The 57,671-nt window shown below is 41.0% G+C and carries 30 protein-coding genes, 2 pseudogenes and 2 CRISPR repeat arrays (2 of these 34 cut by a window edge); of the genes and pseudogenes, 18 read left to right on the top strand and 14 right to left on the bottom strand.

Annotated elements, in window-relative coordinates:
- A CRISPR array of direct repeats spans positions 1-524; the repeat unit is 36 nt; unit sequence CTGCCCAAACCTTTGATGCCAATAGGCGTTGAGCAC; it reaches 438 nt to the left of the window's first position.
- Between the two features lie 321 nt (positions 525-845).
- From cas6 to cas2, 8 genes are all read left to right on the top strand, one after another.
- Complete coding sequence (gene cas6 / locus F8S12_RS30025; RefSeq protein WP_196519908.1) at positions 846-1,511, top strand: type I-MYXAN CRISPR-associated protein Cas6/Cmx6; 666 nt, start codon at positions 846-848, stop codon at positions 1,509-1,511.
- Entirely contained in the window at positions 1,504-3,921 is a 2,418-nt protein-coding gene (cas3, locus tag F8S12_RS30020) for a CRISPR-associated helicase Cas3' (RefSeq protein ID WP_196519907.1), read from the top strand. Before cas6 ends, cas3 begins: the two co-directional genes overlap by 8 nt.
- On the top strand, positions 3,918-5,447 hold the full coding sequence (gene cas8a1, locus F8S12_RS30015) for a type I-MYXAN CRISPR-associated Cas8a1/Cmx1 (RefSeq protein WP_196519906.1): 1,530 nt from the start codon (positions 3,918-3,920) through the stop codon (positions 5,445-5,447). Before cas3 ends, cas8a1 begins: the two co-directional genes overlap by 4 nt.
- A gap of 89 nt (positions 5,448-5,536) precedes the next feature.
- Positions 5,537-6,457: a type I-B CRISPR-associated protein Cas7/Cst2/DevR gene (cas7i, locus tag F8S12_RS30010; RefSeq protein ID WP_196519905.1), complete on the top strand. Its 921-nt coding sequence runs from the start codon at positions 5,537-5,539 to the stop codon at positions 6,455-6,457.
- The gene (gene cas5 / locus F8S12_RS30005) at positions 6,454-7,104 is read left to right on the top strand and encodes a type I-MYXAN CRISPR-associated protein Cas5/Cmx5/DevS (protein WP_196519904.1); all 651 of its coding nucleotides are present in this window, start codon (positions 6,454-6,456) and stop codon (positions 7,102-7,104) included. Before cas7i ends, cas5 begins: the two co-directional genes overlap by 4 nt.
- A gap of 89 nt (positions 7,105-7,193) precedes the next feature.
- Positions 7,194-7,772 carry a Uma2 family endonuclease gene (locus F8S12_RS30000; protein ID WP_196519903.1) on the top strand — a complete coding sequence of 193 codons (579 nt, stop codon included), beginning with the start codon at positions 7,194-7,196 and terminating at the stop codon, positions 7,770-7,772.
- 57 nt (positions 7,773-7,829) lie between these two features.
- Positions 7,830-9,494, top strand: coding sequence for a type I-MYXAN CRISPR-associated endonuclease Cas4/Cas1 (locus tag F8S12_RS29995; protein ID WP_196519902.1), 1,665 nt, complete (start codon positions 7,830-7,832; stop codon positions 9,492-9,494).
- A 9-nt stretch (positions 9,495-9,503) separates the two neighbouring features.
- Entirely contained in the window at positions 9,504-9,797 is a 294-nt protein-coding gene (cas2, locus tag F8S12_RS29990; protein ID WP_196519901.1) for a CRISPR-associated endonuclease Cas2, read from the top strand.
- A gap of 270 nt (positions 9,798-10,067) precedes the next feature.
- Positions 10,068-12,102: a CRISPR direct-repeat array (repeat unit 36 nt; unit sequence CTGATCAAACCTTAGATGCCGAAAGGCGTTGAGCAC).
- A 109-nt stretch (positions 12,103-12,211) separates the two neighbouring features.
- Here the strand turns inward: cas2 and F8S12_RS29985 are convergent.
- The 3 genes from F8S12_RS29985 to hemE all read right to left on the bottom strand — a co-directional run bounded on the left by F8S12_RS29985 (position 12,212) and on the right by hemE (position 16,234).
- The gene (locus F8S12_RS29985; RefSeq protein ID WP_196519900.1) at positions 12,212-13,801 is read right to left on the bottom strand and encodes a B12-binding domain-containing radical SAM protein; all 1,590 of its coding nucleotides are present in this window, start codon (positions 13,799-13,801) and stop codon (positions 12,212-12,214) included.
- Positions 13,802-14,084: 283 nt separating this feature from the next.
- Positions 14,085-15,047 (bottom strand): NAD-dependent epimerase/dehydratase family protein, encoded by a 963-nt coding sequence (locus F8S12_RS29980; protein WP_196519899.1) that lies wholly within the window; start codon positions 15,045-15,047, stop codon positions 14,085-14,087.
- A 125-nt stretch (positions 15,048-15,172) separates the two neighbouring features.
- On the bottom strand, positions 15,173-16,234 hold the full coding sequence (hemE, locus tag F8S12_RS29975) for a uroporphyrinogen decarboxylase (RefSeq protein WP_196519898.1): 1,062 nt from the start codon (positions 16,232-16,234) through the stop codon (positions 15,173-15,175).
- A gap of 222 nt (positions 16,235-16,456) precedes the next feature.
- Here hemE and F8S12_RS29970 point away from each other — a divergent pair, with 222 nt between their 5' ends.
- Positions 16,457-17,209: a hypothetical protein gene (locus F8S12_RS29970; RefSeq protein WP_196519897.1), complete on the top strand. Its 753-nt coding sequence runs from the start codon at positions 16,457-16,459 to the stop codon at positions 17,207-17,209.
- Positions 17,210-17,232: 23 nt separating this feature from the next.
- On the opposite strand, the gene F8S12_RS29965 is transcribed toward F8S12_RS29970, so the two are convergent.
- From F8S12_RS29965 to F8S12_RS29945, 5 genes and pseudogenes are all read right to left on the bottom strand, one after another.
- Complete coding sequence (locus F8S12_RS29965) at positions 17,233-18,552, bottom strand: ABC transporter substrate-binding protein (RefSeq protein ID WP_196519896.1); 1,320 nt, start codon at positions 18,550-18,552, stop codon at positions 17,233-17,235.
- Between the two features lie 18 nt (positions 18,553-18,570).
- A complete protein-coding gene (locus F8S12_RS29960) occupies positions 18,571-19,224 on the bottom strand; it encodes a glycosyltransferase family 2 protein (protein WP_196519895.1) in 654 nt (217 codons plus the stop codon).
- A 73-nt stretch (positions 19,225-19,297) separates the two neighbouring features.
- A complete protein-coding gene (locus F8S12_RS29955) occupies positions 19,298-20,266 on the bottom strand; it encodes a glycosyltransferase (protein WP_196519894.1) in 969 nt (322 codons plus the stop codon).
- Positions 20,267-20,287: 21 nt separating this feature from the next.
- A pseudogene (locus tag F8S12_RS42110) lies at positions 20,288-20,545 on the bottom strand (methyltransferase); the annotation flags it as partial.
- Positions 20,546-20,599: 54 nt separating this feature from the next.
- The gene (locus F8S12_RS29945; RefSeq protein WP_196519893.1) at positions 20,600-21,379 is read right to left on the bottom strand and encodes an ion transporter; all 780 of its coding nucleotides are present in this window, start codon (positions 21,377-21,379) and stop codon (positions 20,600-20,602) included.
- Positions 21,380-21,472: 93 nt separating this feature from the next.
- Between F8S12_RS29945 and F8S12_RS29940 the strand changes: the two genes are divergently transcribed.
- Both F8S12_RS29940 and F8S12_RS29935 read left to right on the top strand, forming a co-directional pair.
- A complete protein-coding gene (locus tag F8S12_RS29940) occupies positions 21,473-21,904 on the top strand; it encodes a nucleoside deaminase (RefSeq protein ID WP_196519912.1) in 432 nt (143 codons plus the stop codon).
- Positions 21,905-21,988: 84 nt separating this feature from the next.
- On the top strand, positions 21,989-22,147 hold the full coding sequence (locus F8S12_RS29935; protein ID WP_196519892.1) for a hypothetical protein: 159 nt from the start codon (positions 21,989-21,991) through the stop codon (positions 22,145-22,147).
- Between the two features lie 61 nt (positions 22,148-22,208).
- Here F8S12_RS29935 and F8S12_RS29930 read toward each other — a convergent pair.
- The 3 genes and pseudogenes from F8S12_RS29930 to F8S12_RS29920 form a co-directional block, all read right to left on the bottom strand.
- Positions 22,209-22,947 (bottom strand): annotated as a pseudogene (locus tag F8S12_RS29930) (rhomboid family intramembrane serine protease).
- 640 nt (positions 22,948-23,587) lie between these two features.
- Entirely contained in the window at positions 23,588-24,943 is a 1,356-nt protein-coding gene (locus tag F8S12_RS29925; protein WP_196519891.1) for a UDP-N-acetylmuramoyl-tripeptide--D-alanyl-D-alanine ligase, read from the bottom strand.
- A gap of 252 nt (positions 24,944-25,195) precedes the next feature.
- Positions 25,196-26,656: an energy transducer TonB gene (locus F8S12_RS29920; protein WP_196519890.1), complete on the bottom strand. Its 1,461-nt coding sequence runs from the start codon at positions 26,654-26,656 to the stop codon at positions 25,196-25,198.
- 340 nt (positions 26,657-26,996) lie between these two features.
- On the opposite strand from F8S12_RS29920, the gene F8S12_RS29915 reads away from it, so the two are divergent.
- Positions 26,997-27,650, top strand: a complete 654-nt coding sequence (locus F8S12_RS29915; RefSeq protein ID WP_196519889.1) for a MotA/TolQ/ExbB proton channel family protein — start codon at positions 26,997-26,999, stop codon at positions 27,648-27,650.
- Entirely contained in the window at positions 27,634-28,041 is a 408-nt protein-coding gene (locus tag F8S12_RS29910) for an ExbD/TolR family protein (RefSeq protein WP_196519888.1), read from the top strand. Before F8S12_RS29915 ends, F8S12_RS29910 begins: the two co-directional genes overlap by 17 nt.
- A 155-nt stretch (positions 28,042-28,196) precedes the next feature.
- Here the strand turns inward: F8S12_RS29910 and F8S12_RS29905 are convergent, their stop codons facing one another.
- The 3 genes from F8S12_RS29905 to F8S12_RS29895 form a co-directional block, all read right to left on the bottom strand.
- Positions 28,197-30,320 carry an acylase gene (locus tag F8S12_RS29905; RefSeq protein WP_196519887.1) on the bottom strand — a complete coding sequence of 708 codons (2,124 nt, stop codon included), beginning with the start codon at positions 30,318-30,320 and terminating at the stop codon, positions 28,197-28,199.
- Positions 30,321-30,502: 182 nt separating this feature from the next.
- On the bottom strand, positions 30,503-31,633 hold the full coding sequence (locus F8S12_RS29900; RefSeq protein ID WP_196519886.1) for a PepSY-associated TM helix domain-containing protein: 1,131 nt from the start codon (positions 31,631-31,633) through the stop codon (positions 30,503-30,505).
- Between the two features lie 49 nt (positions 31,634-31,682).
- A complete protein-coding gene (locus F8S12_RS29895) occupies positions 31,683-34,403 on the bottom strand; it encodes a TonB-dependent siderophore receptor (protein WP_196519885.1) in 2,721 nt (906 codons plus the stop codon).
- A gap of 727 nt (positions 34,404-35,130) precedes the next feature.
- On the opposite strand from F8S12_RS29895, the gene F8S12_RS29890 reads away from it, so the two are divergent.
- From F8S12_RS29890 to F8S12_RS29870, 5 genes are all read left to right on the top strand, one after another.
- Positions 35,131-40,419 (top strand): non-ribosomal peptide synthetase, encoded by a 5,289-nt coding sequence (locus tag F8S12_RS29890; protein ID WP_196519884.1) that lies wholly within the window; start codon positions 35,131-35,133, stop codon positions 40,417-40,419.
- Positions 40,412-45,037 carry a type I polyketide synthase gene (locus F8S12_RS29885; protein ID WP_196519883.1) on the top strand — a complete coding sequence of 1,542 codons (4,626 nt, stop codon included), beginning with the start codon at positions 40,412-40,414 and terminating at the stop codon, positions 45,035-45,037. Before F8S12_RS29890 ends, F8S12_RS29885 begins: the two co-directional genes overlap by 8 nt.
- 251 nt (positions 45,038-45,288) lie before the next feature.
- Positions 45,289-50,010: a non-ribosomal peptide synthetase gene (locus F8S12_RS29880; RefSeq protein WP_196519882.1), complete on the top strand. Its 4,722-nt coding sequence runs from the start codon at positions 45,289-45,291 to the stop codon at positions 50,008-50,010.
- Positions 50,011-50,136: 126 nt separating this feature from the next.
- A complete protein-coding gene (locus F8S12_RS29875; RefSeq protein WP_196519881.1) occupies positions 50,137-53,415 on the top strand; it encodes a non-ribosomal peptide synthetase in 3,279 nt (1,092 codons plus the stop codon).
- Positions 53,412-57,671: the 5' portion of a non-ribosomal peptide synthetase gene (locus F8S12_RS29870; protein WP_196519880.1), read on the top strand. It continues 366 nt past the right edge of the window; only the first 4,260 of its 4,626 coding nucleotides appear in the window; the start codon lies at positions 53,412-53,414; its stop codon lies off the right edge, out of view. The genes F8S12_RS29875 and F8S12_RS29870 overlap by 4 nt, the downstream gene beginning before the upstream one ends.

Raw genomic sequence — 57,671 nt, 5'->3', positions numbered from 1 at the left:
TTTGATGCCAATAGGCGTTGAGCACCTTTTACTGAAGCAACAGCGTGTTCGTAATTTACACTGCCCAAACCTTTGATGCCAGTAGGCGTTGAGCACGTAGATAAATTAGGATTTTATGGAGTCGAAGAGACCTGCCCAAACCTTTGATGCCAGTAGGCGTTGAGCACTGCTTTTTCTGCGATCGCTCTGGTAATCGCTTGGCCTGCCCAAACCTTTGATGCCAGTAGGCGTTGAGCACGAAACCTTCAATTCACATGAAAAAGGCGATCGCACTGCCCAAACCTTTGATGCCAATAGGCGTTGAGCACGGATAATAGTAGAAATGCTTCCCCTTACCTGTTGAACTGCCCAAACCTTTGATGCCAATAGGCGTTGAGCACAGAAAATTAATACAATTGAGCAACGAGTAACCAAACTGCCCAAACCTTTGATGCCAGTAGGCGTTGAGCACTGCCAATTCCAGGTTAATTCTGTACTAGGTTCAATTACTGCCCAAACCTTTGATGCCAATAGGCGTTGAGCACTTTCACGATTTAAAGGTTTGATACTTTTGAGTGCTGTAGAGCATCTGGGACTAACATAACCCTGCTTGCTCTAAACCTATGATGCCGTCAGGCGTTGAGCATATTAGTAAATAACTTGACATCATCCTAAATTTCTGTTATTCATGAATTATTCTGATGTTTCAGGATTTAAAAGTATTCTCCTTCAGTTTTTGGTTGAAACGTAGTTCAATACTGGCTTTAAGCCCTATGTGCTGCTAGTTTTTAATCGCTACCTCAGATGCCGTAAGGTTTTGAACATTTTAAGTATTTAAAATTTTGTCATTTCGGGGGATTCCTAAAGTGATTGCATCTGTAGGTTTTTCTGCATATCAAAATGCAGGTAATGAACTTGAGCCATTTGTTGAGCTTTGCTTTCCAGTCCGAGGGAAATGTTTGCCTGCGGATCATAACTATGCTCTTTTTGCAGCGTGTGTTCATATAATTCCAGAGATACGTCAGCAAACAGCAATCAGTATTCTGACAATTCCTGGTTTTGCTGATAAACAAGGCAAAATTCTTCTGACAGAACAATCTTGCTTGCGAATTCGCGTACCGATTCCTCAAATTTCGTTGATTTATAAATTGGCAGGAAAGAGTATTCGATTAGGAATACATGAGATTCAAATTGGTATCCCAGAAATATTTACGCTTAAACCAGCAAAGACGCTTAGATCAAGAATTGTTGTTATCAAGGGATATAGCGAACCAGAGCCTTTTTTAAATGCAGTCAAGCGTCAACTTGATGATTTAGAAATCTCAGGGCAAATTTCTATTCCGATAAATAAAAAAGGTGAACTTAGTCGCAAAACGCTGAAAATCAAACGATATACCATTGTTGGTTTTACAACTGAAATTTCTGAATTAAGTGATGATGATTCTTTAAAGTTACAACAGTGGGGAATTGGTGGCAAAAGACACCTTGGCTGTGGATATTTCCTGCCTTTTAAGGGAGGTAGAAATGTTTAAGGTATTATTGGCGAAATCCTTATCAGCAGAAGAGCAAAAAGATGATAGAGCGCGAGGTTCTGCAAAATATACAGGACATATCAGCTTTGTGATGCAAGCTGCTGATGTTTTGGTGGATAAATTGGGTAAATCCATTCTCCAGCAATTAGGAATAAAACATATTGATTTAGATTACTTTGCAACAACAGTTAGATTAGGTGCATATTTGCACGATTGGGGGAAAGCAAATCAACATTTTCAGGATATGGTTTACCTAAAAACTATTGACTCTAAATCATCAGACCCGAAACTTCTTAAGTATCGCCAAGAGTTGTTGAAGTCATCAAAAAAGCATTCAGATAGGCAAATGCTGCGTCATGAAGTGATTAGTGGCATTTTGGCGTGGCAAGTACCTAGTTTTAGGGAATGGTTGGAACAATGCCAGAATGCAAACTTGATGATTGCTATTTGGGCAGCAATGGGGCATCATCTCAAAATAGGGCTAAATCAAAATAATCAAGCTGCGGAATTTATAGCCGAAATTCCTTCAGGCATTGGAGATGAATTAAAAATTTATACCCATCATTCAGATTTTAAAGCGGTCTTGAAAATGGGTCATCAAGCTTTAGGATTACCTGAAAACTTACCAGAACTACCTCCAGAGATTTGGTCAAAGTCGCAATTACAAAAAGCTTTGATATCTCTGCGTAATGAATTTAATCAGTTTGAGCCAAATTGGGAACAACAAAAGTTTATTGCAGCAGTAAAGGCGACAGTAATCGCGGCTGACTTAGCAGGATCGGCGTTACCTCTAGCTGAAGAAAACTTTAAGGTATGGATTGAAGAAGTCTTATCGTTGCAACTCTCAAAAGAAGATATTGCAAAATTAGTTAATCAACGCCTAAAAGGTCAAAAATTACGTCCATTTCAAGAGTTAATTGCTAAATCAGATCGTCGAATAACGCTCGTCAAAGCAGGTTGTGGAACAGGTAAAACCATTGGTGCGTATGCTTGGGGAGAAAAATGGGCAGTAGGACGTAAATTATTTTTCTCCTATCCAACTACAGGTACAGCTTCCCAAGGATATATTGACTACGCACATGGTACAGAAATCGAAGCTGATTTAATGCACTCTCGTGCTGATTTAGATAGAGAATTACTATTCTCTGGTGACTCGGATAATTCAGAGAGTATCAATATTCGATTAATGGCTTTTCAGGCATGGCGGAAGAAACTGATTGTTTGTACAGTTGATTCTGTATTGGGTTTAATTCAAAACAATCGTAAACCACTTTACTCTTGGGCTGCGATCGCTCAATCCGCTTTTGTTTTTGATGAAGTTCATGCTTACGATGCACGTCTTTTCGGGGCGCTGTTGAAATTTATCAGGGCATTTCGTGGTGCGCCTATTCTCTTGATGAGTGCTAGCTTTACTCCCGAACAGTTACAAGCTATTCGTCAAGTTGTTGTAGAACAAGGTGAACAATTAGATGAACCCATCGAAGGGCCAAAGGAACTAGAGGAACTTAAGCGTTACGACATTAAATATATCTCTGAAGTCACTGATTTTGATGAACTCAAGGAAATCTGGCAACCTGCAATAGAAGCTCTCAAAAATAACCAGAAAGTGTTATGGGTGACTAATTCTGTAAAAACCTGCATCGAAATTTATCGCACAGCAAAAATTAAGCTTGCTGAACATTTACCAAAGTTAGATATTAAACCATTAATTTATCACAGTCGCTATCGTTACAAAGATAGGCTCACTAAGCATAAAGCTGTAATTGAAGCCTTTAGGAAGGATGAACCAGTCTTTGCTGTCACTACGCAAGTTTGTGAAATGTCCCTTGATTTAAGTGCTGATTTACTGATATCTGCAATGGCTCCCGCAGCATCTTTAATTCAACGTTTGGGAAGATTGAACCGCAGGATGACTAGACAGGAAGAAGGAGCAAGACTGGCAATTATTTATCCTTGGGATAATAAGCGACCTTATGATACAGCACAACTTGCGACAGGAGAGCAACTAATTCAAGAATTTTCCTGTAAAACAGGTATTTCTCAACTAGATTTAGCTGAAGTCGCTGCCCGTCTTCACTCAGAAAAAGTCGAGCAAGTTAAATCAAGTTGGTTGGAAGATAACTGGTGTAATCGCCCAGATTTCCTACGTGAAGGAGGATACACAATTACTGTGTTATTGGGTGAAGATGAGACAGAAATCTGGGATATTGCCGAACAGCGCAGACAAGAATTAATCAAACAAGGTAAGAATGAATCCCGAATGAAATTGTTCAAACAGGAAGCACAAGCTTGGTCAGTACCTATCCAAATTGCAACCTACAAATATTGGGAATGGCCACGTCGGGGATTCTATCCTATCACTCCAATTGGCAGAATTTGCTACAGCGAAGATGTAGGAGCAGAGCAGTGAAACTAGAATTTGACTTAGGCAATCCTAGTTTTACTTTGTTGCATTGTGCTGGGTTAGCTGGGTTATGGATGACTTTAAAGCAATTAGAAATAGAAAAAGTGGATCGTCCAAAGGGATTAAATTGGGAGCGTTCCAAGCGAAAAGTCATCTTAAATTGGCAAGGTAGTGATAAAACAGTTTTGGAATGGCTATTAAAAGAATCATTCCAAATAAATGATGGACTAATTGCCCTTCGCGGTTTAGATTCGCAAACTATGCGTAAAGATGCTCAGGTGATTGTACACCAGGGAATTCTTGGTACTTTTCTACAACATAACAGCACTCATAAATCGGCTGGAACACAAACCGAATCTCTATCATTAGGTGAAGGCGAAAAAGAGATTCAAATTACATATAAAGCCTTACAAAACTATGCTTATCAAGATTTTGCCAGTAACCTTTGTGATAAAAACGAACAATTGCTGACAAAACCTATTAGTATTGCTGGGTGGTTAAATCCCGGTGCAGTAGTACGTCATGTTGCCTTCAGTTCTGATACTTCTTTTGAAGAACTTCCAGAAAACGCATTCCTTCTATTATTTGCTCCCGTTGCTTGTTATTACTATATTCTCCGCTCTAAGTTGCGAGATAAACGTGCTCAATACGCATTGGTAGTTCCAGAAATCACAGATTTAGAAAAATATGCTCAATATCGTCAAAATCAACACTTGAGATATGCCACTTACAAAGATTTTCATGCTTCAGGTTTGGGTGATGCCGGACTAAAATTTTTGACTTTAGAAGCAACAATAAATATTACTAAATACTTTGGTGTACCGCGTTGCCAAGTTTTAACTTTGGGAACTGTTGCATGGGCAACTCAACAAAAAACTCGGACAGATATGTATATGGTAGAGGCCAGTGACGAGGTTTGTCATAACTATCAGGTTTGTGATAGTCACTTGCAACATAAGCCAATGGAAGGTAAAGAAAGTGGATTTTTAATTACTAGCTTTGCTAGGGAATTAATTGCTGAAAATTTGGCAAGAAATCAACCTTGGTATTCTGGGATTTCAGCAAAAGTAAACAGTAATGAACTGTTCAAAAAGTTATCTTATGAAAGGGAAGGACTATATCAAGTGATTCAGAAAGTTCAATCAGATGAACGCGAAAAACTATTTGTTAAAGCTTGTCATGAGGCAATAAATTATACTTATGGTCAAGTTGCTGATAAAACTAAGCTTGGTGAAATTCCTAATTTTGAACGTGTCACTGTAAAAATCAGAACCGGATTAAGTAGATGTAAAAATTCGGATACATTTCGAGAATTTATTACTGATTTTTGGTCACGAGCAGGGAGAATTCCTACTTTACAGCAACATTGGGAAGAGTTAATGGATTTTGTGATGGTTGATAAGAACTGGAAAAAATCGAGAGATTTAGCTTTGCTGGCATTAGCCAGTTATAAAGGCAAAGGTATTTCTCATGAAGATAATGCTGATGAAGATAGTTTGAATGAAGAAAATGTGATTGATATTGGACTTTAACAGTTCGGCTCCGCTCACTGTTGAAACTGAGGGGAGCCGAAGTTTTAAGAGTTTTGGGAATGTTTATAATTTTTGAGGAGATTTAAAAAATGTCGTTTCATTTATTTGGAAATGTGTTAACAGGGTATGGTACTGCCGCTAATAATCGTGGAGAAAACGAAGGTAATATAACTACTCTACAAAAAATTCTTTGGAAAGGAGAAGTTCATACTACAGTTTCGGCTGAGGCAATTCGTTGGGCATTACGCTACTACTGGCAAACTGCTGGTAACGATTATCAAGTTAATCGTCGTTGGAATGATGATACAAACGATAATATTTGGCAGAATGAAAATTTTGATGACACGATTTTTATTGATGATGACGTGTTAGGTTTTATGCGTGCAGAAGGTGCAAAAGTTGAAGCTTCAGATGAACCTAAACAAAAAGGAAAAAAAGCACCTAAAGGTACAACAACAGCTAAACGAGGAGTTTTAGAAGTAACTCGTGCTGTTTCTACAACACCTTTTAGTGGTGATTTAACCTTCAATGCTGCAAGCGGTAAAAAGGGAAGGACTTCGCTTTATGGAACTGAAGTTCATGCAACTTGCTATCAATATGGATTCGCCTTAACGCCAGAACGTTTGAAAGATAAATCTCGCGTCATAGCAGTTCTCGATGGTTTAAGTTCTCTAGGAGAAGTAGCAGGTAATCACTCTCGTTTTCTTTACGACTTTTCTCCCGAAAGTTTGATTTTACGATGGACACATGATTTTTCGCCCCGAATTCTTTACTGCTTTGAAGAAAAAGAGAGAGAAATATCAATTGAGGAATTGCTTAGAAAAGTCAAAAATCAAGATATTGAACCACGGGAGTTGTGGATAGCAGGAGCAATTACTGAATCTAAAGAAGTGGAAGAATTAGAAGAATTGGGAGTGAATATTTTCCCAGGAATTAAATTAGCTGTACAAAGTATGAAACAAGTCATCGCTAGAGATTTACAGTTACCTCAACTGGAGTTAATTCGATGACGAAAACAACCGAGAAAATGTTGGCTTTGGAAGTAGAAGTTCCTATAGCTAGCTTTCGTCAATCTCGTGCAAGAGAGTACGCTGAAAGTTATCCAGTCCCTCCACCATCCACTATTTATGGTATGCTGCTTTCGATGGTGGGGGAGATGGATAGATACAAACATTGTGGAACTCGTTTAGCGATCGCTCTTCTCACTCAACCACAAAAATCAACTATCATCCGCACATTTCGTCGCTTTAAAAAGAAAGATATCCACGACCCCAGCAACGCTAGACCAGATTATCAGGAACTATTAACTGATGTTCGATTTATTGCTTGGGTTGATGCAGGAACAGATAATTCACAAATAACACTACCAGAACGCCTAGAGATTGCATTTGCCAACCCTGCTGCTATCAATCGTTTTGGTGGTCTATGCTTGGGAGAAAGTCGAGATTTAGTCAATGCTGTTACTTTGTTACCAAAAAACCATCAAGTTAAATTGCTGCGGTGGCTGGTACGAGATGAAAATGGGTTGTTAACTTTACCCTATTGGGTGGATCATGTCGGTTCCAAAGGTACTGCTTGGCAGAGATATCTAATACTTGAACCTTCTGAATTATCTTATCCTCCTGAAACTGCTTGGACAGTAATTCAAGCAAGTTAGAAAAAAGGGACACAAAATATTTTCATAAGTCGTGATCAAATGAGCGATCGCTTAAACTAAAAGTAAACCTCTTTTACTAGATAACACCTATGGTTCAGTCTTCTAATCAACGCCTAACCTTAGAGGAATTTCTCGCACTTCCCGAAGGAGATATTACATACGAGTTTGTTAACGGTGAAGCTGTACCCAAATATAAAGACGATGAAATGTCACCAAAATTTTTTCATGGCTCGACTACTGGTGCTTTATTTATACTGTTGTCTGCATGGGCGCAAGAAAAAGGTAGGGTTGTAATTGAATGGGCAATCAAACTGACACGAAATCAACAAGATTGGATGCCCGTACCAGATTTGACTTATGTTTCATATCATCGTCTTCCTACTGACTGGCTATTAGATGAAGCTTGTCCTGTTGCACCGGAATTGGTCATTGAAATTATCTCACCTGGTCAAACTTTTGGTGAAATTGCCGAAAAAGCAACTGATTATCTCAAAGGTGGTGTTTCTCGTGTTTGGGTGGTTGATACCAAAGCTAGAACTGTAACTGTATTTGCGCCATCTTCCTTGCCGATTACTTATCGAGATCATCAAGTAATTACTGATGATTTGCTACCAGAATTAGAAATTACTCCTAACGCAATCTTTCAACGAGCTGGATTAAATCCCTAAAATTCCATTTCCTCTGATGTCGTAAGGCGCTAAAACACAATTACCTTACAGACATATATGCAAACTCTCGAACACCTCGAAATTTATACAAAATCAGAAACTATTCGCGTTTCTGCTCTCCACGCCCTTGCTTACTGTCCTCGGCTCTTCTACCTTGAAGAAGTTGAAGAACTTTATACCCAAGATGCAGCCGTGTTTGCTGGACGCAGACTGCATACTGAACTGGAAAAACAGGAAGACGAAGAGTGGGAGGAACTGTTTCTCGAAAGCGAAGAATTAGGATTACGAGGGCGGCTAGATGCCCTTCGCACCCGTGACGGGCAAACAATTCCCTACGAACACAAACGCGGTCGCTGCTATCGAGATGAGAATAATCAGCCTCAAGCTTGGGAGAGCGATCGCCTACAAATCCTTGCTTATGCTTATCTGTTAGAATCCGCACAGGGAATTACAGTTAAAGAAGGACGCATTCGCTACCATGCTGATAATGTACTGGTTCACGTACCAGTGGATGATGCAGGACGGGTAGCAGTTCGTGAAGCAATTCAACAAGCACGAGTACTTAGACTATCCACACATCGACCACCTGTAATTGACAACGAGCGATTATGTGCCCGTTGTTCTCTGGCTCCCGTCTGTTTGCCAGAAGAAGCGCGACTCGCCCATGATCGGGAGTGGCAAGCAATTCGCTTGTTTCCTGAAGATGATGAAAGGCAGATAATTCATGTTTTGGAACCTGGAACCTGTGTTGGTAGAACAGGAGAACAAATCAAAATTACCCGTCGCAATCAACCTGTAGAAACAGTTCCCGCCCGTCAGGTAGGACAGCTAGTTTTACATAGTTTTTCGCAAATCTCTACCCAAGCACTGCATTTTTGTGCTGACCAAGATATAGGAGTGCATTTTATTTCGGGAGGTGGACGCTATCTTGGTAGTTTCGATACTCGCCAAGGTAGCATTCAACGCCGTATCCGCCAGTATACTGCTTTAAGCAATCCTGATTTCTGCCTAGAATTAGCCTGTAAGTTGGTAGTTTGTCGTGGACAGGGACAGCGTAAGTTTTTAATGCGAGGAACTAGAGGGAAAGCGAAAGCAGAGAAGTTAGAAAAAGCGATCGCCCAAATGAAAGCTGTACTTAAACAAGTTCCCCAAGCCAAATCTTTGGAATCTCTTTTAGGACTAGAGGGTAATTTAGCAGCGCTGTATTTTGGTGCTTTGCCCTGTTTGATTTCACCAGAAGTTTTAAAAGAACTGCACTTTGGTGGTCGAAATCGCCGCCCACCCAAAGATAGGTTCAATGCACTGCTGAGTTTTGGCTATGCACTTTTACTCAAGGATGTAATGAACAGTATTCTAATTGTCGGTTTAGAAGCTGCTTTAGGTTTTTATCATCAACCGCGATCGCAAGCTGCACCGTTAGCACTGGATTTGCTCGAAATTTTCCGCGTGCCTTTGGTAGATATGACAGTAATGGCTTCAGTCAATCGGGGTCAGTGGGACGTTAAGGCAGATTTTGAAATTCGTGGGACGCAAGTCTGGCTAAGTGAATTTGGTCGGCGCAAATTCGTAGAACTATATGAAAATCGGAAACAAGAGAGTTGGAAACATCCTGTTACGGGTTATTCCCTTACCTATCGCCGTTTATTTGAGCTAGAGGTGCGACTCTTAGAAAAAGAATGGTGTGGTGAGGGCGGTTTGTTTGGTCATTTGGTACTGCGGTGAGGTATTACAATGGCAGAACAGAAAAATTGTTACCTCATTTGTTACGACATTCGCGATCCTAAACGTTGGCGCAAAGCTTACAACTTACTTAAAGGCTATGGTGAAAGGATGCAATATTCTATTTTTCGCTCTTGGCTAACTATGCGATCGCGCGAAAAATTACGTTGGGAACTTGAAAAAATATTGGCTCCAGAAGATAGTCTGCTTCTAATTCGTTTGTCAAATCAGTGCGTTGCTCGCATCCCATCATATAATCGTCCAGATGCTTGGTCATCTCAACAGGAAGCTTACCGGATTGTTTGATGCATGGATCTGAGACTGTTAAGGCTAAAACGGAATTAAACAAGCTCGAAACTCTTACTGTATTTGCTTGTTTTACTTTTTAGACTGGCTGGAGGTGCTTGCATTTTTTTGTAATAGCTTAGAAGCTAGACAGGACAAGGGGTTTAAGATTGCTTCCCATCGTTAAAGGTGACATTTGTTTAGGATTTTTGTTACTCTGTTAATCTCTTAGGTGAGGTGCTTGTAAAATCGAATCTGGGAGATATTCTGGTATACGTTTCAGCACGCGCCCTGATCAAACCTTAGATGCCGAAAGGCGTTGAGCACTATAATTCATCTTCCGTACACGCCAGTTTAAACCTCTGATCAAACCTTAGATGCCGAAAGGCGTTGAGCACATATGTTGTGTGAGCATAACTATCACGGGGGAAACATCTGATCAAACCTTAGATGCCGAAAGGCGTTGAGCACGGGAGATGAGAAAACAGTAGTAACTCGAATTCCTGACTGATCAAACCTTAGATGCCGAAAGGCGTTGAGCACTTCTACGCAATTACGAAGAAGTTCTTCATTAGGACTGATCAAACCTTAGATGCCGAAAGGCGTTGAGCACGGCTTTAAGGCTTGTAAAAACCCTGAGTATGTCATCTGATCAAACCTTAGATGCCGAAAGGCGTTGAGCACTACTAATTTCTCAATATGATAAAGTAAGTGCTTGCTGATCAAACCTTAGATGCCGAAAGGCGTTGAGCACATAGGGTTCCTCAAACCCTGTATTTTGGTAAATTCCTGATCAAACCTTAGATGCCGAAAGGCGTTGAGCACGCAGCAGAAAAAGCAAGTATTTGAGGCCAGGCTACTGATCAAACCTTAGATGCCGAAAGGCGTTGAGCACAATTAGATTCTGAAAAGCCTGGTGCATTAGCAACTCTGATCAAACCTTAGATGCCGAAAGGCGTTGAGCACATTCCCGATATAGCTTGCATCTCTCTAAATGCAGCTGATCAAACCTTAGATGCCGAAAGGCGTTGAGCACACTTCACTACAGCTACGCTCGTTACGGGGGCTTCACCTGATCAAACCTTAGATGCCGAAAGGCGTTGAGCACCGCTTCTCCCCCGATTTCCAAAATGACAATAACACAACTGATCAAACCTTAGATGCCTTTCGGCATTGAGCACTACGGGGGGAGAATTAGCAGCGATCGCACTCCAATCTGATCAAACCTTAGATGCCGAAAGGCGTTGAGCACGCAAAAGGAAGCTTTCTTTTTATACCCAATGTTACGCTGATCAAACCTTAGATGCCGAAAGGCGTTGAGCACCTTATGCAAGTCAGAAAAAGGAATAATTGCAGCGATTCTGATCAAACCTTAGATGCCGAAAGGCGTTGAGCACTCAGGGGATGAAATGGACTATTGTTGCAGTCAACCTGATCAAACCTTAGATGCCGAAAGGCGTTGAGCACAATAAGAATACAGATGATTAAAAGGGCGATTAATGACCTGATCAAACCTTAGATGCCGAAAGGCGTTGAGCACTAGCAACACTGCGGAGCTTTAAAACTTGATGCTAACTGATCAAACCTTAGATGCCGAAAGGCGTTGAGCACACAATTAACGGCAAGAGGAGGGAATATTAAAAATGCTGATCAAACCTTAGATGCCGAAAGGCGTTGAGCACATAGTGGGGAGTTGATTTTAGGGCAGAAAGTGACCTGATCAAACCTTAGATGCCGAAAGGCGTTGAGCACGACTAACACCAGCAGAAGCAGCGATCGCTTATGATGCAACTGATCAAACCTTAGATGCCGAAAGGCGTTGAGCACACTAAACTAGCAGACTTAGGACGATCGCAACTACTACCTGATCAAACCTTAGATGCCGAAAGGCGTTGAGCACTCAGAAATTGCGATCGCATTGCGCTGTGCCTCAGCACTGATCAAACCTTAGATGCCGAAAGGCGTTGAGCACTTTTGGCCTTCACCTGTTCGTTGCGTCTGCCCTGGCTGATCAAACCTTAGATGCCGAAAGGCGTTGAGCACACAATTACTGCAATCCTTGGAGAGATTGGGTCTGCTGATCAAACCTTAGATGTCGAAAGGCGTTGAGCACTATTTAAGCGTACCTACAAAGGTAGCTTAATTTACTGATCAAACCTTAGATGCCGAAAGGCGTTGAGCACTTCAGAGGCGCGGGTAAAATTGGGATTCGTTCAGTCTGATCAAACCTTAGATGCCGAAAGGCGTTGAGCACTATTATGCTCTTTCTCTAGCTAATAGATATAAGAAGCTGACTAAACCTTAGATGCCGAAAGGCGTTTATGCTATAGAGTCTACTATTAAGCAGATTGACCATCGAACTAAAATTTCTGGGCGCACACTGGAAAAGTGATAACGTTCCTAAAATCTTAGTTCAATGGATTAATCTTTGCTCACTAAACAAAAGCTTTTTCTTCTACTTTTTCCTTAACTAGCACATACGGTTTTTCTGCACCTTGTGCTAGATATTCTGCTAGCTGACTTTCTATTTGATCGCGGACAATTTGGCGATACTCTAGAAAATGCTCGTTGTGGGCACAAGCGGCGAGGTAATGTTCAATAACTCCAGGGTTAAGCTTGAGAATGCTGAACAAATGATGCCAGAATTTCCAGCGAGTTTCCCGTTTGATTCCTTGTCGCCAAATTACAGTCAGCAACGCTCTAATAACTATCCACTCAGGCATTTTGGCTGGTGCTTTCCAACTGGGCAAACCCATCATTAAGAAACAGCGATAGGTACGATCCAAATACTGCACTGGGTCATATAAAGTACAAAAAGCCTCAATATATTCTCGTGCAAGTTCTTCCAAAGGACGAGTTGGGAGGAAATTCATCAATGTTGTCTGGTTGATGTTGCCATCTTGATTTTCCCGCAGTCGTCCTTCTTTTTTCAGGCGATGCCAAAGTGCCGTGTTGGGTAACGCTTGCAACATGGCAAAAGTGGTAGAGGGAATTGCTGCTGCTTCAGCAAAACGGACAATGCGATCGCCTGCACCTGCTTTTTCGCCATCAAAGCCGATAATAAACCCAGCCATTGGGCGCAATCCTGCTTTGGTGATGGTTTCTACTGCCTCAGTGAGGGAATTGCGAGTATTTTGAAACTTCTTGGTCATTTGCAAACTATCCTCATCCGGCGTTTCGATTCCCAAAAACACCGCCGAGAAACCGCACTCAACCATCAACTCCAACATTTCTGAGTCTTCTGCTAAGTCAATTGAAGCTTCAGTGTCAAATCGGAAAGGATACTTGTGTTCTGCCATCCAGACTTTTAACTCTTTCAACAACAATTTCACATTTCGCTTGTTGCCAATAAAGTTGTCATCCACCATGAATACACCCCGCCGCCAACCCAATTCGTAGAGGTAATCTAACTCTGCTAACAGTTGGGCTGGGGCTTTGGTGCGCGGTTTGCGCCCGTAGAGAACAATAATGTCGCAAAATTCGCACTGGAAGGGACAGCCGCGCGAAAACTGCACCGACATCATATCATAAGCATCCAATTCTAATAAATCAAAGCGGGGTATTGGTGTGCTGGTTACATCAGGTTTTTCTGTGGCGCGGAAAGTTCCAGAAGTTTCACCCCGTTGAATTGCCTTAATAAACATGGGCAAAGTAATTTCCCCTTCATCTAGAATCAGAAAATCTGCACCTACATTTTCAACTTCGTGAGGTACAGAGGTGGGGTAGGGGCCGCCGACTGCGACTAACTTACCACGCTGCTTTGCTTCCTGGATTTGGTCAAGTAAATCTTGTTTTTGGACAATCATTGCAGAGAGGATTACTACATCTGCCCATGCCCATTCTGCTTCTGTTGCTGGGCGGATGTTGCGATCGACCAGCTTGAATTCCCATTCTTGGGGCAGAATCGCCGCTACTGTGACTAAACCTAGAGGTGGTAATAAAACTTTGCGATCGACTAACTCTAAGATTTTTTCATAAGACCAAAAGGTTTTGGGAAATATTGGATACACTAGCAATATTCGCATTTAGTATCAATCCTCACACTTTGATTGTTATCCTACTCTAACGAAAATTAAGAGTTATTGACTTTTTATTAAAGTTGTTTTATTTTAACATTGATATTTTTACGTGAATGGGGAGCAAGGATCTGAGGGGAAAGAGGTACAGTTTTGCATAAGTTTGTGGCTTTTTTAAACGCAGAGGAACGCAAAGTAAAGCGCAGAGGAACGCGAAGTTTGAGCGGTAGATCCTCGATTCAATAGGTTATTTTTCTGCTAATATTTTACAAACGTTGTCGAAAGTCACAGATTATATCCAATTTTTAGCTCCTTCAACACCGCTAATTTTTAAAACATCAGTCATGGTTGCACAGTAATTTGGCAAGCCGAAGCTATCGGGATTAATCGCTTTTTCATAGGTGAAATGTCGATAGTTCATGCAGAATCTATCCCAGGCGGCCATCTGAATGCGGAACAGAATAATAATCAAATTAGCTAATGCTAAAGATATGGGGATGCGAAAGTAGATCTTTTTGCCTAAATAAGCACAAACTTCTTCCACTGCTTGATCAGCAGTTAACTGCGCTTGACCTAAAACAAATCGACGTGGTTGATCATTTGTAGGATGATCAATCAAATATCGCACTACAGTGGCAATATCTCGCCCGTGAATAAAGTGAAAACTGCCATCAGCTTCAAAAAAGCGAATTAAATTAATATATTTCGTAATTTCTGGAATGCCAGATGTGACAGCAGAATAGGGTTTATTGGCATCACCGCCGACTACTAAAGTGGGGAAGAGTGTGGTAATTTTAGGTGCGATCGCTAATTCCGATGTCTTATATAAGCAGTCATATTTAGAACGAATATAATCTGTCCCAATTTCCCCTGCTTCTTTTAATGGTTGATTGTAACGATCCAAAACGCTAGCTGTCGAAAAATAAATTACCTGCTGGCAACGCTCTGGATCTAGCAGCTTCATCAACTCTATAGTTTTGATGACATTAATATCAAATGTTTGTTCACCACCCCAAGCTGTGGCGGTGAGTATTGCTATATCAATTGTTAGTAATAAATCAGAAAATTGGCTAATGTTTTGCATATCGCCTTGCAAAACATTAATACCTGAACGTGCCTTGGTATCAACTTGTAGTTTATTTGGGTTCCTAACTAGCAGATACAGTTCGTGTTCTGTTTCCTTAATTAAGGTTTCTGTTAGATAATGACCTATACAACCACTTGCACCAGTCACTAAAATCCGTTTCTGACTCATAGAGAATTTCTAAAAAGTAGGGAGTTAAAAGTTAAGAGTTCAGAATAAAGCTAAAAGTTCCGAATCAGAATTTGGGAATAAAAATCAGAACTCTTGTAGAGACGCGATGAATCGCGTCCCTACTTTTAACTCTTAACTCCTGCAAGATTTAGTTCCTTTGCGGTTTCAAAGAAGAAAGCGACATTTTCTTCTGGAGTTTCTGGTAAGACACCGTGACCGAGATTGAGAATATGACCCCAATTACCAGCTTTGCGAACGGTATCGAGAATGCGATCGCGGATAAACTGTTTAGAGCCAAATAGCACGCCTGGGTCAAGATTTCCCTGAACTTTGACTTGTTTGCCCAATCTGGCTCGTGCGTCTGCCATATCCACCGCCCAGTCTACAGTGACAATATCAGCACCAGATATCGCCATTCTTTCCAACACACCCGCACTACCGCTAACTAGCAAAATCAAAGGTGTATCAGGATGAGTTTGCTTAACTTGCTGGAAAACTCTCTGCTGATAGGGGAGAGCAAAGGTATCATAATCTTGAGGACTCAATTGACCTGCCCAAGAATCAAACATTTGCACAACTTGAGCACCAGAATCAATTTGGTAGCGGGCATAAATGGCGATCGCATCTGCTAATTTAGCTAACAATTGATGCAATATCGTCGGGTCGGAAAATGCCATGTTTTTGATGATGGAGTAGGTTTTAGAACCTTTTCCTTCTACCGCATAAGCTGCTAGTGTCCACGGCGCACCCACAAAGCCTAACACCGTCGATTTATCGCCCACTTCAGAGCGCAGTGCTTGTAAAATTGTCTTGATAAATGGTAAATCTGCTTCTGGTTCTAAAGGACGCAAACGATCAATTTGTTCTTGAGTCCGCAGAGGCGAGTCAATGATTGGCCCTTTACCTTCGGCAATGTCCATGCCAATACCCAAACCAGGTAATGGGGTGACAATATCAGAAAATAAAATTACTCCGTCTGGCTGAAAGGCTTTCCAGGGTTGCAAGGAAACTTCAATTGCTACTTCTGGAATTTCCGAGCGATCGCGAAAGGAAGGATACTTATCTCTCAAGTCTCGATATGCTTTCATATATCGTCCCGCTTGTCGCATCATCCATACAGGGGGACGATCTACCACTTCACCACGAGCAGCCCGCAACAGATGAGGAGTTGTTGAAGAAACACCCATTTATCACTTCATCCTAAGTCACTTTTTTATGTCACTGTTTAGCTTATCATTCTGGCATTACGCTTTTTCAGCAGGTTTGCACTAAAAGGGGAGTGGGGAGTTGGGAATAGGATAAAACAAGAATTAACATTGAACTGGATATTGGGCATTAGGCATAGTTGTCCTCCTTGTCTTCTTCATTCCCTACTCCCTACTCCCTACTCCCCACTCCCCTACCTTCCTATGCAAACTGACTCTAACAGTCGTGATCATGCTGCATCTACTAACAACGAGCCTAATCCAGGGAAATTTTTGATTCCGCGATCGCAGCGACAGAGGTTCTTTATTCAGTTTACCTTGATGACCGTTATTGGATGGGTTGTGGGTGGCGTTGTCAGTATAGCCTTAGAGAAAATTATTCTCCAAAGCCTCTCACCTACCGTTGCTCTCCAGCCACAAACATGGAGCATTTTAGTCAGAAGCCTTAGCAACGTTGTGTTTGCAGTAATTTTCGCCACCGACCAGAGCCTTATTCTTTACCGATATTTATCGGGTTGGCAGTGGCTATTTGCTACCAGCGTCGGTTGGTTGATTGCCAACGGCATTTCTACAGCTTGGATTAACTACATTTCAACCATTGCCTCATCGTTAAATGAAACTTTATCTCCTGAACAAATTTTTATTTTTGGATTTATGTCAGCGATCGCATATATAATTTCTGGTATTTGGCTGGGGCTTTGCCAATGGTTAGTATTGAGGCGATATACAGCAGACATTTGGTGGTGGAATTTTTTACCTTCAATCTCTTTTTTATTAATTAGTATTTTGGTTTGGTTGCTTTTTCTCGTACAAAATTTAATTCCAGAAGCAACCCGTATTCCTATCTTGTATTGGAGTGGACAATTATTTACAGCAGTGATTCTGGGAATCATCCCAGCAATTGGCTTGTGTACCTTGAAAAGAAATTCCCATCGCAAAACTGAAATTTCTGCATGATCATCCTTACGAATTACGAATTATTAATTGTTATCCCAAATAAGTTCTAAACGCTCTTGTGCTGTTTTGAGAGCTTTTTCAGGAGACTCACCCAGCAACGTAGCCTCGATAGCTCGACCAAGACTGTCAGAAAGACGGCTATATCCAGCAATAATCGGTCGAGCGCCAGCTAGAGGAATTTGTTCCATAAACACTTTTAACCAAGGTTTTTGGTTCATGAATTGCTGATAAGCTTCACTTTGTGCAGCTTTAAGGTTAACTGGTAAAAAACCTGTTCCGATACTCCATTCTTTTTGAAATTCTTCACTCAAAACATACTCTAAAAACTTGAGTGCAGCTTGCTCTCTAGCTAGTGTAGTCTTCATCACATACAGATTTCCACCACCTGTCACCGTAGCTTGAGCAACATTTGTAGGTATGGGAAATGCGTCATAATCAACTTTAGATTTAGTGATATAAGTCCAAGGCCCCGTAATTTGCATAGCAACGCGACCTGCTATAAAAGCATCTTCTTCATAACCCCGCTCTGGAGAAGAAAGCATTGCTGAACCATCTTTTAATAGCTGTTGCCAGAATTGTAAGGCTTTCAGCACTCCAGCATTCGTTAAATCCGGTCGGTTATTTGTCATTACTTCTCCCCCAGCGCTCAATAAAAAAGGGAAGCAGCTAAAAACAGTCCATTCTCCCTTTCCTAAAGGCAGAACAATTCCGTACTGTTCTGGTCGGTTGTCGCCATTGCGGTCTATGGTCAATTTTTTGGCAACTTGCCTCAACTCTTCCCAAGTCTTAGGCATTTGCGTAATTCCCGCAGCTTGGAAAAGCTTAGGTCTGTAAAAAATGCCTATATTGCTGGTGTACAATGGGGCTGACCAAAGATGACCGTCTAATTGCAATTCTTCAAGTAGGTTAGGGCTGATTTCTGACTTTAATGGCAATTTGTCCAACCAATCTTCTAAAGGTATAATTGCCTTTAAATCTGCTAACTGACCTGTAATTTGTGGGTAGAATGCCAGAATATCTGGAGGCGCATTACCCACAACTGCTGTTAATATTTTTGGCAATTGGGGTTGAGCTAAGAAGACAGATTCTACCTGGATATCAGTATGAGTCTGATTAAACTTTTCTAGAAGTTTTTCAAACACATCCCGATTAGCAGGGGGATTGATCGCTTGCCATAAGGTCAAATGAATTACTCCGTCATCCTTCTGTGCTAGTCCCTGACAACCAGATAAAAATATTAGGTACGAACTTAAGACAATCCCTATAAGTAACATTTGCCAAACAGAACCAATGAACCTGCGAGAATAATGGCTTATTTGGAATGGAAAAAAGATATTCTTCATACCAGGTAGTTAATCAAATTAAGAAATACTCTCCAAAACACTTTTGGTAATACTAGTTTCTGCTCTTGTGTAAATATAGGTTTGAGGTTCGGTTACTTTTGCGGTTCTAAAGATTTTTGCTGCCCGATACCAAAAGTCTGTATCCTCTCCATAAGCAATATTATTAAATCCTTTTACCTCAAAAAATACCTGCCTCTTACCAAAAAATGTTGGGCCTAAAACACAATCTCGGAGATTAATTTTTTTACCTGATTGAAAATAATCTGCAACCCAAACCTCTTCTTCTGTTGTGAATCCACTTTCAATCAAGTCAATTTCTGGATTAGCTTTCATATATTCGATTCGTGCATCCAAGTGATTGACTTTGTACGCATCATCGCTATCGATGAATGTTATGTATTTGCCGAAAGATGCCTGGATACCAGCATTTTTAGCATACCACAGCTTCTTGTTTTGATGTTTCAAATACCGGATATTTTGAAATTGTTGAATATAAGGATTAACAATTTCAAAAGTATTATCTTCGCTACCATCATCAACTACAATCAGTTCCCAATCTTTAAAAGTTTGAGCGATAACACTATCAATGCAATTATTGAGATATTTTGCCCGATTGTAGGTACAGAGGATAATTGATATTTCATGACTGGAATCAAAAACTAGAGTTTTCATTGTTAAATCATCATTGTATTGTTCACACAAAAACCTGACCAATAAAGGTGTTAACAGTCTGAGAAATTACTCTTTAACTATGTACATTTATAAATTCACGCATAATATCATTATAATTATAAATTAGACGACTAAGATCAAAGTTTTCTCGGACGTATTCTACAATTTCCGGGCGACAATGTTGGTTTTTCTCAATCATCTCGCTAATTGCATTCGTAACAATTTTTTGAGATTCTGCTGTGGTATTAGTTAGAATATCATCTGGCAAAACTCTGATGAATTGTTTGTTATGTAAATTGGCACTAGCAGATTCGGAAACAACGATACATAAACCTGCTGCCATTGCTTCTAATACTACTAATGGTGCAACTTCTCCTTCACTAATTAAAACTAAACAACTATAATCTGTGAGACGATGATAAACTTGTTCTAAACTCCATACACCTAAATGTTTTGTCGTTATTCCTTCAACAAAATCAGGATCATCTAGAGGGCCAACAAAATCTACTGCAATCTTTCCATCTATTATTTTCGCTAGTAATTTTTGTTGTTTTCTTGGTTGAATCCAACCTAAACAAATAGTTTTATTATTCCCTTTAGATTGAAAATTTACTTTTTGAGTATCAATACCGTTCATTTGCACTGATATGTATCCAGAATAGCCTGCTTTCAGGAAGAAATCTTTTGTTAAGTGAGAAAGGGCAATTATTCCAGGTGCATTGAAATAATGTTGATATGCTTGTCTAAATTCTTCATTCCATTTATCTGTTTTAAACAAATAACCATCATGGCAGGTAAAACAATACTTCTGTTTAAGGTGTAGATTAAATTCGTTTACAAAACTGTAGGCGTGTAAATGCACAAAATCATAATTATTATTATTAATATATTCTATGACTTCGTTAACATTTTTTTCATTTATAATATCAACTTGATGTCCAATTTTCTCTAAAAAATTCTTGTATCCATTTATCACAGTCAAAACAGAATGTGATAGGGGAGGTTCAGGGATATAACCCCAAGCGACAAGAGCAATTTTCATAAATAATTTCTCCTCACAGTTTTAGGTTTGCTTTTCAGCCAAAATACAATTTGCGACGGGATAATCTGGATGATAAGCGTCTAGTTCTTCAGATGTTAGTTCTTCTACGGCTATTCCATGATAACTAGCTATTACAGTGGTAGGATTGCCATAGACGTACAACTTCTGTTGAGAGAAGTTTCTAAATATCCAGGCGAAAGCATCAGGTAAAGGTCGCCAATAATCAACAGGAGTAGCATGAACTCTAATCGCACTTGGTACTATCGCAAAACATTTTCCAATTATTAGTTTGTAGCACTCTGCTTTAATAATACCTCGAATATTACGCTCTGTTTAAGTAGATAATTTAGCCCCACACCTTTTACAAAACCCAGCATCTACATCGTGGAAAGACAAACCACAACCTGAACAAACTATTTCTACCTGATTAGCAGTTTTCACCACTCGCTTAATTAAATCTCCCACTTGCCAAGGAATTAATGCAATTCCTGTGAAAATCATCAGTACTGTTAGCAAACGCCCTAATTCAGAAATTGGAGTAACATCACCAAACCCTACAGTTGTCATTGTGACAACAGAAAAATAAAATGCATCCAAAAATGTCCCATAGTTTTCAGGATTAACCGGATGCTCGACTTGATAAATTAAGCCAGAGTAAATAAAAACAATTGCAAATAATGTAAATAATATTCGTGCAAAAATCATCCCATCTTCAGTGCTGATACTGGCGAATAAAAATTTTCTATCTATAAATCTGATTAATCGTAAAATCCGAAACCATCGTAGTAAGCGGATAAAACTGATATCTACGATTCCTAGAAAAAATGGCAAAATTGCCATTAAGTCAATAATCGAATAAAAGCTAAAAATATACTTAATTTTGTTTTCCGCACTCCACAGACGGAGAGAATATTCCACCGCGAAGATAATAACGATCGCACTATCGGCTATGTTCAATTGAAACCGCACAAAATCAGGAATATTATATGTTTCTGCCACAAAAATCCCTGATGACAGTAGCACCAAAGCGGCAAGTGTTAAATTAATCGCTTTACCTAATGGTGTTTCCAAATCTTTTAAATAAAATTCTGTTTCTTCTCTGCTCAGTAACATATTTAACGATTAACTAAATTTTAATTATTTTCCAGTTATAGCATTAGAAATACGATATAGTTAACTATTATGATTATGTTCAAGCAAGCTTATATGAACCCAGAATATTTTATGCGTTTAGCATTGGCAGAAGCAAAAAAAGGTGATGCCCCTTACGGTGCAGTTATTGTTAAAGATAACGAAGTCGTTGCCGTAGCTCATAATACTGTTAGGAGAGACAATGATCCATCAGCCCATGCAGAAATCAACGTCATTCGCAGTTTAACAGCTAAACTTAAGAGCTATTCTTTAGAAGGTTATAGCATATATACAACTAGCGAACCTTGTCCAATGTGTGCAACCGCTTGTGTTTGGACTGGCATATCAGAAATTATATATGGCACTTCAATTCAAGATTTAATCTCACTAAATCAATCACAAATTAATATATCTTGCGAACAAGTTATCGCTAAATCATTTAGAAAAATTAAGGTGACAAAAGACCTTTTAAAAATAGAATGCCTACAATTATTTAAATTATCTTAAATCTATATGGTGCATTATATGTTGCTCGTGTCAAAAAATATGGTCGGTCTGAGTGGAGATAATTAAATTCAGATACAGACCGAGTTGTTTATCATATTTCCCTATCGGCAGCTAAAGACGATATTTACTTATCTCCACATAGTTTGGTTTTTTCGCGCCGACTTACTTAATGGTTGCAAAGCTAGTACGAATATTAAGGCGATCGCCGATTTATTGGTTAGTGAAAAAGGCGAGTTAATTTAAGTAGCCTTGAACGAACGGCGTACACCTGATTGAAACTCCCAATAATCCACTGAAGAATTACTTATAACCAAGATTCTTCCTGGGATTTATCGCTAAATAAACCCAGCAGTGGTCCGAGAATTGCCCCAAAGATAAACCCGCCTGCATGGGCCCAGTAGGCAATACCGCCGCTTTCCATACCGATGTTGGTGCGTGCTTCCAGACTGGTAATTCCGTAGAAGGCTTGTTGAAGAAACCAGAATCCCAAAAAGAAATATGCCGGGACACGGAAAGTTGGGAAGAAAAACCCTAAAGGCACAATGCCAAGAACTTCCGCCTTGGGAAAGCGGAGAATGTACGCTCCCATGACACCTGCGTAGGCATCAGCCCGTCGTAGACATCGCACCACTTGCACCCAAAGAAGGAATGCTAGAATCTTGAGCGAAGTACCATTGGGTCAAGGATGCCAAAATACCGCAAGATAAATAAAACAGCAAATATTTGGCATGACCTAACTTATCTTCAACATTATTGCCAAAAATCCAGAGAAACAACATATTACCAGCTAGATGCAAGAAACCACCGTGCAAAAATTGTGAAGTAATCAAAGTTGCCCACTCTGGAACTGGTTGATGCACAGAAATACCAGCAAAGCTTAAGCTGAGTTCACGCGGAACTACAGCCGCAAGGTGTAAAAACCCATTTAATCCTTGTGATGGAAGACTTGCTTCATAAAGAAAAGCGAGGACATTAGCAGCAATCAGTCCATAAGTCACATAAGGCGTGATTTTTGTAGGATTATTATCTCTAATTGGAACCACGGGCGTTTTTCCTGGTTTTAAGACAGCAGTCTCACAGTACTGAATTCCATAAGTAGTTTCTTCTATCTCGTGGATGGATCTCGCTTTAACTGTGTTTATTTTTTTTAAGTCTAATAGGTGTTACGAATAATTTTATAAATATGTCATCTAACTGATTTGACATCCACCCCATCCCTGAAGGGCTACGGTGTACACACAAGTCCTAAAAACCAACTTGATAAGGCTTTCCTCGTTCCTGGGCTGCCGCCTGGGAATGCATTCATTGAGTCTCTGGCTCAATGTCTAACTGAAGGCGGAGCCTCTAATCAGCCATTCCCACGCAGAGCATGGGAACGAGAGAATCGTGCTTTTTTCGACTTGTGTGTACACCGTAGCCCTGAAGGGAGGGGATTCTAAGAAGTTACCTTCTGAGGTTTTCTGCTTCCACGAGTCGGCTTACTTAGAGGGATTTCTCTACCCACGCAGAGGTCGTTCTCATCCACAGACGGTAAAAAGACTAGATTATTTAGCCTATCATGACAAATCTTCCAGGGAAACTGAAGAAGACTTTAGGCCACCTCTATGGATTAAGAACATTGTTAGAATATAATTTTTGACTCTACAAAGTCTCGCAGTATGAGAGGTTGGGTTTGTAACGGGATCATTTGGTCAATTCTGCACGTAATTGATTAACTACCCGATCTAGTCCCACGGAATGAGCGGCTTTGAACAATAAACGATCGCCTGCTTGCACAAATGTCTTCAACTTAGCCACTAACTCGGCATGAGTTGCAAAGCACTCTGATGGGATACCCTCGGCACTTTTGACGATCGCTTCGGCATCTTCTCCATCCACCAAAACCAACAAGCCGTCTAAATTCAACTTTCGTACTGTTTCTCCCACTCGTTGATGCAACTGCTGCGATCGCTCTCCCAATTCTTTCATTGCACCCAACACGGCAATCTTCCGCTTTCCGGGTGTGTCTGCCAATAATTGCAACGCTGCGCTCATAGCTTCTGGTGCAGCATTATAAGTTTCATCCAAGATTACCACATCATTGGGCAAGGTAAATCGCTGCGATCGCCCTGTGGGCATATCCACCACCACACCTGCTTTGAAGCTTTCCCAATCAATTCCCAACACTTTAGCCACCGCTAAAGCTGCCAAGAAATTAGTTGCATTGTGACGACCAGGTAGCGGCAAAGGCAGTCGGATTCCTGCGACTTCCACAGTCTCGTTATCAATGAACTGTCCTTGGATATCTCCACCAGAAAAGCCGTAAGTTACAACTTGTCCGTGCCAAACTTTCGCCGCCGTGGCAATGAGTAGGGGATTATCGTAGTTGAGGATTGCCACGCTATCAGCAGGCATTTCGGCTAATAACTCACATTTTGCCTCAGCGATCGCTTCTTCGGAACCGAGTAATTCAATATGTGCTGTCCCCACATTGGTAATGACTCCGATGGTTGGACGTGCTATTTGCGTCAGCTCGGCAATTTGTCCCCTACCCCGCATTGCCATTTCAATCACAGCGTAGTCATGTTCTGCACCAAGTTCTAGGAGAGTTTTCGGGACACCGATTTCGTTGTTGTAATTTTCATAAGTTTTGTGAACTGCTCCTTGTGATGCCAAAACTGCCGCAATCAGTTCCTTGGTTGTAGTTTTGCCCACGGAACCTGTTACGCCAATTACAGGTATATTAAAGCGATCGCGCCACCATCTACCGATTTTCTGATATGCTTTGAGCGTGTCTTTTACCTGTAACACAGGAAATCCGGGATTTTCGTATTCAAAATCTACAATTGCAGCTATTGCACCCTTGGCGATCGCTGTCGGTACAAATTCATGGCCGTCAAATTTATCGCCTCGGAAAGCCACAAATATTTCACCTGGCTTTAGGGTACGGCTATCTGTTTGTATATTTTTACTTCCTTGTGTTAAGTCAGTTTCAGATAAGTTTAGAGGACAGGCCAAAAGAACTTCAACTAATTGAGTTAGAGTGGCAGAACAAGGCATAAGTAATTTACAATTTAAACTTCAAATTTATAAAATCGAATTATGACATAATATTGGATTAAACAACAAGATTCCCGACTTTTCTAAGAAGTCATAAATCTGAGCATTCCAAAAAGAGGACGCACCCGGACAACCATAACTAGAGTTTGCAATCCTGCCTATAAATATTATTAGCAATTAAGATGCGTTCACCCTGCTCCTTACCCGACATGAGTAAGTAAGTGCGATTCCTGGCTGAACCCCGTATTGGCTCTACTCCTGACTGGGAGCAGCAGGTTGCGATTGAGGTTGTTGGCGTAAAAGGCGCAAAGACTCCCGCAATTTGTTCTGGCTAGTGTTTTCTCTTCGCCGCCGCCGATTTGTGGCTGTTTGTGGCTTTTGAGATGAATTGGTAGTTGCTCTTTCACGCCGGATGCGGCGTAGGGACTCTCTAGCATTTCCTTGAGTGCGAGTTGTCCTAGCTTCAGATGATGAACCTCCGGTACTAGTTTCTCTTCTCTGAGGTTGCAACCGTCTACTAAATCCAGAATCTATCGGTCTTGTCGTCGTAGCTTCATTAGATGAGGGTGTCAACTCTCTGCGCCTACGTTTTGGAGTTTCCTCTATGGAGTTGGTAGCCGTTGTCTGCTGGGTTCTCTCTTGTGTTTGTCTTTCTTGTCTTTGTCTGTTTCGTTCTTGGACTTGGCGGTATCGCCGTGAACCTTGTATAGCAAATTCAGTGCCTATCGATACTCCTTGTCTACCACCTTCTGCGGGTTTTAATTTCCAGTCACGCGCTTGTCTCAAAGTTTCTTCATCTAAATCGCGGTTTCCACTGGAGCGAGCAATTCGCACATTTGTAACATTGCCTTGTGCATCAGTATCAACAGCTACTTCTACTCTGCCTTCCACTCCTCGTCGTCTTGCTGACTCAGGATACTTAGCATTACATTCGCGGCAGGCTGCACGACCATTACCATTGCCTGAACTGTTTATTTTTGGAGGTGTTGGCGCCGTTGGCGTTGTTGCTACTGTTGGACGGTTTACTGGTTCATTACCAATGCCGCTACCAATGCCGCTACCAATGCCGCTACCAATTCCACTACCAATTCCACTACCAATTCCACTACCAATTCCACTACCAATGCCGCTACCAGTCCCACTGCCAATTCCACCGCCAGTGCCAGTACCAGTTCCTCCGCCAGCGCCGGTTCCGGTGGTTGTACCGACAGCGATCCCATTACCTGAGCCTAAACCAACACCAGAGCCGCCACCACCGCCACCAGCCGAAGTTGCTTTAGAATCTCCAGATAGAGGCGATCGCGCAATGGATGCAGATTTCACAGAAACTTCTGACTTGGTAGCAATTACTGTTGACGGCGTATTTGTCGGCTGTGGCTTCTGAGCGATCGCTGTAATCTGTTCAAATTGCTGCTGAACTTTTTCTACTGGTGAAGTTTCTATAGGCTGTTTTTGGACAATCTCTGGTTCTTTTTTTATTTCTTTTGGAATCTCTGCGATTGATTTTTCTGTTTCCGCAACTGGAGAATCAATGATCGCCACCTCTATTGGTTCTTCTTCTGCTGTGGACACTCTCGTAAAATAATTACCTATACCTGAGGACAGTACGCCGATATGCAGCGCCAGTGAACCTATTAGACTGTAAGTCAGAAAAGACTTGAGAGCCTCAACTTCTTTGGAACGTTGCTCGACAGTAATGCCAGAAAAGCTCATGACTATTGCTACCTATTGTCACTAATTTAGTCATCTTAGAATGTAAAGTTACAAATATCAAGTAAACAATTAAAATTACTTGGGATCGCATTATGGAACCCTGTATTAGCAAAAACATCTTTTCAACCTACCAATATCATGGTTTTTGGACAAAATTAATTTTTGTTTCAATTAAATTAAATTAATTTTTGTAAAGTAAACGAACAAGTAAATAAAATCATCACCATTACATTTGAAAAAATTATCATTGTATTTTATTGAGAAAAAGTTTCAGCTTTTGTTGATATTCTGGTAGTCTGATTTTGTATAGTGGATGACGTTGACGTTATAGAGGCACTACATGGGAATTCAGAATTTGTTTGTAGCAGGCGGTATCGTCATGTGGCCCCTGTTGGCATTTTCGGTATTAGGTGTGGCACTGATCATCGAGCGGATCAGGTTTTGGGTAAGAATTAATCAGCGTCAAAGCCGCGTAGTACGAGATGTTTTGAATCTCTACCGACTCGATAATGTTGTCGGTGCAATGGATAAACTTCAGAAAAACGCAGATTTGCCACTCGCCCGGATTTTTCTAGCGGCTTTAGAATTAGAGGAGCCAAATCCAGAGGAATTTCGTTTGGCATTAGAAAGTGAAGCCCAGGCTGAGATACCTGTGTTAAAACGTTTTCAAAACCTTTTTGAGACAATCATTAGTCTGGCACCACTGTTAGGTCTTCTCGGCACTGTGTTAGGATTAATAACCTCTTTTGCTTCCCTAAATCTTGGTGATGTGGGAGGTGGCAAAACGACAAATGTTACGGCTGGGATTAGTGAGGCTCTAGTATCAACAGCATCAGGATTGATAGTTGCAATATTTATACTCCTATTTGCCAATACTTTTCGGGGACTGTACCAACGGCAAATTGCACTAATTCAGGAGTATGGGGGACAGCTAGAATTACTTTACCGCCGTCGCTATGAACGAGGAGAAAAAACGTATGCGTCTACCAGATGAACCAGAACTTCCATTACAGATCAACATCGTGCCGATGATTGACGTGATTTTTGCAATTTTGACATTTTTCATCATGTCAACTCTGTTTTTAACACGTTCAGAAGGTTTGCCAGTAAATTTACCGAAAGCAGCCACGGCAAAACAACAGCAAGTTCCCTCTAGAATTACGATCACGGTAGATGAACAAGGAACGGTAAGCCTGAACCGAAAACCAATTGCAGTTGATGATTTAACAGCGCAAGTGCGGACTTTAATTGGTTCTAACTCAGAAATGTTAGTGATTATTAATGCTGATGAAAAAGTTGGTCATGGTCAGGTAGTGGCTGTGATGGATCGGGTACGTCAGGTTGAGGGAGCAAAGTTAGCGATCGCCACTCAAAAAAGTAAGTAGAAATACGGACTAAATCGAATTCCCAGATGTCTGAAATCAGGTTGATTAGCCTTTTTTTGATGAAAGCTTAAAACTGTAAAAATCATTTTCAAATAGGGGCTAAGAAGCGTCAGAAACTCCGCGCTACCAAAGTTGAGCGCGGAGTAGTTCATACTTCAAAATACTTTTCGTTCTTCCAAATGAGCATTAATCTCTTGGGGCGATCGCCACACTGGACGCAACTGTTTGCGAGCGAATAGTTGTATTTGATCGCCAACATGAGGCGAACCTGGTTGAGTTGCATTTCCGTAGCTGGTAAGAGCCATTGCGCGTACTGGTTGAGAAAATTCTACTGCCGCTACAAAGGAATCACCACCTATCGATTGGAAACGTTTCTCTGTTTCTGGGGAAAAATTCACAACTCGAAAGGTTCCCAAATATCCATCAGCACCGTTGCCTGGTAAATTTATCTTACCAGTCCGAAGCCGGAAAACTTCTCCCCAGCTAATATCTAGACTGCCATAGGTCTTTTGTATTTCTGTCGCAACTGCTTCTAATAATGCTACAGCTGCTTGCGGATTAGCTAAACCATCGGGGGTGGTACGTGGCTGCGTTTCACTCCAAGGTTGACTAAATGCTTGGTCAAAATCTAGCTTCTCTGCCCAAGCAGCAAACAGCACTGCACCTTGGCTATCTGCATTTGCTTGTCTATCCCATTTTGCTAAGACATCAGCTGCTTGCTGGGCTAATGGATTGCCTTGCTTTTGTGCAGGCGGAATCAAATCATCAAGAATCCGGTCTGCTAGTTCCATTTGTGTAGAATGCTTATAGGCAATCATTTCCTCAAAGGAAATACTTTCATCTTCAGCCAACATTCTGGCAGAACGCTGTGCGCGGAAATCCATTGGCCCTCGTGGTGCCATGTAGGATGGATAATTGTTTGCTTTGATGGCGCTTGGAAAAGTAGTAGTCCAAGGTGCGTCATTAGCATTTTGTAACCAACCACTAGGTGGGTCAATTACTTTAGGCAAATCTTTATAAGGGTGAATTTCAGTCCATAAAGTTTTGGATGTATCGCCGGGGATTATGCCTTGCCAGTATGCAAAGTCTCCTTCTTTCCGCACAGGAACCAAACCGTTGAATAGGTGCATAATATGACCCTCACGGTCGGCATACATAACGGTAAACATCGGGAGTTGCAAGCGTTGTAGCACCTTCTGAAATTGGGTAAGGTTTTTGGCGCTTGCCATATCCCACCACTGTTTCAATATACCTGAACTGTCTTCACCAACAACACGCAACGCTACAGTTTTACCATCTTTTCCTGTGATTACTGGCCCATGAACACTACTTTTGACTGAGAATGTTTGCGTAAGTAACGAGCCTTTTTTTTCCTTTACCTTCAAGGAAAAGGTTGCTGTTTCAAAGGGGCGAACTTTGCCATCGAAGAGATAGCCGTCTTTTTGCAATTTCAGTTCGTAGGCATCCCAGCCATCATGAGTATTGACGGTATGAGTCCAACCTAAATTATCGTTAAAGGCGATCGCTAGTACAGGAATGCCCACCAGTGTTGCTCCGTAAGCATCAATCCCTGGAGCCGTAATTTGTGCTTCATACCATAAAAATAAATCACTCCAAGGCAGGTGGGGATTGGCTAGCAGTAGCGCCTTACCACTGGCAGATCGTTTTGGTGCGATCGCCCAACCATTAGAACCTGGCGCAGACTTTGCATGGGTAATATCTGCAACTCTTCCCGGATCGACTACAAAAGTAAACAGAAGTACCCGTTGCAGGTGACTTAGTACATCTTGCGGCGTCACAGGCAAAACCACTTTTACTTCATCGTCAATTAAATCGGGATGCTCTTTGGCATAAGCATTGATACCAGATGCAAAGGCATTGAGATAATTCCGAAACGCAGAATTTTGCGCTTTATACCAAGTATTAGCACGTTTAGGTACTCCCATTGTCAGTACCCATTCGTCTGATTCTAAATAATCTTCTCCCCAATATTCGGCAGCCCGTCCCCGTGCTTGTCCGTAAAGGCGCAACAATAAGTTCCCGTGACTTTGCATCTGCGCCCAACCAAATGCTTGAAAAGCACCCTGTGGGTTATTACCATAAATATGGGGGATACCATAAGTATCCCAAAGGATTTCCGTCTTTTTGGTTACAGAACTAAAACTTTGACTACTCACCACCAAAGTAAAGATGATAGTGAGTAGAAAAGGTAAAAATTTTCGTGATTTTTTCTGCCAGCCAAAAAGATGATCGAACTGAATTTTAGTAGCAAAAAACATTGTAGTTGTAGTGTAAATATTGTAACTTTCGCTGACAAATACGGCGTTGCTGATTAAGGGGATGAATTTTGTTTCGCGCAAAGGCGCAAAGGCGCAAAGAATTAAGACTTGAATAAATGTAATTTTGGAATTTCCTACCCTGATTCAACAACAGTTTTGGGATATTTTTATTCGGAAGTCCCTTACTCTATTACTTGCTCTGTTCGGATCACTCTTTTGCGACCAGACCACATGACAAAGCCAGTCATAAATAGAATTAATGGTGCTATTCCTAAAAATACATAGAGAATGCGAGTTTTGATTCCCCCGAAAGTACCGAAGTGCAGGGCTGCAATGTATTTCCAAATTTGCTTGCCTAATGATTGTGTTTGTTGATTATCCAAACGCAATACTTTGCCAGTGTATTGATCTAGATGCACTAAGTTAGCTAACTTGTCACTATTTTCTGAAGATTTTTTATACACCCAGAAGGTATCTTCAGGGCTAGTTGCCAAGTAAACAACTGTTGTTTGGGCATTAGGTAATGCTACGTCAGCTTGTTTTAATATTTGTGAAAGTCCTAAAGAACGCTTACCTAATCCAGGCTGAGAAACAGGAGTTTCTGCTGGCTGTGGTGATAAGATAAGTGCGTGAATTAGAGAGTCAGTAAATTCATAAAAACTATAACAAATTCCGGTGAAGGCTGACAGAACAAAAAAGCCAGATGCAATGATTCCTGTAACTTTGTGAACATCAAAGTTAACTCGCTTAGGATGAGCTTTCCATTTAATTTTGAACCCAGTAATTAACCTTCTCCAACCTGGCCATAGTGCTACTCCTGTTATAGACAAAATCAACAACAACAACCCTGTAATACCAACTATCGTGATGCCAATTTTTTCTGCAAACAATCTGTAATGCAAATTTAGCATCAAACGATAAAATGTATATCTTTCAGGGCGATCGCCCATAATATACCCTGTATATGGATTGATAAATATTTCGTAGCGACCATCTAAATAAATTTGCGGATTTGCATTTGGTGTACTCATATTAAGTTTGTATGGATGATAGCTATCTTCTGGAATCTCAATTCCAAAAGCTTGCCAATCTGGGTAAGCTGCTTGAGAAATTTCAAGAATTTTTTCTGGTGAGAGGCTTTGTCCCACAGGAGTTACCCGCCCAAATTGTTGGGATGTAATTAGATCATCAACTTCGGAATGAAAAACTAACAAACTACCTGTTAAGCTAATCAAAACCAGTAGCAATCCTACTGCTAGACCGATATAGCGATGTAATTTAAATATCAAGTCGCGGAGTTGTTTTGCTTTCATGAATTCTTGACCTCAAAAGCAGTAATTGATCAATCAGGATAATTGTTTTTTACCAGGTAATTCGATATCCAATACTCAAGGTTGTGCCTTGACCCGCATAGTTGCCACTATCAAAAAAAGGTGCAAAGTATTGTGAGTAAACCGGGAAATATTGATTATTGAACAAATTTTGGATGCCAATTTGTAGTTCACCTGCACCTAGTTTGATGCTACTGAGATAGTCTACTGTCACATAGCTGCTGATTGCGCCACCATCAACTTCATCTTCAAAGGCGCGATCGCGATCGCCTGAATAAAGTAGTTGCAATCGGTTTCTCCAACCTTTGATAGTTTCGTTCTCTACATAAGCCGTCAATTTCAAAGGCGGAACTGTGATGCTATTTAGCGCTAGATAGTTACCATCATTGTCTTCGTCATTTTCACCTTCTGTCCAAGTGGCTGTACCGCCGAGTTTCCAACCTGTTGCTGGCTCTACGTCAACCGCAGCTTCTATACCATAGATTCGTTGAGGAGCGCGAATAGTTTGTAAGAAGTCGTCAATGACTTCAAAGTTTAAACCCAAGTCTGAAGTATTATAAAAAGCGGCCACTGATGCTTGTACATTCGGCCATTGACCTCGAATCCCAATCTCGTAGTTGTTTACTTTTTGTGGTTCGGTCAGTCTTACCGAATCGCTAACATTTACAAAGTCATCAGGTGGTAGTCTTAAAACTCTACCAATATCGGGTACTGAAAAGCCTTGAGCAAAGTTAGCAAACACACTGATATTTTCTGTCGGTTTGTAGACAATGCCTGCATTAAATACGGTGTCATCAAAATCGCGCCCACCTCCTTGAATATTGCGTCCATCAAAGGTGCTGTAGTCATCAACATCAAATCCTATGCGGACGTGACGTAATCCGCCACTCACTTGCACGCTGTTATTTATATCCCATTGCAACTGAGTGAACAAACCAAGGTCATTGAGGTCATAATTAGGTACGAAGGTACGTTCTTCAATTTTCCGGTAAACCCTACCGCCAGTGCCATCTAACTCATTAGCATCAAAAATTTCAAACCTTTGAGAACTCTGCTCATTCGTGTAGTCAATTCCCCAAAGTAAACTAACAGTCTTTGCTTGAGTTAGCGGAGTTTCGATTTGTAATCGTCCGCCAATTTGTTGTGAGTCTCCAGGTGTATTGAAAACAAAGCCTGTAAAGCCTTCACGGTCATCGTTAGGAAAACCACCAGGGAAGATGTTTTTCCGAAAATACAATTGAGAACTCAGCTTGCTACCAAAAATGTTGTCATTGGTGTAGTTTAAATTAACTAAAGTATTTTTCAGAGTATCTGTATTCCTAGCCCCGATAACAGTTGTTCCTTCTGGTAGGCGGATGGCGCGGGATTTTTGAATACCGGGAATGTTATCAATTTCAGGGTCGGAAATAAACTCAGTGTCTTGTTCCTGCTGGTAATGATTGAAGGTAAATTGCAGGCGCTGTTCCGGTGACAATTCGACTCCGATCTTACTTAAGACGTTCAATTTCGTGATGTCGTCTTCACCTGAAAAGTTAGCAATGCGATCGCCATCTGCATCATAAAAACCGGCAGCAGTAGCGAGAGAAAAACCCAAAGTATAGTCAAATTTGCCTTCAGTACCAGATATTTGATGCGACAACTTGTAGCCGAAACTATCTTCAGAGCGGGTTAAAGAAGTGTTTAAACCAATATCTGTTGTAGAAGTTAGTTTTTGACCGCTTGGCCTCTTAGTAATAATGTTGATCACACCACCGGTAGCCTGACCACCATAAATCGCGTTGGGGCCGCGCACAACCTCAATCCTTTCAATTGCGCTGGGATCGATGGTTGAGAGTGCAGCTGGAATAGATTGCAAATTACTGTTTTGAGGAACGCCATCAATTAAAACGGAAATGTTGCGACCTCGCAAAGTCTGCCCAAAAATATTACTACGATTAGTGGGTGAACCAAAGCCAGGAACGGTTTTGGCCAGAATATCAGTTAAGTTAGTGCTTAACTTGGCTTGTTCTTCAATCTGTTCACGCCCAATCACAGTTACAGAACGCGGTACATTCAGCACGTCCTCTTCGGTACGGGTTGCTGTCACTACGAGTTCAATTGGTTCGTCACTTTCAGCTGTTGACTCAGTAGATGTTGATTCACTCGCTGGTGGTTGTGGTGATTGTTGTTCTGGTGATGGTGGTTGTGGTGATGATGGTTGTTGTGTGACTGATGCAACAGGTATAAAGCCAAAAATCAAACCCTCATCACCATCAAACAACTCGACAGTTGGTAGCCCCGACTCTCCTGTTACCGTCAATCGGACAGTATTCGGATCTTGATTAGTTACTTGTAAAAGCGAAATTCCTGCTGTTGGTTTCTCTTGGCGAAATGTCGTCTCACCATTAGATAGCCGCAATTGAGCGTTGGGAATATCAGCAATATATGTATTGCCCTCGTTCTTTGGTGAGACTTGCAACTTATCCCCTTGAGAAGTCTCTAAGATAATCTCTACACCCTTGTCGGTGGGATTAACTTTAACTGCCGTAACTGGTATGACCGCTTGGACTGGCGCCTGAACTACGTTTTGGGCGCTAGTATGCGGCAAATTTATCTGTGAACCAACTTTCTCAGAACTTACACTTGTACCAGAGCTTGTGTCAGAGCGTTGCTCGTCTATTTTTAGTGTCTCCTGACTTAAGGCAGGAGTTATCAACAGCAAAAAAAATGCGCCTGTAAGCAACAGGCTTTGAAATAGTTGATCTCGTTTCATTTTTGTCCTCAACACCAGTGGCGCCGCTTCACTTGTACTTGGCGACACAGCAAATTATTAAAATATATTCGCATTACATATTAGGATAAATCGTTGCTTATTACAAATAGTTTTGTCATTAACTAATAACTTTGATGAGAATTTTTAGAATAAGCTGCTGAACAACGCTAGAAGGCAGTGGGATCTGGAGGCGATCGCTCAAAGGTCGCTGAATAACCCGCCCTTTAAGCAAAAATTCGGCTCTTCAACTTTACATAAGTTAAAATTCCTTGGCTTTTAATTGCAAAAGTGCTTGAGAATTTTTCTGTATCTACCCTCTCAAAAATTGCTATAAGTCAATAAAAGCAAGCAATTTGATGATTTAATGCCCAGAATTAACTAAAGGACAAGGACAATTTATTCATAGCCTCAGCTAATTTTTATAAGATTTATTAATAACTTATGCTTATAATAGATAGCTTGCAATTGCAATTAACTTCTATTAAACTTGGCGTTAACAATTGAAAATGAGTTGCAATTAGCTCAGTTAAAAATAGCGATCCTAGTCACCTAAAGGCTAGCTGTGGTTGTCCCATCATTTCTTAAGTGCCGGCAAGAAATCCTGTGGATTTTGTGCTTTTGATGGGTGTAGAGAGTTTAAGATTTTTCTCTCTAAGAAGGAATGGAGTAAGTTTTCCTTCTTTCATTCTCAAGATTATCAGTGTGCATCTCAACGGTTGAAAGCAAGATGAATCAAGCTTTTCATGGCTTAAAAAGTTCCCCTGAATACTCTACAGTTGTTGATATCCTCCACTTAAGAAGCTCTATACAGGCAGAGCAAATTGCTTTTACCTTCTTAGAAGATGGAGAAACAACACAAGCAACACTGACTTACCGTGAACTAGATCGGCGATCGCGTGCGATCGCATCTCAACTACAAGCATTAAATTTAAGTGGGGAACGTGCCTTACTGCTTTATCCACCAGGACTAGATTACTTGGTTGCTTTTTTCGGTTGTCTGTATGCTGGGGTGGTAGCGGTTCCAGCTTACCCACCGCGCAACCAGCGCAACACACCGAGAATTAAGGCTGTGGTGACAGATGCACAGGCAGCGATCGCTTTGACTACAACCGCAATTTTACCCACTGTTAAATCCTTGCTAACCGGAAATTTGCAATGGCTAGCTACTGATAACCTAGAGCCAGGAATAGAAGATACTTGGCAACAGCCGATTATTCATACAGATACTTTAGCCTTTCTGCAATATACATCAGGTTCTACAGGTACACCAAAAGGCGTGATGCTCAGTCATGGTAATCTGCTGCACAACGCAGCCATGACTTATCAATTGATGGAGCATTCAGATGCAAGTAAGTTTGTATCCTGGCTGCCTATTTATCATGATATGGGACTGATTGGAGGCATACTACAACCTCTATATGGTGGTTTTCCTTGTATCTTAATGTCTCCAGCATCTTTTTTGCAGCGCCCTTACCGATGGTTGCAGGCTATTTCTAGATATAAAGGTACTACCAGTGGTGGGCCTAACTTCGCCTACGAGCAATGTATTCAAAAGATTACTCCTGAACAACGCCAAACTCTTGACTTAAGCAGTTGGAGTGTGGCCTTCAACGGTGCCGAACCTATCCGAGGAGAAACTTTAGAGCAATTTGCAGCGACTTTTGCTGAATGTGGGTTTCGCAAAGAAGCTTTTTACCCCTGCTATGGTATGGCAGAAGCAACATTGATGGTGACTGGAGGAGAGAAAGCAGTCATACCTACGATTAAAACAGTTACAGCAACAGCACTCGCCAGTAATCGGATAGCTCAAGCCAATAGTGAAAATCGGGATGTCAAGACTCTAGTTAGCTGTGGTTACACTTTACCAGGACAACAGATAGTTATTGTCAATCTAGAAAGTTTGATTAGTTGTCAAGCTGATGAAGTTGGAGAAATTTGGGTATCCGGGCCGAGCATTGGTCAAGGTTATTGGAATCATCTAGAAGAGACTCAAAATACTTTTCACGCATACCTTCAGGATAGTGGAGCAGGGCCTTTTTTACGGACTGGAGATTTAGGCTTTTTGCATGATGGCGAACTCTTTATTACCGGACGAGTCAAAGATTTAATTATTATCCGAGGTCGTAACCTCTACCCTCAAGACATTGAGTTAACTGTAGAATCCAGTCATCCAGCTTTACGTAATGGTAGCGGTGCAGCCTTTAGTGTTGAGATTGGTAATGAAGAACGGCTATTTATAGTTCAAGAATTAGAATTTCGTGCCAAAGCAGATATTGATGAAGTTATTGCTGTAATTCGCCAAGCTGTAACCCAAGAACATGAGGTGCAAGCTTATGGTGTGGTGTTAATCAAACCAGGTAGTATCCCTAAAACCTCTAGTGGCAAAATTCAACGCCGTTTAACTCGTTCTAAGTTCATATCAAATAATTTAGATGTTGTAGGATGCAACACTTTCCAAAGTAGTGAGGTTGTCAAAACCACAAATCAGTTACGACGAGAAGTTCTTTTAAAGCTGACACCGCAAGAACGTCAACCACTGTTAGAGTCATATCTTCAAGAACAAGTGGCACGGGTATTAGCGATCGCACCCGATGCAATCATACCCGAACAATCATTAACTACTTGGGGACTCGATTCTCTAGCAGTATTTGAGTTAAAAAACCGGATTGAGGTAGACTTAGAAGTTGCTGTTTCTGTGGCAGAATTCTTTGAAGGTTTGAGTGTGCGATCGCTCTGTTATAAAATATTGGCTGAGTTGAAAAACACAGCTACACCTTCATTACCTCTAACTCCAGTTCTCAAAGCTACAACTTACCCCCTTTCTAGCGCTCAACAGGGACTCTGGTTTATTAATCAGCTAAATATAGAAAATCCTGCGTATAACGTTCCTATCGAAATTACTTTTCAAGGGAACCTTAACATTACTGCATTGCAAGATAGTTTCAACGAAATTATCAAACGCCATGAAGCCTTGCGGACAAACTTTGTAGTTGTTGAAGAAGAAACCGTTCAGGTTATTCATCCATCTGTAAGTTTGACTTTGCAAGTTGAAGATTGGCAACAATCGACAAAGTTAATTCAACAACCCTTTGACTTATCTTCTGAATTGCTCTTACGCGCTCAACTTATACATTTAGCTGAAAAAGAATACAAACTACTCCTGATTTTGCACCACATTATTGCCGATGGTTGGTCTGTAGGAATACTAATCAGAGAACTGACAGCAATTTATGAAACATTCGCGCAGGGAAAACCATCTCCACTTCCAGAACTACCCCTTCAATATGTAGATTTTTCTGCTTGGCAAAGACAGTGGTTGGAGAGCGATCGCATTCAGTCTTCATTAACATATTGGCAGCAACAATTAAGTGGCAAACTGCCTATATTAAATTTACCAACCGACCGACCGCGATCGGCAATTCCTAGCTTTAAAGGCGCACAAGCAACATTAGTTTTGCCTCCTACTCTCACAGCAAAACTCAAAAGCCTCAGCCATCAGGAAGGTGTTACTTTATTCATGACCTTATTGGCTGCTTTCAAAATATTACTTTATCGCTATACAGGCGAGACAGATATTCTGGTAGGTTCTCCCATTGCCAGCCGCAACCGTGCTGAAATTGAACCGTTAATTGGGTTTTTTGTCAATGTTTTAGTACTGCGTACCAATCTTTCAGATATACCCAGTTTTAAAGAGTTACTAACAAGAGTTAAGTCAACGGCTGTAGCTGCTTACGCTCACCAAGAACTACCCTTTGAGAAATTAGTAGAAGTACTCCAACCAGAACGAGATATTAGTTACAATCCACTGTTTCAGGTGGCGTTTGTACTCCAGAATATTCCGATTTCCCCTCCGCAGTTAACGGATATATCTATAACCATTCAAGAAAAGTTTAATGGTGCTGCTAAATTCGATTTAACTCTATATGTGGAAGATACAGAACTAGGATTGATCACAACTCTAGAGTACAACACTGATCTGTTTAACGCAGATAGCATGACTCGAATGTTAGAGCATTTTTCTACATTGTTAACAGGCATTGTTATCAATCCTGAACAGAGCGTCGCCTATTTACCGTTACTAACAGCATCCCAAAGAAATCAAATAGTATTTGACTGGAATTGTACTCAGAAAGACTATTCATTAAAACAGTGTATTCATCAACTATTTGAGCAGCAAGTAGAAGAAACACCAGATGCGATCGCTATCATCTTTGAGAACCAACAGTTAACATATAGGCAGTTAAATAACCGCGCCAATCAGGTAGCACACTATCTACAACAGCTAGGTGTTAAACCAGAGATGCTAGTTGGCATTTGCATGGAACGCTCGCTAGAAATGGTGATTGGGTTATTAGCTATCCTCAAGGCTGGAGGTGCTTACTTACCACTAGATCCTACCTATCCCCAAGAGCGTTTAACATTCATGTTGACAGATACCCAAATAACGGTTTTGCTAACACAACAACATATAGTTTCAACACTGGCAACAACAAACGCGCAAGTAGTTTGTTTAGATAGTAACTGGCAAGAAAATTTCGCTCATCAAAGCCAAGAAAATGCCTTAAGTAATGTTAAATCGGAAAACTTAGCCTATGTAATTTATACTTCTGGTTCTACAGGAAAACCTAAAGGTGTGATGAACACCCATCAAGGGTTGTGCAATCGCTTGCTGTGGATGCAAGACGAGTATCAATTAACAGCAATCGACAGAATTTTACAAAAGACACCTTTTAGCTTTGATGTCTCTATTTGGGAATTTTTCTGGACTTTAATTACAGGTGCAACTTTAGTTTTAGCTAAACCAGGAGGTCATCAAGATAGTGCCTATCTTGTGAAGTTAATTGCCAAATTGCAAATTACGACTTTGCACTTTGTTCCTTCAATGCTACAAATATTCTTAGAAGAACCTGATTTAGATGAATGTAACAGTATTATCAAACGGGTGATTTGTAGTGGTGAGGCACTTTCTGCTGACTTGCAAGCAAAATTCTTTGCTCGTCTAGATGCAGAACTACATAACCTTTACGGGCCGACAGAAGCAGCGATTGATGTCACCTTTTGGAATTGCGATCGCAATTCTCAACAGCGTATAGTTCCTATTGGTCGTCCCATCGCTAATACTCAGATATATATTTTAGATCGTGACTTACAGCCTGTTCCTATCGGCGTTCCTGGTGAATTGCATATTGGTGGTGTAGGTTTGGCGCGGGGTTATTTGAATAATCCTGAGTTAACTAACGAAAGGTTTATTCTTAGTCCTTTTGAGCAAGAAAAACGCCTTTATAAAACAGGAGATTTAGCACGTTACCTTCCTGATGGCAACATCGAATTTTTGAGAAGAATTGACCATCAAGTAAAAATTCGTGGTTTCCGTATTGAGCTAGGAGAAATAGAGGCAGTCTTAACACAACATCCAAATGTCAAAGAAACTGTCTTAGTTGCCAGAGAAGATATTATAAATGAACCCCGCCTAGTTGCTTATGTAGTTTTTGAGTCAGAAGTAGCATTTTCTATTAGTGAATTACGGCAATATCTGAAAGAAAAATTACCTGAGTATATGCTACCTTCTACCTTTGTACAGTTAGTAACATTACCACTTTCGCCTAATGGTAAAGTAGAGCGTAATGCTTTACCTGCACCAGAAAATTTGCATCTAGAGTTGGCAGCTAATTATCAGGCTCCTGAATCTGATGTAGAAAAAACTATAGCTAAAGTTTGGCAACAAGTACTGCATTTAGAAAAAGTAGGCATTCATGATAATTTCTTTGACCTCGGTGGACATTCCTTATTAGTAGTGCAGGTGAACAACAAACTGCGGGAAATTTTAAACCGTGATTTATCAGTTGTAGAAATTTTTCAAAATCCGACTATTAAAGCACTTGCACAATATTTAAGCCAAAAATCAGAAGCCAGAACAAGTTTAGAAAAAATGCGCGATCGCGCCAACAAACAAGTTGAAGCTATCAACCGCAAAAAGCAATTTTTGAACAAGCAAGGGAAAAATATTTATGGATAACGCTACAAATTATGATGTCTTACAAGGCATAGCTATCATTGGGATGGCAGGGCGTTTTCCTGGTGCCAAAAATATAGCAGAATTTTGGCACAATTTGCGAGATGGTGTAGAATCAGTAACTACTTTCACCGATGCAGAACTAATTGCTGCTGGAGTTGATAAAAATCTCCTAAACGATCCTAATTATGTTAAAGCTGGGGCAATATTAGAAGATATAGATTTATTTGATGCTTCCTTTTTTGGATTTAACCCCAAAGAAGCAGAAATCACCGATCCACAACATCGTTTATTTTTACAATGTGCCTGGGAAGCTTTAGAAAATGCTGGCTATGATTCTAGTCGTTGTGAAAGTCGCATTGGGGTATATGGTGGTGCTAGTTTAAATAATTATTTATCATTTAATGATGAGTATCTAGGTTCCGCGAGTAGTTTTCAAAAGTTAATTGGTAACGATAAAGATTACCTAACCACCCGTGTTTCTTATAAATTAAATCTTTCTGGGCCAAGTATTACTATTCAAACTGCTTGTTCCACTTCCTTAGTAGCGATTTCTTTAGCTTGCCAGAGTTTATTGAATTACCAATGTGATATGGCATTGGCAGGCGGTGTTTCAATTCGAGTACCCCAAAAAACAGGTTATTTGTATCAAGAAGGCGGAATATTATCAACCGATGGACACTGCCGCGCCTTTGATGCTAATGCTAGAGGCACAATTATTGGTAATGGTGTGGGAATTGTAGTGTTAAAGCGATTGGCAGATGCGATCGCTGATCGAGACTGCATCCATGCAATAATTAAAGGTGCCGCTATTAATAACGATGGTGCTACAAAAGTGGGCTACACTGCACCTAGCGTTAACGGTCAAGCAGAAGCAGTTGCAGAGGCGCTTACCTTAGCTGGAGTTGAGCCTGAAACAATTACCTACATTGAAGCTCACGGCACTGGCACAAGTTTAGGCGATCCCATTGAAATTGCTGCCCTCACGAGTGTTTTTCGTGCTGATACAGACAAAAAAGGCTATTGTGCGATCGGTTCAGTGAAAACTAATATCGGTCATCTAGATGCCGCCGCCGGAGTTACAGGTGTAATTAAGACTGTTTTGGCTTTGAAACACAAGTTAATCCCCCCCAGCTTGAATTTTGAGCAACCCAACCCTGAGATTGACTTTAAAAATAGCCCTTTCTATGTCAATACTCAATTGAAGACATGGAAAGCAGGAAGAACTCCTAGACGGGCGGGAGTAAGTTCTTTAGGTATTGGCGGAACGAATGCTCATGTGATTCTCGAAGAAGCGCCATCTGTGAATGAGCCGGAAAGTAGGACAAGAGATTATCATCTGTTGCTATCTGCGAAAACTGACTCAGCATTAAAAACTACAACCAAAAACCTAGCTCAACATCTCAGACAGTATCCAGAAGTAAATTTAGCAGATGTAGCCTATACACTTCAAGTTGGACGGAGAGAATTTAATCATCGTTGTATGGTGATAGCCAAAGATTCTAAGGAGGCAGCTACTTTATTAGAATCGCCAAGAGTTTTCATGCACTGCCAAGAAGATATAAAGCGTGCGATCGTTTTTATGTTTCCAGGACAGGGAGCGCAATATGTGAACATGGCTAAAGGACTCTACGAAAGTGAATCTGGATTTCGAGAGCAAGTTGATTATTGTGCAGAGTTCCTCAAACCTTTGTTGAAATTAGATTTACGTCACATCTTATATCCTGATGTCGAACAAACAGAAGAAGCTACACAAAAACTGCAACAAACAGAAATTGCTCAACCTGCATTATTTGTAATTGAGTATGCTTTAGCTCAGTTGTGGATGAGTTGGGGAGTAGAGCCGCAAGCTGCAATTGGTCACAGTATTGGGGAATATGTCGCTGCTTGTTTAGCAGGTGTTTTTTCCCTCAAAGAAGCTTTAATATTAGTCGCCAAACGTGGGCAATTGATGCAGCAATTACCAAAGGGGGCAATGTTAGCTGTTTCGTTACCCGCAGCCGATGTTCAACTTCTTTTAAATCCAGAATTTTCCTTAGCAGCAAGTAACGCTCCTAGTTTATCTGTAGTATCAGGTACAACAGAAGCGATCGCTAACTTGCAAAATCATTTAAATTCCCAAGGAATTGTCTGCCGTTTGTTGCATACTTCCCATGCTTTTCATTCTCAGATGATGAACCCCATCATTGAAGAATTCACAGAGCAAGTGAGAAAAGTTAATCTAAAATCTCCTGAAATTCCTTTTATTTCCAATGTCACAGGCACATGGATTACTGCAACAGAAGCCACAAATCCTAACTACTGGGCAAGACATTTATGGCAAACTGTACAGTTTAATGATGGAGTGCAAGAACTACTTAAAGATGCAGCAAAAATTTGGTTAGAAGTTGGCCCCAATCGCACTTTAAGCACGTTAGTAAAACAACATTCTGTAGAGCAGCAGGTTGTGTTTGGTTCTAGCCGCCATCCCCAAGAATCCCAGTCAGATGTAGAGTTTTTATTGAACACTTTGGGACAACTTTGGCTAGCAGGAGTGCAGATAGATTGGTCTAGCTTTTATGCTGAAGAAAAACCCTATCGCATCCCTTTACCAACTTATCCATTTGAGCGCCAACGTTACTGGATTGAATCACCAAAGCAGCAAGGTAAAGGCAACAAAAGTGCTATTTCAAACACCAAAAAACCTGATATTGCTGATTGGTTTTACATCCCAAGTTGGAAACAAACTATTGCACTGCAAAATCGGGCTGAGGAAAAATCTTGTTGGCTAATTTTTAGCGATCGCTGTGGGGTCGGGAAACAAATCGAGCAACGGCTAACACAAGCTAATGATGATGTGATTACCGTTATCCCAGGAGAGGAGTTTACAAAACTTTCTGATCGCAATTATATGATCAATCCTCGGCATTCCCAGGATTATGACACTTTACTTCAAGAATTAAAAGTGTTGGGTAAAGTGCCGAATGCGTTGTTTACCGCCGCAGGCATCGCGCATTTATGGAGTTTGACGCAAAATCTCCAAACTGACTATGAAACCAGTCAATATTTAGGCTTTTATAGTTTGCTATTCTTAGCTCAAGCAATTGGCAATCACAACCTCATAAATTCCATCCAAATCACTGTTGTAAGTAACAATATCTACGACATTACGGGTGCAGAACAATTAAGCCCACAAAAGGCAACCATATCGGGTTGTTGTCAGGTGATTCCACAAGAGTACCCCAACATTATTTGTCGTAGTGTTGATATTGTCATTCCCTCATCAGAACAAGAACGCCAGCAGTTAATAGAACAACTTATATTAGAACTCAAGGTAAATTCCTCCGATTCTGTAGTTGCCTACCGAGGTAAACATCGATGGTTGCAAAACTTCGATCCAGTTCGTTTGGAAGCTACTAATGAGCACACGCCGTTAAAGGAAAAAGGAGTTTATCTAATTACGGGTGGTTTAGGAAGTATTGGTTTAGTAATAGCAGAATACCTCGCCAAAACTGTACAAGCTAGATTAATTTTAGTTGGACGTTCTGGTTTACCTTCAAGACAACAATGGTCAGAATGGCTATCTACCAATGATGAAAAAGATCCTACCAGTCTCAAAATTCAAAAGGTGCAGGCGCTAGAGAAATTAGGCGCAGAAGTGCAAGTGATCAGTGCAGATGTTACCAATTTGACACAAATGCAACAAGCGATCGCAGAAACATTAGAAAAATTCGGTCAACTTAACGGCGTGATTCATGCGGCTGGAATTGCTGGAGGTGGGATGATCCAACTGAAAACACCAGAAATTGCTGCTAAGATATTGGCTCCAAAAGTCCAAGGAACATTAGTACTTGCCGAAGTACTTAAAAATCAAGATATTAATTTAGATTTCTTGGTTCTTTGTTCATCACTTAGTGCAATTTTAGGTGAATTTGGACAAGTAGATTATTGTGCAGCTAACACATTTTTGGATACTTTTGCTCACCAGAATACTAATAAAACTGGATTACATACAGTAGCAATTAACTGGGATGTCTGGCAAGATATTGGTATGGCAATTAATCCTGCTGTACCTCATAAAATTAAACAGCAGTTACAAGAACGTCTAAAACAAGGTATTATATCTGCTGAAGGTGTAAATGTATTTAGTCGTATTCTTGGTATTAAAACTTCTCAAATTGTAGTTTCAACTCAAGATTTACAAGCAAAATTCTCAAGTAAGGCATTACTACTCGAAGAAATAGCACAATGTAACCCATCTGAATCGAACTACAAAATTACCAGAGAAAGGGAAAATTATCTAGCTCCAGAAAATGAAATAGAACAACAAATTGCTGACATTTGGCAAGAACTTTTAGGTATTGAACAGATAAGTGGCAATGATAATTTTTTTGAACTAGGCGGACATTCATTATTAGCAGTGCAAATCCTTTCTCGATTGCGAGAAAAATTTTCAGTGGAACTAACCTTAAGGACTCTACTATCTGAAGCTCCAACGATAGCAGAATTAGCCAAAATCATTAGCGATCGCCAATCTTCATTTGACGACAGTAAACTTTTAGAAAACTTATTAGCCGAAATTGAAAATCTCTCAATTACTGAAATTCAAAAACAACTGACAGAAGCATCAAACCTAAAATAAAACTTGTATAGGAATCCTATTTGAGTTGTGAAAACAATCGAACCGCCAAGTCGCCAAGAGAAGAAACAGAGCCGTTGCTGAATCAAGGGATGAAATATTACTCCTTATCCTCTCTGCGTCTCTGCGCCTCTGCGTGAGAAAAATCATCCCGCAACTATGCAACGCCGAAACAGAGAATTTCACAAATAATTCAGGATTGCTATATATTTTCTACTCTTTATTTGCGCCTTTGCGTGAGACTTTATTAAACTATGAATGAAATAGCCCAAAGAATAGCCTACCTCTCCCCCGAACAACGGTTACTATTAGAGCTACGCCTACAACAAAAAGGCATCAACCCATCCAATTTACAACTAAGTATTCCTCCAAGAAAAAACTTGGATTATCTACCTTTATCTTATAGTCAAGAAAGGCTGTGGGTTCTCCATCAATTACAACCTGATATTCCCTTCTATAACGAAATCAATTGCTTTCGCCTTACAGGTCTTCTAAATTTCGCAGCCTTAGAAAAGAGTTTTCAAGAAATTTTGCAACGTCACGAAGTCTTACGGAGTAGATTTGTGACGGTAGAAGGGCGACCAATTCAAGTTATTAACCCAAGAGAATCCTTCACTTTACCAATTATAGACTTCAGTCACCTGTCCCAAAGCGATCGCCAACCTCAAGCCCTACAATTAGCAACTAAAGAAGCTCAACAACCCTTCGATTTAGCTGAAGAAACCTTATATAAAATTAAACTTATACATCTCTCTCAAGAACAACATATATTACTATTCACAGCCCATCATATTGTTTGTGATGGCTGGTCTATGGGAGTATTTATCCGAGAACTGAAAGCATTGTATGCAGCCTTCTGTGCTGAAAAACCATCACCCTTACCAAAACTACCGATTCAGTACGCTGACTTTGCAGATTGGCAGCACCAACGGTTACAAGGCAACATTTTAGAAACTCAGCTTGCCTACTGGAAACAGCAGTTGAACGGTACTTTACCAGTTTTAGAATTACCTACCAATCGCCGACATTCCCAGGTAGATCACATTCGGGGTGCAACCCAGTCTTTACAGTTGTCGTCTGCACTGACTCAGGCATTAAAAACCCTCAGCCAGCAACAAGGAGTCACATTATATATGACTCTACTGACAGCATTTAAAATTCTCCTTTACCGCTACACTGGTATTGCAGATATTTTAGTAGGTTCACCCATTGCTAATCGTAATCGAGCCGAACTTGAAGGACTTATTGGTTTATTTATCAACACGCTTATACTACGCACTGACTTATCAGGTAATCCCAGCTTTCAAGAATTACTCAAGCGAGTCCAAGAAGTAACTCTTAATGCCTATGCTCATCAAGACTTACCCTTTGAAAAGTTGGTAGAGGAACTCCAACCAGAGCGAAATTTAAGCCAATCACCATTATTTCAGGTGATGTTTATCTTGCAAAATTCGCCAATCCCTAACTTAGAGCTTCCAGGCTTAACCGTCAGTCCATTAACAATTGATAACGGAACAGCAGTATTTGATTTGACTTTGATTGTAGTTGAAGCTGCTGGATGTCTCAATGTTGTCTTTGAGTACAACGCTGATTGCTTTGATGCTGACACCATAACTAGAATGTTGGGACATTGGCAAACCTTACTCACAGGTGTAGTAGAAAATCCGCAGCAGAGAGTTGGAGAACTACCTTTACTGACCTTTGCAGAGCAGCATCAAATTTTTGAGGAATGGAATTATTATGAGATAGAATCGAATATAAAGCATGATTGTTGTGTCCATGAGCTAATAAAAGGACAGGTAGAAAGAACACCAGATGCGATCGCAATAATCTGGGAAAAAGCAGAACTAACTTATCGGGAACTGAATAATCGAGCCAATCAACTAGCATACGATTTACAAAAGTTGGGAGTAGGGGCAGAAGTATTGGTGGGACTGTGCATAGAACGTTCCCCAGAAATGATAGTTGGGATCTTAGGCATCCTGAAGGCGGGAGGCTCATATTTACCATTAGATCCAGCTTATCCCCAAGAACGTTTGGCATTCATGTTACAAGATGCCCAAGTATCAGTGATTGTCACCCAAACCCAACTACTAGCAAAATTACCAAACCCCAAAGCAGAAATCATCTGTTTAGACAAGCAATTGCTGACAGCAGATCACAGTAATCTTGTTAACCAGACTAGATCAGAAAATCTAGCTTATGTGATTTATACTTCTGGCTCTACAGGAGCGCCCAAAGGCGTGATGATCGAACACAGGTCTTTGGTCAACTTTACGCAAACGGCAATTGAGCAATATGAATTAAAAGCTAGCCAACGCATCCTACAATTTGCTTCAATTAGCTTTGACGCAGCAGTAGAAGAAATCTTTCCTTGTTTGGTAACAGGTGCAACCTTAGTCATTCGTACTGATGAAATGCTCGGTTCGATACCTGAATTTCTCGAAAAATGTCATCAGCAGTCAGTTTCAGTATTAGACTTACCAACAGCATTCTGGCATCAACTCAGTTCTGGATTATCAACCCTGAATTTAGCTTTACCAGAAACAGTGCGATTAGTAATTATTGGTGGAGAAAAAGTTTTAGCAACGCAAATTGTTAGTTGGAATCAGCGAGTAAATCCGCAAAAAGTACGATTGGTAAATAGCTATGGCCCCACTGAAACAACAGTTGTCGCTACAATTTGTGACCTATCAACATTCAACGATGGGGCTGAAGTACCCATTGGCAAAGCTATTTCCGGTTATCAAACATATATTTTAGATTCGCACTTACAACCAGTACCAATTGGTGTGCCAGGAGAATTGCATATTGGTGGTGTTGGTTTAGCTAGAGGTTATTTGAATCATCCACAATTAACAACAGAAAAATTTATTGCTCATCCCTTTAGTCATCAACCAGGAGAAAGGTTATATAAAACTGGGGATTTAGCCCGTTATTTACCCAATGGAGACATTGAGTATCTCGGAAGGATTGACCATCAAGTTAAAATTCGTGGCTTCCGAATCGAATTACAAGAGGTAGAGGCAGTCATAAGTCATCATCCAGCAGTACAAGAAGCTTTGGTAATTGCGCGAGAGGATGAATTAGGTAATAAACGGCTAGTTTCTTATATTGTGTTTGCTGGGGAATCAATATCTGTTAGCGAACTCCGCCAGTTTGTGCAAGAGAAATTGCCTAATTACATGGTTCCATCGGCTTTTGTGATTTTGGATGCTTTACCTGTAACTCCCAACGGTAAATTAGATCGGCATTCGCTACCAATTCTAGACAATCTTAAACCAGAGTTAGAAGCAACTTTTGTGGCTGCACAAAATGCGGTAGAAGCAGCCTTAGTGCAAATCTGGTCTGAAGTACTGGGTGTGAAACAGGTAGGCATTTATGATAATTTCTTTGAATTAGGCGGTGATTCAATTCTTAGCATTCAAGCGATCGCAAAAGCAAACAAACAAGGTTTACGATTGACACCAAAACAATTATTTCAATACCAAACAATTGCTGAACTAGCAACGGTTGTTGATACTAGCCAAGCTGTTTTAACAGAACAGGGTATAGTTAGTGGTACTGTACCTTTAACACCAATTCAACACTGGTTCTTTCAACAGAATCGCCAAAACCACCACCATTGGAATCAGTCTATCTTGCTGGAAGTGCGGCAAGCAGTCAACTTTGAATTATTAAAACAGGCTGTACAATATTTATTGATTCACCACGATGCCTTACGTCTGCGATTTATTTCAGATATTAATGGCTGGAAGCAAATAAATGTAACGCCAAATGCAGATTTACCCGTGTGCAAAATTGATTTATCAATGCTGGGGGAGGACGAGCAAAAAGTAGCCCTAGAAAAGGCTGCTAATCAATTACAAGCTACTCTTAATCTTTCCCAAAGCCCATTGATGCGGGTAGCTTTGTTCGATTTAGGGAATCAAAAACCTAGCCGTTTATTGATTGTGATTCATCATTTAGCTGTGGATGGTGTTTCGTGGCGAATTTTAATCGAGGATTTACAAACAGCTTATCAACAACTTTGTGATAATCAAGCAATCGCTCTACCAGCTAAAACCACTTCATTCAAGCAGTGGGCGGAAAAATTACTCAAGTACGCTCAGTCAGAACAAATACAACAAGAGCAACAATTTTGGCTGCATCAAATACCGCCGCAGATTCCTCAATTAGTTACAGATTATCCAGATGGTAGTAACACAGTTGCTTTATCTTCTACTGTGACAACAACACTCAGTGTTGCAGAAACTCAAGCTTTACTCCAAGATGTGCCAGCAGCTTACCGCACTCAAATCAACGATGTATTGTTGACAGCATTAGTGCAAGCATTCGCTGAGTTGACTGGTCAATTATCGTTGTTGATTCATTTGGAAGGACATGGACGAGAAGAACTTTTTGATAATGTAGATTTGTCGCGCACAGTCGGATGGTTTACGTCAGTTTTCCCAGTGTTTTTAGAAATAGAAAATCATGCTGCACCAGGAGAAGCATTACAGGCAGTTAAAGAACAACTACGGCTAATTCCTAATCGTGGTATTAGCTATGGATTGCTACGTTATCTTAGTGAACAATCGGAAATTATCCAGCAACTACAGTTATTACCTCAACCTGAAATCAGTTTCAACTATTTAGGACAAATAGATGGGAGTTTTTCACCAACATCAATGTTTAGTTTAGCTGAAGAATCAACTGGTTCTCCCTATAGTCTGGAGGACAATCGACCTTACTTACTAGAAATTGACGGATTGATTGTAGACGGTCAGCTACAGATGGTTTGGAGGTATAGCGCCCAAATGTATAAACGCTCAACAATTAATAGTTTAGCTCAGAGTTTTGTAGAAAAATTGCGATCGCTAATTATCCACTGTCAGTCTTCGGAAGCTGGAGGTTATACACCGTCAGATTTCCCCTTGATAAACTTAAGCCAAGAAGAACTAGATGCGGCATTGGGAAAAGTTGAATTTACCTAAGTACATCTTTGTGTAAAGTCGTAATGTTTTTAAACGCAAAGTAACGCAAAGGAAACGCAAAGTAACGCAGAGTTTTACCTAATTTATTTCGCTACGAATTAATGAAATATTGTATCAAGAATAGCAATGAGTACCAAAAATATTGAAGATGCTTATAATTTATCGCCTATGCAGCAGGGAATGCTGTTTCACAGCCTCTATGCACCTGCTTCTGGAGTATATGTAGAACAAGTCAGTGCGGTTCTTCAGGGCAATTTGGATGTGATAGCCTTTGAACAAACTTGGCAACAAGTAGTAGACCGACATCCCTGCTTACGTACAGCTTTTGTTTGGGAAGATTTGAAAAATCCCTTACAAGTCGTGGGACGGCGTGTACAACTGCCAATAGTGATGCATGATTGGCAGTACATGACTGCCGAAGAACAACAACAAGGTATTCAGGAATTGTTGCAAGCAGAGCAAATTCGTGGTTTTGAGCTATCGAAAGCTCCATTAATGCGTTTGACGCTGATTCAACTGGCAAAAACCAGCTATCAATTTATCTGGAGTCATCACCATTTGCTGCTAGATGGCTGGTCTACATCTTTGCTATTGAATGAGGTATTTGCCATTTATGAGGCAACTTGTCAAAATCAAACTTTGCATTTAACCAAACCCCGACCTTATCGAGATTACATTGCTTGGTTACAGCAGCAGTCTTTGTCAACCGCAGAGACTTTTTGGCGAGAGACTCTTAGAGGTTTTCAAGTTGCGACTTCGTTCAGTATAGATAATGTTTTTAATAGAACGAATACTGTTAGTGAGATTGCCCATAACGAGCAACACATTAACTTATCAACAACAACAACCAGCGCTCTGCAAGCTTTGGCTCGTCAGCATCAATTAACGCTGAGTACCATCGTGCAAGGAGCTTGGGCTGTACTCCTCAGTCGTTATAGTGGTGAAACAGATGTAGTTTTTGGTACAACTGTCTCCGGCAGACCAACAAGTTTGAGCGCTTCGGAAACGATGGTAGGGTTATTTATTAATACCTTGCCAGTGAGGGTAAAGATTGCATCAGCACAATCTCTTTTACCTTGGCTCCAGCAGTTACAAAGCCAACAAGCTGAGGCTAGGCAATACGAGTATACCCCCTTAGTAGAAATCCAGCAGTGGAGTGAAGTTACTCCCGGTTCACCTCTGTTTGAGAGCATAGTTGTATTTGAAAACTACCCTTTAGACCCCCAAATGCACAAAGGTAGGGGGGAATTAGCTATCAGTAAAGTTCAGATTGTAGAACAGACAAACTATCCTGTAACTTTGGTAGTGATACCTGGTGCAGAGTTGAAGTTAAATATTTTCTCCGATCGCCACCGTTTCGAGCCGCAAGCGAGCGCGCGGATGTTGGGACATTTACAAACTCTGCTTGCAGACATGGTAACTCATCCAGAGGCTTGTCTTCAGGAATTGTCATTGCTTACAGCCGCAGAAAAACATCAGCTATTGGTGGAATGGAATCAAACTCAAGTAGCTTCTCCTCAGAATGTTTGTCTACATCAACTATTTGAGCAGCAAGTAGAAAAAACACCAGATGCTATTGCAGTAGTTTTTGAAGAGCAAAAATTAACTTACCAAGAGTTAAATCAGCACGCTAATCAATTAGCTCACCGTCTGCAAAAAATGGGAGTTATTGCAGATACTTTGGTGGGAATTTGTGTAGAGCGATCGCTAGAAATTGTGGTGGGACTTTTAGGGATTCTCAAAGCTGGAGGAGCATATTTACCCCTTGACCCTGACTATCCCACAGAACGTTTAGCATTCATGCTTGAGGATGCTAAACCTCCGATTTTGTTAACTCAAGAATCTCTAATCTCGCGCTTGCCAAAACATAGTTCTAAAGTTATTTGTCTAGATACAGATTGGCAGGAAATTTCTAATTCAGAGTCAAAAGAAAATCCGCCAGCGCATCACCAAAATTGCTCAAACTTAGCTTACGTCATCTACACTTCTGGCTCCACGGGTCAACCCAAAGGTGTTTTGGTGAATCACTCAAATGCTGTCCGTTTATTTGCAACAACTGATGAATGGTTTAACTTTAATCAGCAAGATGTTTGGACATTATTTCACTCCTATGCTTTTGATTTCTCCGTGTGGGAAATATGGGGCGCTCTTCTTTATGGTGGAAGACTTGTAGTAGTTCCTTACTGGATTAGTCGCTCACCAGATGCTTTTTACAACTTACTTTATAAAGAGCAAGTAACAGTTCTCAATCAAACTCCCTCTGCATTTCGGCAATTGATTTGTGCAGAAGAGCAAGCAAGTCATACCACCAAGCCACTTGCCTTGCGTCTGGTAATATTTGGTGGCGAAGCATTAGAAATTCATAGCTTAAAGCCTTGGTTTGACCGTCACGGCGATCAAGCACCACAATTAGTCAATATGTACGGCATCACAGAGACTACCGTACACGTTACCTATCGTCTTTTGACTAAAGCTGATCTTGATCACACAAGAAGTTTAATTGGTCGTCCCATTCCAGACTTACAGGTTTATTTGTTAGACCAAAATAGACAATTAGTACCAATTGGTGTACCTGGGGAGATTTACGTTGGTGGTGCTGGTGTGGCACAAGGCTATCTTAATCGTCATGAATTGACTAATGAACGTTTTATTAATCATTCCTTTGGAAGCAACCCTACAAGAGTTTATAAAACAGGCGATTTAGCACGTTATTTACCTAATGGTGATATTGAATACTTAGGTCGTATTGATCAACAAGTGAAAATTCGTGGTTTCCGCATTGAGTTAGGAGAAATTGCCTTTCTTCTCAAACAAGTACCTGGCGTACAGGAGGCTGTGGTTATCGTTCGAGAAGATCAACCAAGCGATCGCCGACTGGTTGCTTATGTTGTTGGCGATCGCGAATTTCCTCATAATCTGCGTGATTTTCTCAAGCAAAAGCTGCCCAATTACATGGTGCCATCAGCGATTGTATTTTTAGATGCTTTGCCACTGACATCCAACGGTAAACTTGATCGTCGTGCTTTGCCTGTTCCTGAAATTCCCTTATTAGAGCCAGACAATCAAGCAGCGCTGCCACGAAATCCCCTTGAGGAAACCTTAGCCAAAATTTGGGCTGAAGTTCTGGGCTTATCGCAGGTTGGTATCCACGATAATTTCTTTGAATTGGGTGGACATTCTCTGCTAGCAACGCAAGTGATTTCTAAAATCCGCCGAGCCTTCCAGGTGGAATTACCCTTACATCGCTTGTTTGAGCTACCCACGATCGCCACACTCTCGCCAGAGATTGCTAAGGCACAGAATACTCAAAAGCCTGTGGTAGTTCCGACTCGCATTGCACGAGATGCTCATCGTGTCAAGCTGTCTTCTCTCCAGCCTGAAGCAAAGGAGATCCAATCGCCATGACAACAGAAGTATTTGCTTTCCCTGCATCTTTTGCCCAGAGACGGCTGTGGTTCCTCGAACAGCTAGAGCCTGGTAGCGCATTTTATAACTTGCCCTTTGCCGTCCGCTTGAGTGGTCAACTAGATGTAACCGTTCTAGAGCAAAGCTTTCAAGAAATTATTCGGCGACACGAAGCATTACGAACTTCGTTGATTGCGGTGAATGGACAACCCGTACAAGCGATCGCCCCCAGCATCTCTTTCAGCTTGCCACTCATAAATTTACAGAATTTACCAGAGGATGAGCGAGAGACTCAGGCACAAAAATTAGCTACCGAAGAAGCGCAGCGCCCCTTTGTTTTCTCTGAATCTCCACTGATGCGGGTGAAGTTGTTGCGGCTTGGTCTACAAGAGTATATACTGCTGCTGACCATGCATCACACTATTACTGATGGTTGGTCTGTCGGCGTATTACTGCAAGAATTGGCAACTCTCTACAGAGCTTTTCTGGTTGGCAAACCCTCGCCACTTGCAGATTTACAACTCCAGTATGCAGATTTTAGCGTCTGGCAGCAGGAGTGGTTGCAGGGAGAAGTGCTGGAAAACCAACTAGCCTATTGGAAACAGCAACTTGAGCAGCTAACTACATTACAATTGCCCACAGATAGACCGCGAACGGCACTCCAAACCTTTCGGGGAGCGACCCAAACGTGGAAAATTCCCCAGGATTTAGCGAAAGCACTGACAGCTTTTAGCCAGCAAGCAGGAGTTACCTTATTTATGACTCTGCTGGCAGGATTTAATACCTTGCTTTATCGATATACAGGTCAGGATGATATTGTAGTTGGTTCAGCGATCGCTAACCGCACTTGGGCTGAAAGCGAAGATATTATCGGACTTTTTGTTAACACCTTAGTGCTACGTACCCAGGTTGATGGTAATCCCAGTTTTCAGGAGCTAATTAACAGAGTCCGCGAGATGACTTTAGCGGCTTATGCTCATCAGGATCTCCCGTTTGAGAAGCTGGTAGATGAACTACAACCAGAAAGAGATTTAAGCCGTAACCCATTGTTCCAAGTGTGGTTTGCCCTACACAATCAACCGATGCCCACTTTACAGTTAGGAGACTTAACCCTAAAACCAATATCAGTAGAAAGTGGCACGGCACAGTTTGATTTGAGCTTAGATGTATATGTAGGAGAACAAGAACTAACTGGAACAATCGAGTACAGTACCGAACTGTTTGATCCGTCCACGATCGCCCGGATGATTGAGCATTTCGAGAACTTGCTTTATAGTATTGTTGCCAATCCGCAAGCAAGGCTTTCAGAGTTGACATTTTTGAGCGCTACTGAACGACATCAACTGCTGGTGGAATGGAGTGGTACTCAGACAACTTGGACAGAATCTCTTGACACGGAAGTTAATTTGTGTATTCATCAACTATTTGCAGCCCAGGCAGAACGCACTCCTGACGCTGTGGCAATAGTTTTTGAAGACACACAACTAACTTATGGCGAACTTAACCAACGAGCCAACCAAGTAGCAAATTATTTACAATTTTTGGGCATACCACCAGATGCACTCATCGGTATCTGCATGGAATGTTGCCTAGAGATGATAGTTGGTATTCTCGGCATCCTCAAAGCAGGCGGCGCTTATGTGCCACTAGACCCAGCTTATCCCCAAGAGCGGTTGGCTTTTATGCTGGCAGATGCACAAGTAAGTATATTGCTGACTCAGGAACAGTTAGTCCAAAATTTACCCGCACACAGTGCCAAAGTTATCTGCCTAGATAGCGATTGGCAAATTATTCAACAACACTCGCAGACAAATCCCCAGACAAATCTCGCTGCACTGGCATATATCATCTACACCTCTGGCACCACATCTCAGCCAAAAGGAGTAATGGTGGCTCACAGCAGCTTGGTAAATGCCTATTTTGCTTGGGAAGAAGCTTACGAATTGCGATCGCTAGCTACTTCTCATTTGCAAATGGCAAGTTTCTCTTTTGATGTGTTTGCCGGCAATCTAGTACGAGCGTTGTGTTCTAGGGCGAAGCTAGTTTTATGCCCAAGAGACTTACTATTAGCACCAGCCAAACTTTATCAATTGATGCGTCAACAACAAGTTGACTGTGCAGAGTTTGTACCTGCTGTTCTCAGGAATCTGTGCAAATATCTCCAGGAAACAGGGCAATGTCTTGACTTTATGCAGCTTTTGATTGTCGGTTCTGATACTTGGTATGTGCAGGAACATCAAGCAATTCAGAGTTTATGCGGTGTCAATACCAGACTGGTTCACTCCTATGGAGTGACTGAAGCCACGATTGATACAACGTATTTCCAAAATACCATCGCTGACTTATCTGGCAATCGCTTAGTACCGATTGGTCGTCCATTTGCTAGACAGCAAGTTTACATCCTCGATTCATACTTACAGCCAGTACCGATAGGCGTACCGGGAGAGTTGCATATTGGTGGTGCAGGATTGGCTAAGGGTTACTATCAACGCCCTGATTTGACAGCACAAAAGTTTATTCCTCACCCCTTTGAGCAGACATCGCAACGCCTTTATAAAACAGGGGATATCGCTCGATACCTGCCCAATGGCGATATTGAATACCTGGGACGGATTGACCATCAGGTAAAAATACGTGGCTTTCGGGTGGAATTGGCAGAAGTGGAATCTATTTTGAGCCGCCATCCAGAGGTAGAAGCGGCTGTAGCACTGGTGCGAGAAGACCAACCGGGTAACAAGCGTTTAGTTGCTTATGTCGTACCTGCTGGCAAATCAAATTTATCCATCAGCAGTTTACGTCAGTTTCTCAAAGAAAAACTGCCTAATCATATGGTGCCTTCTGCCTTTGTAATCCTGGATTGTTTGCCTGTGAGTGCGAACGGCAAAATAGATCGGCGGGCATTACCAATTCCTGACAATCTTAGACCAGAGTTAGAAGCAACTTTTGCGGCTGCACAAAATGCAGTAGAAGCAGCCTTAGTGCAAATTTGGTCTGAAGTACTGGGTGTGAAACAGGTAGGCATTTATGATAATTTCTTTGAACTTGGCGGCGATTCGATTATCAGTATCCAAGTTGTTGGTAAAGCTAACCAACAAGGGTTGCAACTAACACCGAAGCAATTATTTCAATACCAAACGATCGCAGAATTAGCCACGGTTGTTGGTACAACTCAGGCGGTACAAGCAGAGCAAGGTTTAGTTACAGGTGCTTTACCTCTAACACCAATTCAACACTGGTTCTTTGCAGAGAATTTTGCTCAACCTTACCACTATAACCAAGCAAATTTCTTAGTATTACACCAAACTATTAAGCCAGAGTTGTTGCAGCAAGTTGTGCAGCAGTTGCTTATACACCATGATGCTCTGCGGTTGCAGTTTACACAAACAGATGCAGGTTGGCAGCAGGTGAATGCTAGTTGTGATGCAGAAGTGCCTTTTTTGCAAGTAGATTTATCAGGATTATCCACAACAGAGCAACAATCTCAAATTACAGCGATCGCTACACAATTACAAGCGAGCCTCAATCTCTCAACAGGCGCGTTGGTGAAAGTTGCACTGTTTGACTTAGGTAAAAATCAACCTAGCCGTCTACTGTTTATCATCCATCACTTAGTAGTTGATGGTGTTTCTTGGCGAATTTTGCTAGAAGATTTTCAAACACTTTACACTCAATTGAGCCAAGGACAAACAATCCAACTTCCTGCTAAGAGTACTTCGTTTCAGTACTGGGCTAAACGATTGGTGGAGTATGGACACTCAGCAACATTGCAACAAGAACTTGACTACTGGTTAGCACAAGGTGAAAAACAGGTTTCTCCTCTACCGATAGATTTTTCGGCTGGAGTTAACACCGTGGAGTCGGCTGATATAGTATCAGTTGCTCTGAATGTGGCAGAAACTCAAGCTTTACTGCAAGAAGTTCCAACCGCTTACCGCACTCAAATCAATGAGGTATTGCTAACTGCTTTAGGGCAAGCTTTTGCTAACTGGACTGGAAAAACTTCACTTTTAGTTGACTTGGAAGGTCACGGACGCGAGGAACTGTTTGAAAATGTAGATTTGTCCCGCACTGTCGGTTGGTTTACATCTGTCTTTCCGGTATCCCTAGATTTAGGAGACGTTGACGATGTAGTAGAGGTGCTGAAGACAGTTAAAGAACAACTGCGTTGCATCCCCAATCAGGGAATTGGTTATGGCTTGTTGTGCTATCTAAGCTCAGAGGAAATTGCTCAAAGGCTGCAACCAGAAGTGAGTTTT

Source organism: Nostoc sp. WHI, assembly GCF_015714725.1.
In the GTDB taxonomy this organism is placed as follows: domain Bacteria; phylum Cyanobacteriota; class Cyanobacteriia; order Cyanobacteriales; family Nostocaceae; genus Nostoc.
Note: the sequence above shows the minus strand (reverse complement) of the source record. Positions and strands in the feature narration are given on the sequence as shown.

Excerpts from the sequence above, each read along its gene's own strand:
- cas5 (WP_196519904.1), top strand. The coding sequence starts at position 6,454 with ATGACGAAAACAACCGAGAAAATGTTGGCTTTGGAAGTAGAAGTTCCT.
- F8S12_RS29960 (WP_196519895.1), bottom strand. The coding sequence starts at position 19,224 with ATGAAAACTCTAGTTTTTGATTCCAGTCATGAAATATCAATTATCCTC.
- F8S12_RS29970 (WP_196519897.1), top strand. The coding sequence starts at position 16,457 with ATGCAAACTGACTCTAACAGTCGTGATCATGCTGCATCTACTAACAAC.
- F8S12_RS29920 (WP_196519890.1), bottom strand. The coding sequence starts at position 26,656 with ATGAGCTTTTCTGGCATTACTGTCGAGCAACGTTCCAAAGAAGTTGAG.
- cas2 (WP_196519901.1), top strand. The coding sequence starts at position 9,504 with ATGGCAGAACAGAAAAATTGTTACCTCATTTGTTACGACATTCGCGAT.
- F8S12_RS29905 (WP_196519887.1), bottom strand. The coding sequence starts at position 30,320 with ATGTTTTTTGCTACTAAAATTCAGTTCGATCATCTTTTTGGCTGGCAG.
- F8S12_RS29995 (WP_196519902.1), top strand. The coding sequence starts at position 7,830 with ATGCAAACTCTCGAACACCTCGAAATTTATACAAAATCAGAAACTATT.
- F8S12_RS30000 (WP_196519903.1), top strand. The coding sequence starts at position 7,194 with ATGGTTCAGTCTTCTAATCAACGCCTAACCTTAGAGGAATTTCTCGCA.
- F8S12_RS29985 (WP_196519900.1), bottom strand. The coding sequence starts at position 13,801 with ATGCGAATATTGCTAGTGTATCCAATATTTCCCAAAACCTTTTGGTCT.
- F8S12_RS29965 (WP_196519896.1), bottom strand. The coding sequence starts at position 18,552 with ATGAAGAATATCTTTTTTCCATTCCAAATAAGCCATTATTCTCGCAGG.
- cas3 (WP_196519907.1), top strand. The coding sequence starts at position 1,504 with ATGTTTAAGGTATTATTGGCGAAATCCTTATCAGCAGAAGAGCAAAAA.
- F8S12_RS29875 (WP_196519881.1), top strand. The coding sequence starts at position 50,137 with ATGAGTACCAAAAATATTGAAGATGCTTATAATTTATCGCCTATGCAG.
- F8S12_RS29940 (WP_196519912.1), top strand. The coding sequence starts at position 21,473 with ATGAACCCAGAATATTTTATGCGTTTAGCATTGGCAGAAGCAAAAAAA.
- F8S12_RS29900 (WP_196519886.1), bottom strand. The coding sequence starts at position 31,633 with ATGAAAGCAAAACAACTCCGCGACTTGATATTTAAATTACATCGCTAT.
- F8S12_RS29910 (WP_196519888.1), top strand. The coding sequence starts at position 27,634 with ATGCGTCTACCAGATGAACCAGAACTTCCATTACAGATCAACATCGTG.
- cas7i (WP_196519905.1), top strand. The coding sequence starts at position 5,537 with ATGTCGTTTCATTTATTTGGAAATGTGTTAACAGGGTATGGTACTGCC.
- F8S12_RS29955 (WP_196519894.1), bottom strand. The coding sequence starts at position 20,266 with ATGAAAATTGCTCTTGTCGCTTGGGGTTATATCCCTGAACCTCCCCTA.
- F8S12_RS29980 (WP_196519899.1), bottom strand. The coding sequence starts at position 15,047 with ATGAGTCAGAAACGGATTTTAGTGACTGGTGCAAGTGGTTGTATAGGT.
- F8S12_RS29945 (WP_196519893.1), bottom strand. The coding sequence starts at position 21,379 with ATGTTACTGAGCAGAGAAGAAACAGAATTTTATTTAAAAGATTTGGAA.
- F8S12_RS29885 (WP_196519883.1), top strand. The coding sequence starts at position 40,412 with ATGGATAACGCTACAAATTATGATGTCTTACAAGGCATAGCTATCATT.
- F8S12_RS29890 (WP_196519884.1), top strand. The coding sequence starts at position 35,131 with ATGAATCAAGCTTTTCATGGCTTAAAAAGTTCCCCTGAATACTCTACA.
- F8S12_RS29895 (WP_196519885.1), bottom strand. The coding sequence starts at position 34,403 with ATGAAACGAGATCAACTATTTCAAAGCCTGTTGCTTACAGGCGCATTT.
- F8S12_RS29880 (WP_196519882.1), top strand. The coding sequence starts at position 45,289 with ATGAATGAAATAGCCCAAAGAATAGCCTACCTCTCCCCCGAACAACGG.
- F8S12_RS29925 (WP_196519891.1), bottom strand. The coding sequence starts at position 24,943 with ATGCCTTGTTCTGCCACTCTAACTCAATTAGTTGAAGTTCTTTTGGCC.
- F8S12_RS29915 (WP_196519889.1), top strand. The coding sequence starts at position 26,997 with ATGGGAATTCAGAATTTGTTTGTAGCAGGCGGTATCGTCATGTGGCCC.
- hemE (WP_196519898.1), bottom strand. The coding sequence starts at position 16,234 with ATGGGTGTTTCTTCAACAACTCCTCATCTGTTGCGGGCTGCTCGTGGT.